Annotated in this window: 31 protein-coding genes and 3 pseudogenes; 8 read left to right on the top strand and 26 right to left on the bottom strand. The window is 69.0% G+C overall.

Annotated elements, in window-relative coordinates:
* The 3 genes from ABT063_RS46505 to mshA all read left to right on the top strand — a co-directional run.
* Nucleotides 1-261: L-serine ammonia-lyase, iron-sulfur-dependent, subunit alpha (locus tag ABT063_RS46505; protein ID WP_351067264.1), on the top strand; the 261-nt coding region annotated here is incomplete at its 5' end.
* 13 nt (nt 262-274) lie between these two features.
* Entirely contained in the window at nt 275-1126 is an 852-nt protein-coding gene (gene fdhD / locus ABT063_RS46500) for a formate dehydrogenase accessory sulfurtransferase FdhD (RefSeq protein ID WP_351067262.1), read from the top strand.
* Nucleotides 1123-2418, top strand: coding sequence for a D-inositol-3-phosphate glycosyltransferase (mshA, locus tag ABT063_RS46495; RefSeq protein ID WP_351067260.1), 1296 nt, complete (start codon nt 1123-1125; stop codon nt 2416-2418). Before fdhD ends, mshA begins: the two co-directional genes overlap by 4 nt.
* Nucleotides 2419-2452: 34 nt before the next feature.
* Here mshA and ABT063_RS46490 read toward each other — a convergent pair whose 3' ends face one another.
* The 12 genes from ABT063_RS46490 to betA form a co-directional block, all read right to left on the bottom strand.
* Nucleotides 2453-3055 (bottom strand): sarcosine oxidase subunit gamma, encoded by a 603-nt coding sequence (locus ABT063_RS46490; protein WP_351067258.1) that lies wholly within the window; start codon nt 3053-3055, stop codon nt 2453-2455.
* Nucleotides 3048-6356, bottom strand: a complete 3309-nt coding sequence (locus tag ABT063_RS46485; protein ID WP_351067256.1) for a sarcosine oxidase subunit delta family protein — start codon at nt 6354-6356, stop codon at nt 3048-3050. Before ABT063_RS46485 ends, ABT063_RS46490 begins: the two co-directional genes overlap by 8 nt.
* 11 nt (nt 6357-6367) lie before the next feature.
* Nucleotides 6368-7600 (bottom strand): sarcosine oxidase subunit beta family protein, encoded by a 1233-nt coding sequence (locus ABT063_RS46480; protein WP_351067255.1) that lies wholly within the window; start codon nt 7598-7600, stop codon nt 6368-6370.
* 34 nt (nt 7601-7634) lie between these two features.
* Entirely contained in the window at nt 7635-8495 is an 861-nt protein-coding gene (locus ABT063_RS46475; protein WP_351067254.1) for a bifunctional methylenetetrahydrofolate dehydrogenase/methenyltetrahydrofolate cyclohydrolase, read from the bottom strand.
* 146 nt (nt 8496-8641) lie between these two features.
* The gene (locus tag ABT063_RS46470) at nt 8642-11080 is read right to left on the bottom strand and encodes a GcvT family protein (RefSeq protein ID WP_351067253.1); all 2439 of its coding nucleotides are present in this window, start codon (nt 11078-11080) and stop codon (nt 8642-8644) included.
* Between the two features lie 249 nt (nt 11081-11329).
* Entirely contained in the window at nt 11330-12316 is a 987-nt protein-coding gene (locus tag ABT063_RS46465; protein ID WP_351067252.1) for an ABC transporter substrate-binding protein, read from the bottom strand.
* A gap of 17 nt (nt 12317-12333) precedes the next feature.
* Nucleotides 12334-14307 (bottom strand): ABC transporter permease, encoded by a 1974-nt coding sequence (locus ABT063_RS46460; RefSeq protein ID WP_351067251.1) that lies wholly within the window; start codon nt 14305-14307, stop codon nt 12334-12336.
* Complete coding sequence (locus tag ABT063_RS46455; protein WP_351067250.1) at nt 14307-15395, bottom strand: quaternary amine ABC transporter ATP-binding protein; 1089 nt, start codon at nt 15393-15395, stop codon at nt 14307-14309. The genes ABT063_RS46460 and ABT063_RS46455 overlap by 1 nt, the downstream gene beginning before the upstream one ends.
* Before the next feature lie 20 nt (nt 15396-15415).
* Nucleotides 15416-16885 (bottom strand): aldehyde dehydrogenase family protein, encoded by a 1470-nt coding sequence (locus ABT063_RS46450; RefSeq protein ID WP_351067248.1) that lies wholly within the window; start codon nt 16883-16885, stop codon nt 15416-15418.
* Between the two features lie 208 nt (nt 16886-17093).
* Entirely contained in the window at nt 17094-17936 is an 843-nt protein-coding gene (locus ABT063_RS46445) for an alpha/beta fold hydrolase (RefSeq protein ID WP_351067247.1), read from the bottom strand.
* A gap of 12 nt (nt 17937-17948) precedes the next feature.
* Nucleotides 17949-18785, bottom strand: a complete 837-nt coding sequence (locus ABT063_RS46440) for a methylenetetrahydrofolate reductase (protein WP_351067246.1) — start codon at nt 18783-18785, stop codon at nt 17949-17951.
* A 3-nt stretch (nt 18786-18788) separates the two neighbouring features.
* Nucleotides 18789-20459 carry a choline dehydrogenase gene (gene betA, locus ABT063_RS46435; protein WP_351067244.1) on the bottom strand — a complete coding sequence of 557 codons (1671 nt, stop codon included), beginning with the start codon at nt 20457-20459 and terminating at the stop codon, nt 18789-18791.
* 201 nt (nt 20460-20660) lie between these two features.
* Here betA and ABT063_RS46430 point away from each other — a divergent pair, with 201 nt between their 5' ends.
* A complete protein-coding gene (locus tag ABT063_RS46430) occupies nt 20661-21407 on the top strand; it encodes an IclR family transcriptional regulator (protein ID WP_351067266.1) in 747 nt (248 codons plus the stop codon).
* 13 nt (nt 21408-21420) lie between these two features.
* On the opposite strand, the gene ABT063_RS46425 is transcribed toward ABT063_RS46430, so the two are convergent.
* The 5 genes from ABT063_RS46425 to ABT063_RS46405 form a co-directional block, all read right to left on the bottom strand.
* A complete protein-coding gene (locus ABT063_RS46425; RefSeq protein WP_351067242.1) occupies nt 21421-22551 on the bottom strand; it encodes an aromatic ring-hydroxylating oxygenase subunit alpha in 1131 nt (376 codons plus the stop codon).
* Between the two features lie 130 nt (nt 22552-22681).
* Nucleotides 22682-23845, bottom strand: coding sequence for an NAD(P)/FAD-dependent oxidoreductase (locus tag ABT063_RS46420; protein WP_351067241.1), 1164 nt, complete (start codon nt 23843-23845; stop codon nt 22682-22684).
* Nucleotides 23842-24204: a bifunctional 3-phenylpropionate/cinnamic acid dioxygenase ferredoxin subunit gene (locus tag ABT063_RS46415; protein WP_351067239.1), complete on the bottom strand. Its 363-nt coding sequence runs from the start codon at nt 24202-24204 to the stop codon at nt 23842-23844. The genes ABT063_RS46420 and ABT063_RS46415 overlap by 4 nt, the downstream gene beginning before the upstream one ends.
* Nucleotides 24205-24466: 262 nt before the next feature.
* On the bottom strand, nt 24467-25102 hold the full coding sequence (locus ABT063_RS46410) for an MBL fold metallo-hydrolase (protein ID WP_351067237.1): 636 nt from the start codon (nt 25100-25102) through the stop codon (nt 24467-24469).
* Nucleotides 25099-26184 (bottom strand): S-(hydroxymethyl)mycothiol dehydrogenase, encoded by a 1086-nt coding sequence (locus tag ABT063_RS46405; protein ID WP_351067236.1) that lies wholly within the window; start codon nt 26182-26184, stop codon nt 25099-25101. Before ABT063_RS46405 ends, ABT063_RS46410 begins: the two co-directional genes overlap by 4 nt.
* Before the next feature lie 224 nt (nt 26185-26408).
* Between ABT063_RS46405 and ABT063_RS46400 the strand changes: the two are divergent.
* The 4 genes and pseudogenes from ABT063_RS46400 to ABT063_RS52515 all read left to right on the top strand — a co-directional run.
* A pseudogene (locus ABT063_RS46400) lies at nt 26409-26538 on the top strand (substrate-binding domain-containing protein); the annotation flags it as partial.
* A gap of 55 nt (nt 26539-26593) precedes the next feature.
* Nucleotides 26594-26725, top strand: a pseudogene (locus tag ABT063_RS46395) (IS5/IS1182 family transposase); the annotation flags it as partial.
* Nucleotides 26707-26928, top strand: a complete 222-nt coding sequence (locus ABT063_RS46390) for a hypothetical protein (RefSeq protein ID WP_351067268.1) — start codon at nt 26707-26709, stop codon at nt 26926-26928. The pseudogene ABT063_RS46395 and the gene ABT063_RS46390, both read left to right, overlap by 19 nt.
* 221 nt (nt 26929-27149) lie before the next feature.
* Nucleotides 27150-27640: pseudogene (locus ABT063_RS52515) on the top strand (flavin-binding oxidoreductase); the annotation flags it as partial.
* Between the two features lie 164 nt (nt 27641-27804).
* Here ABT063_RS52515 and ABT063_RS46375 read toward each other — a convergent pair.
* From ABT063_RS46375 to ABT063_RS46330, 9 genes are all read right to left on the bottom strand, one after another.
* Complete coding sequence (locus ABT063_RS46375) at nt 27805-29118, bottom strand: RICIN domain-containing protein (protein ID WP_351067233.1); 1314 nt, start codon at nt 29116-29118, stop codon at nt 27805-27807.
* Nucleotides 29119-29280: 162 nt separating this feature from the next.
* Nucleotides 29281-29412, bottom strand: a complete 132-nt coding sequence (locus ABT063_RS46370) for a hypothetical protein (RefSeq protein ID WP_351067232.1) — start codon at nt 29410-29412, stop codon at nt 29281-29283.
* Nucleotides 29413-29664: 252 nt separating this feature from the next.
* Nucleotides 29665-31596 carry a glycosyl hydrolase 53 family protein gene (locus ABT063_RS46365; protein ID WP_351067230.1) on the bottom strand — a complete coding sequence of 644 codons (1932 nt, stop codon included), beginning with the start codon at nt 31594-31596 and terminating at the stop codon, nt 29665-29667.
* 176 nt (nt 31597-31772) lie between these two features.
* Entirely contained in the window at nt 31773-33998 is a 2226-nt protein-coding gene (locus tag ABT063_RS52510; protein ID WP_502991029.1) for a family 43 glycosylhydrolase, read from the bottom strand.
* Entirely contained in the window at nt 33988-35340 is a 1353-nt protein-coding gene (locus ABT063_RS46350; RefSeq protein WP_351067228.1) for a right-handed parallel beta-helix repeat-containing protein, read from the bottom strand. Before ABT063_RS46350 ends, ABT063_RS52510 begins: the two co-directional genes overlap by 11 nt.
* A 4-nt stretch (nt 35341-35344) precedes the next feature.
* Entirely contained in the window at nt 35345-37198 is a 1854-nt protein-coding gene (locus tag ABT063_RS46345) for a rhamnogalacturonan lyase family protein (protein ID WP_351067227.1), read from the bottom strand.
* 99 nt (nt 37199-37297) lie between these two features.
* Nucleotides 37298-38134 carry a carbohydrate ABC transporter permease gene (locus ABT063_RS46340; protein ID WP_351067226.1) on the bottom strand — a complete coding sequence of 279 codons (837 nt, stop codon included), beginning with the start codon at nt 38132-38134 and terminating at the stop codon, nt 37298-37300.
* Entirely contained in the window at nt 38124-39140 is a 1017-nt protein-coding gene (locus tag ABT063_RS46335; protein WP_351067225.1) for a carbohydrate ABC transporter permease, read from the bottom strand. The genes ABT063_RS46340 and ABT063_RS46335 overlap by 11 nt, the downstream gene beginning before the upstream one ends.
* The gene (locus tag ABT063_RS46330; protein ID WP_351067223.1) at nt 39141-40424 is read right to left on the bottom strand and encodes an ABC transporter substrate-binding protein; all 1284 of its coding nucleotides are present in this window, start codon (nt 40422-40424) and stop codon (nt 39141-39143) included.
* Nucleotides 40425-41139: the final 715 nt, after the last annotated feature.

Below are 41139 nucleotides of genomic sequence, written 5' to 3'. Positions count from 1 at the left end.
GCCGAGATCGGCATGGAACACAACCTCGGCCTGACCTGTGACCCGGTCGGCGGCCTCGTCCAGATCCCCTGCATCGAACGCAACGGCATGGCCGCCGTCAAGGCCATCACAGCCGGCCGCATGGCCCTGCGTGGCGACGGCTCGCACAAGGTGTCCCTCGACAAGGTCATCAAGACGATGAAGGACACCGGCGCGGACATGAGCGTGAAGTACAAGGAGACCGCACGGGGCGGCCTCGCCGTCAACATCATCGAGTGCTGAGCGGAGCCCGGGCATGGGACGAGTCACCGAGCGCCGGCGCGTACTGCGGATCCGGGAGGGTGCTGTCGGCGCCCGGCCGCACACCCTGGTCGCCGAGGAACCGCTGGAAATCCGGCTTGGCGGCAGACCGCTGGCCATCACCATGCGGACGCCGGGTGACGACTTCGCCTTGGCGGCCGGTTTCCTCGTGAGTGAGGGCGTCCTCGGCCGGGCCGAGGAACTCACGGGCATCGTGTACTGCGCGGGTGCGACGGCGGAGGGCTCGAACACCTACAACATCGTCGACGTGCGGCTCGCCCCCGGTGTGGTGGTACCCGACATCACGCTCGAGCGGAACGTGTACACCACGTCCTCCTGCGGTCTGTGCGGCAAGGCGAGCCTGGACGCCGTGCGGACCACCGCCCGCCGGCCGATCGCCGACACTCCCCCGGTACGGGTCGAGCCCGAGCTGCTGGCCGCCCTCCCCGACCGACTGCGGGCCGCACAGCGGGTGTTCGACCGGACAGGGGGCCTGCACGCCGCCGGGCTGTTCTCGCCCGACGGCGAACTGCTGGACGTGCGTGAGGACGTCGGCCGGCACAACGCCGTCGACAAGTTGGTCGGCCGCGCGCTCCAGTCCGGCGATCTGCCCCTGTCGCAGGCCATCCTGCTGGTGTCCGGGCGGGCGTCTTTCGAGCTGGCGCAGAAGGCGGTCATGGCGGGCATTCCGGTGCTGGCGGCGGTCTCGGCTCCGTCCTCCCTCGCCGTAGAACTGGCGGTGGAGACCGGACTCACGCTCGTCGGCTTCCTGCGCGGCCAGAGCATGAACGTCTACGCGGGTGAGCATCGCCTGGTCCTGCCAGCACAAAGGGGACTCGCGCGGTGAGCGTCCGGCGCCGCCCCCGCCGTGTCGCGATGCTCAGCGTGCACACCTCGCCGCTGCACCAGCCGGGCACCGGCGACGCGGGCGGGATGAACGTCTATGTCGTCGAGTTGGCCAGACGCCTGGCCGCCGCGGGCGTCGAGGTGGAGATCTTCACCCGGGCCACCTCCGCCGCGCTTCAGCCCGTCGTCGATCTCGCGCCCGGTGTTCTCGTCCGGCATGTGGAAGCGGGCCCTTACAAGGGCTCGGCCAAGGAAGACCTGCCCGCGCACCTGTGCGCCTTCACCCACGGTCTGATGCGGGCGTGGACCGACCGGCACCCTGGGTACTACGACCTGCTCCACTCGCACTACTGGCTGTCCGGCCAGGTCGGCCGGACAGCCGCCGAACGCTGGGGTGTCCCGCTCGTACACACCATGCACACCATGGCCAAGGTCAAGAACGCCTCCCTCGCCGCGGGCGACAGCCCCGAGCCCACGGCCCGCGTGACGGGCGAGACGCAGATTGTGGCGGCCGCCGATCGGCTCATCGCCAATACCGGCACCGAGGCGGCCGAGCTGATCCGTCACTACGCCGCCAGCACCGAACGGGTCACCGTCGTCCACCCGGGCGTGAATCTGGACTGCTTCCGGCCGGACGCCGGCGGCGTCGAGGCCGGGCGGGCGGCGGCCCGTGTGCGCCTCGGGTTGCCGGCCGACGCGCTGATCCCGCTGTTCGCGGGACGTATTCAGCCCCTCAAGGCGCCGGACGTGCTGCTGCTCGCGGTCGCCCGGCTCCTGGAGGAGCGGCCACGGCTTCGCGAGCGGCTCGTCGTGCCGGTGGTGGGCGGACCGAGCGGATCAGGTCTGGCCGAGCCGGAGAGCCTGCAGAAGCTGGCGGCACGGCTCGGCATCTCTGACGTGGTCCTGTTCCGTCCGCCCGTCGGACAGTCCCGACTCGCGGACTGGTACCGGGCGGCGTCCGTGCTCGTCATGCCGTCCTACAGCGAGTCCTTCGGTCTGGTGGCCCTGGAGGCCCAGGCCTGCGGCACGCCGGTGATCGCGGCCGGGGTGGGCGGTCTGCCGGTGGCCGTGCGGAACGAGGTGAGCGGCCTGCTGATGCCGGGGCACGACCCGGCCGACTACGCGCGAGCTCTGCGCCGCTTCGCGGACGATCCGGCGCTCTCGACCCGGATGGGAGGGGCGGCCGCCCGGCACGCCCGGTCCTTCGGCTGGGACACGGCTGCCGCCGCGACCGTGGACGTCTACGCGGCGGCGATCCGCGCGCACGAGCACGAAGGCTGTGGGAGCCGCTGAGGCTCCCACAGCCAGTGCCGGGCCGATCAGCCGATCAGATGTATTCCGTCGCCGCGTCCAGCAGCCAGTCCGCCAGATAGCCGGCGAAGGACGAGCGGACCAGTACCCAGAATCCGGCCCTGGGTTCGTCCCGGGCGACCAGCACGACCTGCGTGCGGCCCAGCGTCGTCTGGGCGCAGCGTCCGGTGCCGAAGGCGCGCGGGTGCAGGTCCAGCGGGCAGCCGTGGGCCAGCAGGTCGCGGGCGCGGGGGCCCGCGACGAGGAGCGTGGTGCGCTGGGCGGAGACATCGGTGACGGAGACGGGCTCGTCCCCCGTGGCCTCCCTGATACGACTCTCCAGGTCCCGCTCGCTGCCGGGCGGGCCCACCAGCAGCCATTCGTCGGGGCCGAGCCAGAGCGCGGTCAACTCCCCGGCGCGTACGACGGTATTGGGTTCGAGGGGCAGTGGGAGGTCCAGCGCGAGCCCGACGGCGGCGGCCGCCGTGCCCTTGGCGTCGAGGCGCACGTTGATCTGGCTCAGGAAGGGGAGTTCGGCCAGCCGAATCGCACCCCCGGACGTACGCGTCGCGGCGGCCAGACGCTCGGCGGCGTGCGACAGGGGGCTGCGGGGCGGGGCGGTAAGGGCGGTGTCAGCCATCGCGACGGGCTCCCTCGGGGTCGTAGAGGACGGGACTTGCGACGGTCACCGGGACCAGCCGGTCGCCCACGGGGGCGTACAGCCGCTCGCCGATACGGTCCCGGCCGCTCTTGATCAGGGCGAGCGCGAAGGTCCGGCCGAGGGCGGCGCTGCGGTAACTGGAGGTGACGTGGCCGAGCATCGGCACGGGCGGCGCGGGCAGCACGCTGTCGGCGACCAGGTGGGTGCCCTCGGGAAGGAAGTCCTCCGGGTCCTCGGGGAGCAGGCCCACCAGGTGCTTGCGGTCGGGGCGGACGCTGTCGGCACGGGCGTAGGAGCGCTTGCCGATGAAGTCGGCCTTCTTCTTCGACACCACCCAGCTCATGCCGAGGTCCTGGGGGGTGACGGTGCCGTCGGTGTCCTGGCCGATGATCGGGTAGCCCTTCTCCGCCCGCAGGACGTGCATGGTCTCCGTGCCGTACGGGGTGATGCCGTACGGGGCGCCCGCCTCGTACAGCGCCTGCCACAGGGTGAGGGCCTCCCACGGTGACACGTTGATCTCGTAGGCCAGTTCGCCGGAGAAGCTGATCCGGCACACGCGCGCGTCGATGCCGGCGACGGTCGTCTCGCGCCAGGCCATGAACGGGAAGTCGTCGTTGGAGACGGCCAGTTGGGGAGCGAGGGCGCCCAGGACCTCACGGGAGCGCGGGCCGACCAGGGCGACCGTGGCCCACTGCTCGGTCACGGACGTGCAGCGGACCTTCAGCTCGGGCCACTCGGTCTGCAGCCACTCCTCCATCCAGTCCAGCACGGCCGCCGCGTTGCCGGTCGTGGTGGTGACCAGGAAGCGGTCCTGGGCGAGGCGGATGACCGTCCCGTCGTCGAAGACCATGCCGTCCGGGCGGCACATGACGCCGTAGCGGATCATGCCGACCTTCAGGGTGCTCATCATGTTGGTGTAGAGCCGGTCGAGGAGGACGCCGGCGTCCGGGCCCTGGACGTCGATCTTGCCGAGGGTGGAGGCGTCCATGAAGGCGACGCTGCCGCGGGCGGCGGCGCACTCGCGCAGGACGGCGGCCTCCATGTCCTCGCCGTTCCGCGGGTAGTACCAAGGGCGCTTCCACTGGCCGACGTTCTCGAACAGGGCACCCTGCTCGACATGCCACTCGTGCAGAGCGGTCGTCCGGATCGGGTCGTGCAGCGCACCCCGGTCGCGGCCCGCGAGCGTGGCGAAGGAGACCGGTGTGTACGGCGGCCGGAAGGTCGTCGTGCCGAGTGCCGAGATGTCCACGCCGAGCAGTTCGGCGACGACGCCACTGGCCAGGATCCCGGAGGTCTTTGCCTGGTCGTTGGCGGTGCCGGCCGTGGTGTAGCGCTTGGTGTGCTCGACCGAGCGCAGACCGGCGCCAGTCGCGCGGGCCAAGTCGTCGACGGTGACGTCTCGTTGCAGGTCGACGAAACGGGGGCCGTCCAAGGCGCCGGGGACGACATACACGTGCATGGACGGCGTCTGCCGCGGTTGTGCGGCCACCTCCGGGAGGCGGGGCGACTCGGCGGTGTAGCCCTCGGCCTCGATGGCGCGGGCGCCGGCCGCCGCGCCCTGGGCCAGGACCGTGCCCAGGTCGAGGACGCCGCTCGCACTGCCCGCGACCTCGACCGCCTGGCGGCAGGTGTCGGGGACGAAGGAGCCCAGCTCTTCGTCGTAGCGCAGCTTGCCGCCCGCCTGGCTGAAGAGGTGCGCCACCGGGTTCCAGCCGCCGGAGACCAGCAGCAGGTCGGCGGCGAACTCCCGCCGGCCCGTGGACTCTCCGTACGGGGCGACGGTCACGGCGGTGAGGCGGGCCTCGCCTTCCGTGCCGATGACGGCATGGCCGGTCAACACCTCGATGCCGGCCGCGCGGGCGCGCTCCGCCCACTCCCCCGCCTCGGGGCGGGTGTCGACGATCGCCGTGATGTCCACGCCTGCCGCGCGGAGGTCCAGGGCTGCCGCGTAGGCGCTGTCGTTGGTGGTGAGGACGACCGCTTGGCGGCCGGGCAGGACGCCGTGGCGGTTGACGTGGGTGCGGGCCGAGGTGGCCAGCATCACTCCGGGGCGGTCGTTGTCCGCGAAGGCCAGGGAGCGTTCGTGGGCGCCGGTGGCGAGGACGACGCGGCGGGCCCGGATGCGCCAGACGCGTTCGCGGGAGACGTGCTCGGGGGCATCGGCGCCGAGGTGGTTGGTGCGGCGCTCTACGGCGAGGAGGTGGTTGTCGTCGTAGTAGCCGAAGACGGTGGTGCGGCGCAACACGCGTGCCTCGGGCTCGGCTTCGAGTCGTCCGGCGACCTCCGCCACCCAGTCGAGGTGTTCGACCGTGCCCAGGAGGCTGCCGCCCAGCTCGGGTTGGTCGTCGGCGAGGATGACGCGGGCGCCGCTGCGGGCGGCTGCCGCCGCGGCTGCGAGGCCTGCCGGGCCGGCGCCTACGACCAGCAGGTCGCAGTGGGCGTGTACGGCGTCGTAGCGGGCGGGGTCCGGTTCGGTGGCGAGGCGGCCCTGGCCGGGGAGGCTGCTCGCGACCAGGCCGTCGTAGAGCTCGACGGTCGTCGCGGGCAGCATCGGTTCCGGGAAGGGGGTCTCGATCTGGACGACCGCGTTGGGTTCCTCCACGCCGGCCGAGAAGATGCCGCGGGGGCGGCCGAGCTTGATGCTGGTCGCTGCCGCGATGACGCCGTTGGCGAGGAGGGCGGAGGCGAGGGTGTCGCCTCGGTAGCCCTGGTATTCGGTGCCGTCGAAGGTGAAGGTGAGGGGGGCGTCGCGGTCGATTCTGCCGCGGGTGGGGTGGCGGAACGGCCGGCCCGCGGCGGAGCCGTTCATGGATGCAGCGCCCCCGCCGCCCCTACCCGTCCCGTCCTCCAGGGGCGCTGCCCCTTCGACCCCGCTGGGGGCCGCGCCCCCAGACCCCCGCTTCGGCCCTGAAGGGGCCTCGTCCTCAAACGCCTGACGGGCTGGGATTGCTGGACGTGGCTGAGAAGTGACCGGAAGCGTCGGGGAAGTGACCGGCCTCCGCTCAACTGTCGCCGGGCGCCCCTCCCCCGCCCGGTACACCGCCAGAACCTCGTTCGTCGACGTGTCCCGGACCGCGTTGAACCAGCGGCGGCAGCCCGCCGCATGGCTCCAGCGCTCGGCGAACGGGCCCTTCGGGTTGTCGCGGAAGAACAGGTAGCGGGCCCACTCCTCGTCGCTGAGGGCGGCCGGGGCCTCCGGATACGGCACGTGGGCCTGGCCGCCGTAGTGGAACTCGGCCTCGTCGCGGGGCCCGCACCACGGGCACTGGATCAGCAGCATGGTTCGGCTCCCTAGTGGGCCACGGCGGCCGCGCCGTGCTCGTCGACGAGCGCGCCGGTGGTGAATCGGTCGAGCGAGAAGGGGGCGTTGAGGGGGTGGGGAGTGTCGTGGGCGATGGTGTGGGCGTAGACCCAGCCAACGCCCGGGGTGGCCTTGAAGCCGCCCGTGCCCCAGCCGCAGTTGAGGTAGAGGTTGTCGACGGGGGTGAGGCCGATGATCGGCGAGGCGTCGGGGCTGACGTCGACGATGCCGCCCCAGGTACGCAGCACATGGGCGCGGGCGAAGACCGGGAAGAGTTCCAGGGCCGCGGACATCTGCTCTTCGATGATGTGGAAGGCGCCGCGCTGGGTGTAGGAGTTGTACGCGTCGATGCCGGCGCCCATGACCAGCTCGCCCTTGTGCGCCTGGCTGACGTACACGTGGACCGCGTTGGACATGACGACCGTCGGATGCACCGGCTCCAGCAACTCCGACACGAGTGCCTGCAAGGGGTGGCTCTGCAGCGGGAGTTCGATGCCCGCCATGGCGGCCAGAACCGAGGTGTGGCCGGCCGAGCACAGGGCCACCTTGCCTGCCGCGATCGGGCCCAGCGTGGTCTGGACTCCCACCACCCGGCCGCCAACCACGTCCAGTCCGGTGACCTCGCAGTTCTGGATGATGTCGATGCCGGCGGCGTCGGCGGAGCGGGCCAGGCCCCAGGCGACGTGGTCGTGCTTGGCGATGCCGGCGCGCGGCTGGTAGGTGGCGCCCAGGACCGGGTAGCGCACGTCCGGGGAAATGTTGACGATCGGGCAGACGTCTTTGACCTGCTCGGCGTCGAGCCATTCGGCGTCCACGCCGTTGAGGCGGTTCGCCTCGACCCGGCGCACGCTGTCGCGGACGTCCTGGAGGCTGTGGGCGAGGTTCAGCACGCCGCGCTGGGAGAAGAGGATCGGGTAGTCGAGCTCCTCCGCCAGTCCCTCCCACAGCTTGAGAGCGTGCTCGTAGATGCCGGCGCTCTCGTCCCACAGGTAGTTGGAGCGGATGATGGTGGTGTTGCGGGCCATGTTGCCGCCCGCCAGCCAGCCCTTCTCCAGCACCGCGACGTTGGTGATGCCGTGGTTCTTCGCCAGGTAGTGGGCGGTGGCGAGGCCGTGTCCCCCGCCGCCCACGATGACGACGTCGTACGACCGCTTCGGCTCGGGCGTGCGCCACAGCCAGTCGGGGTGTTCGGGGAGCTCGGCGCCGGGGGTGCGGGGGCTCATCGGGTGTCTCCAGCCAGGGGGGTGTTCAGCGCGTTCATACGGTGTTCGCGTTCCTCTCGGCGGCCTCGACGACGTTGGCGAGCAGCATGGCCCGGGTCATGGGGCCCACGCCGCCGGGCATGGGCGCGAGCCGGCCGGCGACCTCGGCGGCCTCCGGGTGCACATCGCCGACCAGCCCGTTGTCGGTGCGGGTGATCCCGACGTCCAGGACCGCCGCGCCGGGGCGCAGCATGTCCTTGGTGATCAGCCCGGGAGAACCGGCGGCCGCGACGACGATGTCCGCCTCGCGTACGTGCCAGGCCAGGCCCTTGGTGCCGGTGTGGCACAGGGTGACGGTGGCGTTCTCGGAGCGGCGCGTGAGCAGCAGTCCGATGGGGCGGCCGACGGTGATGCCCCGGCCGATCACACACACCCGCGCTCCGGCGAGGGGCACGTCGTACCGGCGGAGCAGTTCGACGATGCCACGCGGGGTGCACGGCAACGGGGCCTCCACGCCGAGGGCGAGCCGGCCGAGGTTGACGGGGTGCAGGCCGTCGGCGTCCTTGGCGGGGTCCATGCGTTCCAGTACGGCGTTGGCGTCGAGGTGGCGCGGGAGCGGGAGCTGGACGATGTAGCCGGTACAGGCCGGGTCGGCGTTGAGCTCGTCGATGACGTCCTCGACCTGCCGCTGGGTGGCGTCGGCGGGCAGGTCACGGCGGATGGAGGCGATGCCCACCTGCGCGCAGTCCCGGTGCTTTCCGGCGACGTAGGCCCGGCTGCCCGGATCGTCACCGACCAGGACGGTGCCGAGCCCAGGCGGACGGCCGCCGTTCGCGGTCAACTTGGCCACGCGCTCGGCGAGTTCGCGACGGATGCCGGCAGCGGTTGCCTTGCCGTCAAGCAGCTGTGCAGTCACCGACCGTACTCCTTCCTAGAGCCTGAGCTGCAACGCCCTCAAGGGGCGCGGGGCTGTGTCGATATGCGGCTCCGCCGCGGGGCGCGACCAGCCACGACACACCCGCAGCCGCTCGACAACCCATCGCGGCACCTCCTTCGAACCGCTCAGCCACGAAGACGGGACATCGTCGGGTCGAACAACGGCTCCTCGCGCACGACAGCCTCGACGCGCCGGTCGAAATAGCCGATGTGCAAGGTGGTCCCAGGGGCCGTGAGTTCCGTCGGCAGCCACGCGTACGCGATCCCCTTGCCGATCGTGTAGCCGTACGCGGCACTCGTGACGTAGCCGACCGTGCGGTCACCGTCGTACACCGGCTCCTTGCCCATGACGACCGCCCGCGGGTCGTCGATGGTCAGGCAGGTCAACTTCCGCCGTACGTCGGCCTTGCGGCGCTCCAGCGCGGCCTTGCCGGTGAAGTCGTCCTTGTCGAGCTTGACGGCGAAGCCGACGCCGGCCTCGTAGGGGTCGTGCTCGTAGGTCATGTCGGTGCCGAAGGAGCGGTAGCCCTTCTCCAGACGGAGGCTGTTGAAGGCGCCGCGGCCGGCGATGATGCCGCCCAGCGGCTCGGCCGCCCGCCACAGGGTGTCCCACAGCTTCAGGCCTTGGTCGGCGGTGGTGTAGAGCTCCCAGCCGAGTTCGCCGACGTACGACAGCCGCATCGCCGTCACCGGGACGCTGCCGATGTAGGCGCGCTTGGCGCGGAAGTACTTCAGGCCGTCGTTGGAGAAGTCCTCGTCCGTGAGAGGCTGCAGGACCTCGCGGGCGAGCGGTCCCCACAGGCCGATGCAGCAGGTGCCGGGCGTGATGTCGCGGACCTGGACCGTGCCGTCGGCGGGGAGGTGGCGGGTGAACCAGTCGAGGTCCAGGTTGCCGTTGGCGCCGACCTGGAAGAGGTCGCGGGCCAGCCGGGCGACGGTGATGTCGCTGCGGATGCCGCCGTCGTGGTCCAACAACAAGGTGTACGTCACCGAGCCGACGGACTTGGCGACCTTGCCGGTGCACAGGTCCTCCAGGAAGGCCGCGGCACCCGGGCCGCTGACCTCCAGGCGCTTGAGGGCCGTCATGTCGTACATCGCGACGGTCTCGCGGGTGACCTGTGCCTCGGCGCCGACGATGGGCGACCAGTACTTCGCGGCCCAGTTGTTGGGGGTGGGGATGGAGCGGCCTTCGACCAGCCGCGTGTTGGCCTCGTACCACTGCGGGCGCTCCCAACCGTTCGCCTCCAGGAAGAAGGCGCCCAGCTCCTGCTGGCGGGCGTAGAACGGGCTGGTGCGGATGGGGCGCGGGTGCCCCGACGGCTGCAGCGGGTGCAGGATGTCGTAGACCTCGACGAAGTTCTGGCAGTCGCGGGCCAGGACGTAGTCCGGGGACAGCTGGTGCGGCTCGAAGCGGTTGACGTCGCACTCGTGCAGGTCGAAGGAGGAGCAGTAGCCGTCGACCAGCCATTCGGCCATGGCCCGGCCCACGCCCGCGGAGTGGGTGACCCAGACCGCCTCGGCGACCCAGAATCCCTTGACGTCGGGGGACTCACCGAGGAGCGGATTGCCGTCGGTGGTGAAGGAGAACAGGCCGTTGATGCCCTCCTCGACCTTCGCCTCCTTCGTCGCGGGGAGGAGGGACTGGGTCTCGGTCCAGGCGTCCTCGAAGTCCTCCTCGGTGAACTTCAGGACCGAGGGCATCTCCTCGGCCTCGTGCACGGAGAGGATGTCGTCAGCGGAGATCGGCATCGGGCGGTGGCCGTAGTAGCCGATGCCCAGGCCGTCGAAGCGGTCGCGGTAGTAGAGATCAGCGTCCTGGTGGCGCAGGATCGGGCGCACCGCCTCCTCGGTCTGGCCGGCGAGGGACGGTACCGGGCCGGTCCAGGCGAGCTGGTGGGCGAGCGGGGTGAGCGGGAGGTTCATGCCGGCCATGCGGGCGATCTTCGGGCCCCAGATGCCGGCACAGCACACGACGATGTCGGCGGGGATCTCCCCCTGGTCGGTGACGACACCGGTGACACGGCCCTCGCTCTGCTGGACGTCGAGGACTTCGTGGCGGGCGAGGAAGCGCACGCCGCGCTCGGTGGCCCGGCGGATCTGCGCCTCGACGGCGAGGACGGCCTTGGCGAGGCCGTCCGTCGGGACCAGGAGGCCGCCGAGGACCTTGTCCCGGTTCACCAGCGGGTGCTGCTCGACGCACTCGTCGGGCGTCAGCAGCCGCGCCTCGATGCCCCAGGCGCTGATCCAGCCGTGGCGGCGGTGCAGTTCCGCGAGACGCTCGGGGGTTGTCGCCACTTCCAGGCCGCCGACCTGCAGGAAGCAGGGCTCGCCGTCGACGTCGAGGGAGCAGAACTTCTCGACGGTGTAGCGGGCCAGTTCGGTCATGGTCTTCGAGGGGTTCGTCTGGAAGACCAGGCCCGGGGCGTGCGAGCTGGAGCCCCCGGTGGCGGGGAGCGGGCCCTGGTCGACCACGGTCACTTCGGTCCAGCCTCGCGCGGAGATCTCGTCCGCGAGTGCCGCACCGACGACACCCGCTCCGATGATGACCACTCGGGGTCCCGCCATCGCCGCACCTCCGGGGTGAGAAACAGTCCAGCCGACTTAGTTGCTGTCTGCGCAACATGCTTCAGGTTGCGCAACTCAATGTGCCTGGCGTGCTGGTGGGTGTCAAGAGGGTCCGGGACGTCGGAAAACGGGTCGGAACACGGGTGGGAAAACAGGCCGGAAACACGGCAATGCCCGGTGGGCGGAGCGCACAGGTGCGCTCCGCCCACCGGGCGCGTTCGACGGATTTCCGGCTTCGGATTTCCGGCCCTACTCGATCCAGGCGTCCACCTTGTCGCGGTTGGCCTCGACCCACTTCTTCGCCGCCGCCTCGGGGGACATCTTGTCCACCGCGATGTACTTGGCCACGGTGTTCTGGTCGTCGTTCGTCCAGGTGAAGTTCTTCACCAGGTCATAGGCAGGGCTGCCCGACTCGGTGAACTTCTTGCTGACGATCTTGTCGAGCTTGTACACGGGGTAGTCGCAGGCGATCTTCTCCGCGTCGGCGTCGCAGCCCTCCTTGTACTCGGGCAGCTTGACCTTGACGAGCGGCACCTCGGACATGAACCACTGCGGCTCGTAGAAGTAGCCGATCATCCATTCCTTGTTCTTCTCCGCCTTGCGGAAGGCCTGGATGAGCGCGGTCTCACTGCCCGCGTACACGACCTTGAAATCCAGCTTCAGGTTCTTCACCAGGGCCTCGTCGTTGGTGACGAACGACGGGTCTCCGTCGAGGAGCTGGCCCTTGCCGCCCGACTCGGAGGTCTTGAACTCGGCCGCGTACTTGTTGAGGTTGTTCCAGTCGGTGATGTCCGGGTGCTCCTTGGCCAGCCACGGCGGCACGTACCAGCCGATGAGACCTTCGTTGCCGGTCGGGCCGGCGTCGACGGCGGTCTTCTGGTCGGTGATGTACTTCTTCTTCAGGTCGTCGTGGCCCCAGTTCTCGACGACGGCGTCGACCTCGCCCGTCCCGAAGCCCTGCCAGGCGATCTCTTCCTTCAGGTCCTTCTGGACCACCTTGCAGCCGAGGTCGTTCTCCGCGACGTAGGCGAGGACCGCCGCGTTGGCCTCGTAACCCACCCACGGGTTGACCGCGAGGTTGAAGGTGCCGCACTTGCCGGAGCTGCCCGATCCGCCGGCCTCCGAGGAGCTGTCACCGACCTTCGCACCGCCGCAGGCGGAGAGGGTCAGCCCGAGGACAGCCACGCCCGCTATGCCGGCCGCGCCGATTCTCCACTGTCTTGCTTGCCTTGCCATGGTCAGTTGCTCCTTACTTACGCGCTGGTACGCCGCGCCGCTGCCTGAGTGATCCGGTCGAACATGACTCCGAGAAGGACGATGGCCAGCCCCGCGGCGAGCCCCTTCCCGTACAGCTGCCCCTGCGAGAAGCCGGCCACGACGTCGTAGCCGAGGGCGCCCGCGCCTACCAGGCCGCCCACAACAACCATCGACAGCACATAGATCAGGCCCTGGTTGGTGGCGAGGGTCAGGGCGCTGCGTGCCATCGGCAGTTGAACCTTGGTGATGGTCTGCCAGGTGTTGCACCCGGCGGAGGTGGCCGCCTCAACGGTGGTCGCGGGCACGGCCCGGACTCCGTCCGCGATGATCTTGATGGCGACCGGTGCCGCGTAGACGATCGCGGCGACGATGGCCGTGAAACGGGTCGCGCCGAACAGCGCGAGGAACGGCACGAGATAGACGAACGGCGGCATGACCTGCGCCGCGTCCAGGGTGGGCCGCAGCACCCGGTCCACGAGCAGGCTGCGCCCCATCCACACTCCCATGGCGACGCCGAGCACCATCACCAGCACCGTCGCCACGAGGGTCGACGCCATCGTCGTCATGGCGTCCGACCACACGCCCGTGGCGACCAGCAGGCCCACGCACACGGCCGCGGTGACGCCGGCGCGCCAGCCGCCGAGTACCGCACCGAGCGCGATCAGCACCGCTGCGACGAGCCACCACGGAGAGTCGGTGAGCAGCGACTGGAACGGGTTGAGCAGGCCGTTGGTGATGCCGTCACGGAACGCGTTGGTGAGGCCCGAGAGGTTGTCCTGCGCCCAGGTGGTCGCGGTGTCGGCCCCACTCGCGATGGAAGTGCCGATGCCGCCCTCGCCGGGGAACTCCGCCGCCCACACATAAGTGTGCGACATGTAGACGAGGACCACCGTGACGATTCCGCCCGCGGCCAGCAGCGGCCGCCGCCAGGTCAGGAACCGGCCGCCCGAGCGCCGGGCCGTCTCCTCGCGGGTGCTCGCGGCGGTGGTGACCCGGTCGAGGACGATCGCCATCACGACGATGGCGAGGCCGGCGTTGAAGGCCGTCCCCACGTCGAGCGACTGCAGGGCCTGGACGACGGTCTTGCCGAGGCCGGGCGCGTCGATCAGGGCCGCGATGGTCACCATCGCCAGGGCGGCCATGATCGACTGGTTGATGCCCATCACCACGGTCCGCTTGGACATCGGCAGCAGGACCTTCAGCAGCGCCTGCCGACGTGTCGCGCCGAGCGAGTCCGCCGCCTCCACGGTGGTCTCGGGCACCGAGCGGATGGCGTGCGCGGTGATGCGGATCGCGGGCGGCGCCGCGTAGATCGCGGTGGCGATCGTGGCGGAGGCCCCGCCGATGAGGAAGAACAGGGTCAGGGGTGCCAGGTAGACGAAGGTCGGCATCGTCTGCATGAAGTCCAGGAAGGGCGTCACGATCCGGTGGACCCGATCGGACAGCCCCGCCCACACACCGATCGGGATCGCGAACAGCAGCGCCACGAAGACCGCGCAGAGGATGAGGGCCAGGGTGTCCATGCTCTCCTGCCACAGCCCCTGCAACCCCATGAAGGTGAAGCCCGCCACCGCCAGCAGGGCGACCCGCCAGTTGCCCACGGCCCAGGAGACGTAGCCGGCGATGCCGACGACGCCGAGCCATCCGACCTGCGGGACGGGGCGGCCGGCGGAGGGCTGGGAGATCAGCTCCTGCACGAAGGTCACCAGGTTGTCGATGACCAGACGGATCTCGTTGAAGAAGTAGAGGAAGAGCGGGTTGGAGTTGCGGTTCGCGCCGATGGAGTCGTTGACGTCGTTGAACCACCGGTGCAGGTCGGTGAGGTCCGCGGCGGCCAGGGCCAGGGTCTGTTTTCCGCGGAAGATCGCGAACAGCACCAGCCAGGCGACCAGGATCGCGGCCACCACCGTGCGTCGGCTGACCTGGCGTACGCCTGCCAGGGGCTCGGTCTTCTCCAAGGCGACGGCCATCACACGCCGCCTTCCTGCCCGGCGACCACCGCGAGGATCTCCTCGTCTCCGACGATGCCGAGCAGCTTGCCCTCCTCAACGACCTTGACCGGCTTGTCGGCCGCCAGTACCGCCCGGGTCGCCTCCTTCACCACGACGTCCGGGCCCAGCTCGGGACCGTCCAGGGCGTCGCCGTCCTCCAGCGGACGCATGATCCACCGCAGGGTGAGCACATCGCCGCGCGGCACGTCCTTGACGAACTCGCGTACGTAGTCGTCGGCGGGGGCACCGACCAGTTCGTCGCCGGTGCCGCACTGGACCATCTTGCCGTCGCGCATGATGAGGATGCGGTCGCCCAGCTTGAGTGCCTCGGAGAGGTCGTGGGTGATGAACACCATGGTCTTGCCGACCTCGTGGTGCAGCCGGATGACCTCGTTCTGCATGTCACGGCGGATCATCGGGTCCAGCGCCGAGAAAGGCTCGTCGAAGAAGAGGACGTCCGGATCGCCGGCCAGCGCCCGGGCGAGACCGACGCGCTGCTGCATACCGCCGGAGAGCTGGTCGGGGTAGGAGTTCTCGTAGCCGGCGAGGCCGACCAGCTCGACGACCTCCATCGCCCGCTTGGCACGTTCGGCCTTGCCCATACCGCGGATCTCCAGCCCGAACGCCACGTTGTCGACGACGCGGCGGTGGGGCAGCAGACCGAAGTGCTGGAAGACCATGGAGAACTTGCGGCGCCGCAGGTCGCGCAGGCGCCCCGCGTCCGCCTCGCGGATGTCCTCGCCCTCGAAGACGATCTCACCGGCGGTCGGTTCGATCAGCCGGGTCAGACATCGCACCAGGGTGGACTTGCCGGAGCCGGACAGCCCCATGACGACGAAGACCTCGCCCGGCGCGACCTCGAAGTTCACGTCGCGTACGGCGGCGGTGCATCCGGTGCGGTCCATGAGCTCGCGGCGGGTGAGCCCGCACAGCTCCTTGGACTCCGGCACCCGTTCGGCCTTCGGCCCGAACACCTTCCACAGCTTGCGCACGGATATGACCGGCGTGCCGTCCGAGTCCTGGGGCGTGCCGCGTCGCTGCGGCGCCTCGGTCTGTGTTGGGGTCACGATCGACCTCTTTTCGGCGTTCAGCCGCGGAACCAGTGCTGCGGCCGGGGTTGGATGTTCTGCCAGATGTGCTTGGGCTCTCGGTACTCGTCCAGGCCGGTCGGTCCCAGCTCCCGACCCACGCCCGAGTGCCCGAAGCCACCCCATTCCGCTTGCGGCACATAGGGGTGGTAGTCGTTGATCCACACCGTGCCGTGGCGCAGTCGTCGGGCGACCCGCTGGGCCTTGCCGGCGTCCTGCGTCCAGACGGCTCCGGCGAGTCCGTACTCGGTGTCGTTGGCGATGCGTACGGCGTCGTCCTCGTCGGTGAAGCGCTCCACGGTGAGCACCGGCCCGAAGGACTCCTCATGCACCACGCGCATGTCCTGCCGGCACTCGTCGAGGACGGTCGGCGGGTAGTAGTAGCCGTTCGCGAGGTCCGGGTCGTCGGGCCGTTCGCCGCCGCAGCGCAGTATGGCACCCTCGGCGAGACCTGCCGCGACGTACGCCTCGACCTTCTCCAGATGCTGGGCCGAGATCAGCGCGCCGGTCTCGCCCTCGGGGTCGAAGGGCCCGCCGAGGCGGATCTGCCGGGCGCGACGGACGACCTCGTCGACGAGGCGGTCGTGCAGCGAGTCCTCGACGATCAGCCGGGCGCCGGCCGAGCAGACCTGTCCCGAATGCAGAAAGACGGCCGTGAGAGCGAAGTCCACGGCCGTCTCGAAGTCGGCGTCGGCGAAGATCACGTTGGGGTTCTTGCCACCGAGCTCCAGCGCGACCTTTTTCACCGTCGCGGCGGCGGTGGCCATGATCCGCTTGCCGGTCTCCAGGCCGCCGGTGAAGGAGACCATGTCGACGGCGGGGTCCTCGGCGAGCGGGGCGCCCACCTCGGGCCCGGTGCCCAGGACGAGGTTGGCGGCGCCGGCCGGGAGCCCGGCCTCCTCCAGCGCCTTCATCAGCAGGATCGAGGTGGAGGGGGTCAGCTCACTCGGCTTGAGGATGATCGTGTTGCCGGCCAGGAGGGCCGGGGCAACCTTCCAACTGGCCTGCAACAGCGGATAGTTCCAGGGAGTGATGAGCCCGCACACGCCGATCGGTTCGTAGACGACGCGGCTGACGGCGTCGTCGCGGCCGGTGTCGATCACCCGGCCGGCGTCGGTGCCGGCGATCCCGCCGTAGTAACGGAAGCAGGAGACGATGTCGGCGATGTCGTAGTCACTCTCCACCAGCCGCTTGCCGGTGTCCAGTGATTCGGCGCGGGCGAATTCCTTGGCGTCGCGCTCGATGAGGTCGGCGGTGCGCAGCAGCAGGGCGCCGCGCTCCCGCTCGGGGGTGCGCGGCCAGGGTCCCTCGTCGAAGGCCCGGCGAGCCGCGGCGATCGCCGCCTCGGTGTCGGGACGCGTCCCTTCCGACACGGTCGCGGTGAGCGTGCCGTCAGCGGGACAGCGGATCTCCCGGCGCCCTCCGGCCACCGGATCCCGCCATGTCCCGTCCACATACAGTTCTGCCACTCGCCCAGCCCTTCAATCGAGAATGCGTTGCGCATCGCGCATCCGATTGCTTGTGGTGGAACACCTTCGCGAATGCGCAGACATGCGTCAAGAGGTTGGCGGATGACGATTTCACAAGGGCCGTTCGGCCCCTTCCGATCCTCCGAGCAGCCCTTCGACCCCACACACCGGTGGTTTTGTATACGACCTCCGGCGCACCGCCGCTCGGTCAGAGCGGGTGCTGGAGGAAAGAGATGAGCGCTGCCGTGAGTTCGGCGGGGGCGTCCTCCTGGACCAGGTGGCCCGCGCCGGCGATCGGTTCCCACCGCGCATCGGGGATGAGAGCGGCAAGTTCGCGGCCTTTCGCCACGGGGATCCAGGTATCGTCCTCCCCCCAGCAGACAAGAGTGGGGATGCCGATTTCGGCGTACCGCCCCTGGATCTCGTCGGTATGACGCTGGTCCGCCTGGGCGATCTGCCGGTAGAAGGCCGCCTGGCCGAGATCGTCCAGCCAGGGCTCGACGAGCCGGTCGAGGACCACGGGATGAAGCCCCGGGCTGCTGGCGGAGGCGACGTACTCACGCACCAGGGCGCGGTGGAGTGCGGGCGGTAACCGCTCGAAGACCTCGGAGTGCTCGCCGACGAGCCGGAAGAACGGAGACCCCCACGGCGCCAGCGCGACCGGATCCACCAGGGCGAGGACCCGGTAGCGGGCGCCGTGCAGCAGATGCGCCCGCAAGGCGACGGCGCCGCCGAAGTCGTGGGCGACCACGAGCGGTTCCGCCAGACCCCAGTGACTCAGGAGCTCGGTGAAGACCCGGCCCTGGGCTGCCAGGGACACATCCTGGCCCGCCGCCTTCTCCGAGGCCCCGTAGCCGGGCAGGTCCCAGACGAACACCTGGTGGTGGCGCGCGAGCGACCGGGCGACGGCACGCCAGACGTACGAGGAGAAGGGGGTGCCGTGCAGAAGGACGACCGGCGGTCGGCCGGGGTCACCCAGCCGGTCCCAGCGGACGTCACCGGCCGTACTGGGGAAGGTTCGGGTCAGCTTCCAGTCGGTGTCGGACAGCATCCTTCTCCTCGCTCAGCCGCCCAGCCGGTCCAGCAGCGCGCGGCGCCACCGTTCCGTCTCGGCGATCTGGTTGAACGTGAACAGGTGCAGGCCGGCCACCCCCGCCGAGGCTACCGTGAGGGCCTCCTCCGTGCGGGCCAGCAGCCTCTCGGGGGCATACCCTCCGGGTGCCGCGAAACGCACGAACCACGAGGCGTGCTTCGTCAGGAAGCGCGTCGACTCCCCCACCCCGATCTTCGTGGCCATCGCCAGCAGCTTCGCCCGCTGCACGGGCCCCGCCACGCCCACATGGACCGGCAGGGTGACCTCCCGGCGCCGTATCCGGGTGATCCACTCCCCCAGCACGCGCGGGTCGAAGCACAGGTTGCTGACGATGTACGTGGCGTGCTCGCGCTTGTCCCACATCGCCTGGACGGTGATGTCGTCATGGATGAGCGGATGGCTCTCGGGATAGCCGGTGACCCCGACGTGCGTGAAGGGCCGGCCCAGCTCACTCAGGCTGCGCAGCACCGGCAGCGCCCCCTCGTACACCCCGGCGGGCGGGTCCGCGTCCCCCGCCGGTACGAAGACGTCGTCCACGCCCGCCTCGCGGAGCCGGTCGACGACTTCCTTCAGGTGCCCGTCGTCCCGGAGCAGGCGCGCCGGGACGTGCGGGACGACGCGGTAGCCGTGTGCCGCGAGCCGGGTGGCGAGGTCGAGGGTCGGCTCCAGGCCCTTGACCGGCGACGCCGTCACGGTGACGACGACGTCGCGCGGTACATGGGCGAGGACCTTGTCCTCGGTCGCCTTCGCGGGCAGCACCTCATAGCGGACGCTGTCGAGCAGCGTCCTCAGCCCTGGGGTGCCCAAGGTCTACCCGGCCTGCTTCTGGGCGTCACGGTGACGGTAGTACACGGCCTTCGACGGCGCCTGCGGCTCCTTGCCGAGAATCAGGTCGGCGGCCTTCTCGGCGATCATCATCACCGGTGCGTAGATATTGCCGTTGGTGACGTACGGCATGACGGAGGCGTCCACCACGCGCAGGCCCTCCAGGCCGTGCACCCGCATGCTGGTGGGTTCGACGACGGACATCTCGTCGGTGCCCATCTTGCAGGTGCAGGACGGGTGCAGGGCGGTCTCGCCCTCCTTCGCGACCCAGGCGAGGATCTCCTCGTCCGTCGCCACGGACGGGCCGGGCGAGATCTCCCCGTCGTTGTAGGGGGCGAGCGCGGGCTGGTCGAGGAGCTTGCGGGCGACGCGGATCGCCTCGACCCATTCGCGGCGGTCCTGCTCGGTGGAGAGGTAGTTGAAGCGCAGCGCCGGGTGCTCGCGCGGGTCCTTGCTCTTGATCTTCACCGAGCCGATGGCGTCGGAGTACATCGGGCCCACATGCACCTGGTAGCCGTGGCCTCCGGACGGCGAAGAGCCGTCGTAGCGGACGGCGATCGGCAGGAAGTGGAACATCAGGTTGGGGTACTCGACGTCGTCGTTGCTGCGGGCGAAGCCGCCGGCCTCGAAGTGGTTGGTGGCGGCCGGGCCCTTGCGGAAGAGCCACTGCACTCCGATGAAGGGGGCGCGCCACTTGGCCATGTACGGCTGCATGGAGACCGGCTGCTTGCAGGCGTACTGGACGTAGACCTCCAGGTGGTCCTGCATGTTCTCGCCGACGCCCGGCAGGTCGTGGACGACGTCGATGCCGAGGGCGCTCAGCTCCTCGGCGTTTCCGACGCCGGACAGCTGCAGCAGCTGCGGGGAGTTGATCGCGCCGCCGCACAGGATGACTTCCTTGGCGCGGACCTGCTGGAGCGCACCCCGGCCGCGCTGGTACTCGACGCCGACGGCGCGCTTGCCCTCGAAGAGCACCCGGGTGACGAGGGCGCGGGTCCTGACCGTGAGGTTCGGCCGCTTCATCGCGGGCTTCAGGTACGCCTTCGAGGCCGAAAGACGACGCCCGCGGTGGACGTTGCGGTCGAACTTGGCGAAACCTTCCTGCCGGTAGCCGTTGACGTCGTCGGTGGGCGCGTAGCCGGCCTCCTGTGTGGCCTTGAGGAAGGCCGTGAAGAGCGGATTGCCGGCCGGGCCGCGTTCGAGGACGAGCGGTCCGTCGTGACCACGGAACTCGTCGTCGGGGTCGGCGGCTAGACAGTTCTCCATCCGCTTGAAGTACGGCAGGCAGTGCGCGTAGTCCCAGGTCTCCATGCCGGCGTCGGCCGCCCAGCGCTCGTAGTCCATGGGGTTGCCGCGCTGGAAGATCATGCCGTTGATGCTGCTGGAGCCGCCCAGCACCTTGCCCCGGGCGTGATAGACGCGTCGGCCGCCCATGTGGGGTTCGGGCTCGGACTCGTACTTCCAGTCGTAGAACCGGCTGCCGATCGGATAGGTCAGCGCCGCGGGCATGTGGATGAAGACGTCCCACGGGTAGTCGGACCGGCCGGCCTCCAGGACCAGCACGCGGTTCGCCGGGTCCGCGGAGAGCCGGTTCGCCAGTGCGCTGCCGGCCGATCCGCCGCCGACGATGACGAAGTCGTAGTGGAGGGGAGCCATGATGCCTCGTCTCGCTCGCGCCGTAGATACGCGGGCATGCTAGCCACAGTAGCGCTATACGCACCAGGTTGCGAGCAACGCAACCTGCAAGGGCTTCATTCCGCCATCATTACTTGCAGTAGCGTTGTTTACTGTGGGTATAGTTGCGTTGTGAGCAACTACAACCTGGAAACCGAAACCTCGAATTCACACGCCGGCGGAGTGCAGTCGGTCGACCGCGCCATCAGTGTCCTGGAGATCCTGGCCCAACGCGGGGAGGCGGGCGTCAGCGAGGTGGCGGGCGAGATTGATGTTCACAAGTCCACCGCGTTCCGCCTGCTCGGCGCCCTGGAGGCGCGCGGCCTGGTGGAGCAGGCGGGCGAACGTGGCAAGTACCGCCTCGGCTTCGGCATCGTGCGCCTGGCCGGCGCGGTCACGGGGCGTATCGACATCACCCAGCAGAGCCGCCCGGTCTGCGAGGAGCTGGCCGAGGAGATCGGCGAGACCGTCAACATCGCCGTGCTGCAGGAGCACTACGCGGTCAATCTCTACCAGGTGCGAGGCCCGGGGGCTGTCACCGCGCAGAACTGGGTCGGCCAGCTGACCCCGTTGCACGCCACGTCGAGCGGCAAGATCCTGCTGGCCCACCTGCCGACCAAGGACCGCTCCGCACTGCTGACCCAGACCGGCCTGAAGAAGGTCACCCCGCACACCATCACCGCGAAGACGAAGCTCGAGAAGAACCTCGCCGAGGCCCGGGAGCGTGGCTACGCCTGGGCCATGGAGGAGCTGGAGCTCGGTCTCCACGCCCTGGCCGCCCCGATTCGCGACCGGGACGGAGACGTCGTCGCGGCGGTGAGCGCCTCCGGCCCCTCGTACCGGCTCTCCGAGGAGCGCCTGCACGAGCTCGCTCCGGTGCTGATCAAGGGCGCGGAGGAGATCAGCCACCGGATGGGCTACCTGGGCTGAGCGCCCACCTCTCCTACTGCTGGTACGTGCCCAGGCGCTCGTGCACCCAGTCGTGGAAGGCACCGATGTGGTGCTCGCTGGGGACGAGGACGCCGCCCTTGGCGTACATCCGGGAGCTCATGCCGGGCTGGGTGCGCTCGCAGGCGTCGAAGTCCTGCTGGTTGACCCGGTGGAAGAGCTCCACCGACCGGCTGACGTCCTTGCCGCTCTCGACGACGTGCGGGAGATAGAGCCAGTCGCACTCGACGATCGTGCGGTCCGCGGCCACCGGGTACATGCGGTGGAAGATGACGTGATCGGGGACGAGGTTGATGAAGACCTGCGGCTTGACGGTGATCGCGTAGTAACGGCGGTCCTGGTCCTCGGCCACCCCGGGGATGCGGTCCAATCCCTCGGAGCCGTCGACGGTGAAGCCCCGGACCTCCTCACCGAACTCAGCCCCGTGCCCGACGTAGTACTGCGCAGCGAAGCCGTCGGCGAACTCGGGGAGCACCTCGGTCAGTTCGGGGTGGATCGTGGCGCAGTGGTAGCACTCCATGAAGTTCTCGATGATGAGCTTCCAGTTCGCCTTCACGTCGTAGACGATCCGTTTGCCGACCGAGAGGCTGTCGATGTCGTAGTGCTCGATCGGCTCGACGTCGCCGAGGCGGCCGACGACCTCGCCGATGACGTCCTCCTCGAAGGAGGGCGGGTTCTCCGCCAGGCAGACCCAGACATAGCCGAGCCATTCGCGGGTGGCCACGCTCACCAGGCCGTACTCGGTGCGGCCGACGTCGGGCATCTTGGTCAGGTTGGGCGCCGCGACGAGCTTGCCGTTCAGGTCGTAGGTCCAGGCGTGGTACGGGCACTGGAAGGCCCGCTTGACCTCGCCGCTGTCCTCCGTGCAGATCCGCGCGCCGCGGTGCCGGCATACATTGAAGTACGCACGGATGCTGTTGTCCCTCGCGCGGGTGACGAGGATGCTTTCGCGGCCCACGTCGACGGTCCGGAAGGCACCGGGCTTCGCCAGGTCGGAGGCGCGCGCGACACAGAACCACATGGACTCGAATATGCGCTCCTGCTCCTGCGCGAAGAACCCGGGATCGGTGTAGGAGGAGCCGGGGAGAGTGGCGATCAGGCTGTCCGGCAGGCTGGTCGAGGTCACAGTGAACTCCTCGGGGAACGTCGTGGCGGGGTCATTCACGCGCCGGGAAGAGCGGCTCCGGACGGCGTTGTGTATGGTGCAACGCTGCGCGCCATGTGAAACCGCAGCATGGGGTGCCTCAGGGGCGGTGTCAAGACGCGGGGCGGGCCAGATGCTTGCGCCAGCGGGTGAACAGCCGCGGCTGGTTCATTCCGAGCGCGGCGACCGGCTCACCGGCACGCCGGTAGACGGCGAGGACATTGCGGTCCTCCGCGGAGCCTTCCTCGATCGTCACGCTGTCGGCTGCGGCCGCGTGGCCGACGAACTGGATCTTCACGCCGTACTGGTCCGACCAGAAGTACGGCGGTCGCGGTACGCCCGGTTCCACGGCGCCGCCCGCCAGCAGCGTGGCGACGGCGGCGGCGGGGCGCTCCAGCGCGCCGGTCCAGTGTTCGACGCGGCGATGGGCGCCCGTACGGGGGTCGTACCAGTTGGCGCAGTCGCCGACCGCGACCACGCCGGCCAGGCTTGTGCGGCCGTCCACACCGCACTTGACGCCGTTGTCGAGCTCGACGCCGGATCCTTCCAGCCACTCGACGCACGGTCGTGCGCCCACTCCGACCACGACGATGTCGGCGGGGATGCTGCGGCCGTCCTCGAGCAGGACGGCGTCCACCCGGCGCTCACCGCTCAGCCCCTTGACGCCCACGCCGCACAACAGCCGTACGCCGTGGTCCGCGTGGAGGCCGGAGACGACGGCGCCCATGGCCTCGCCGAGCGGTCCGGCGAGCGGCGTCGGGGCCACCTCGACCACCGTCACGTCGAGCCCGAGGGCGCATGCGGTGGAGGCGACCTCGGCGCCGACGAATCCGCCGCCGATCACCACCAGCCGTCCACCGCGGACCAGTTCGTCCCGTAGCGTGCGGGCGTCGTCCAGGGTGCGCAGGACATGCACTCCGGCCAGGCCCTCGGAGCCGGGCAGGGTGCGCGCGACGGCGCCGGTCGCGATGACGATGCCGTCGGCGCGGACCTCCCGGCCGTCGGCGAGCCGGACGGCGCGGTCGGTGCGGTCGAGTCCGGTGGCGCGGGTGCCGAGCAGCCACTCCGCCCGCAGGTCCTCGTCGTCCGTCTCCAGCGCGAGGTCCGCCTCGCCGATGGTGCCGGCCAGGAACTCCTTGGACAGCGGGGGCCGGTCGTACGGGCGGTGGAGTTCGTCTCCGATGACGACCAGCCGCCCGTCGTAGCCCTGCTTCCGCAGTGAGCGCGCCGCCGACAGGCCGGCCAGCGAGGCGCCCACCACAGCCACCGTCCTCACGTGAGGGTCCCGGCGAGGCGGGCCGCGACGCACGGCGGCAGGTTGGGGGCGGCGGTGGACAGCCGGACGTAGACCATGCCGTCCTCGACGAGGACCTCGTGGGTCCGCACGGGGAGCTTGGCCGGCGGGGCGTCGACCGCACCGGTGCGCAGGTCGAACTTCGAGGCGTGCAGCGGGCATTCCACCTCGCAGCCCTCCAGCCAGCCGTCCGCGAGCGAGGCGTCCTGGTGGGTGCAGGTGTCGTCAATGGCGAAGAGCTCGCCGTCGTCGGTGTGGAACACCGAGACCGGCGGGTCGATGTCGAGCCGGATGGCCTCTCCTCGCGGCAGATCCGCGAGACGGCACGCGGGAATCATCATGACACCTCGGTGCGTATAACGAAACGGATTGCGGTAAGCGCAACATCAGTCTGAAGTCGGCCCGAACCCTTGTCAAGGCGTTCCGAGAGCCGGTTGAGCCGCCTACTTGAGTTGCTCATCACACAACTTCCATCTCTATATGAAACAGAGAACAGGAGGGGGCACAACGCCGGAATCAGCCTCTCCGACGTGGTCGAAGAGGGGCGGTCCAGCGTCGGACCCCCTCCCGGGGTGGACAGTTGCACTGTTCGAAGGGCGGTGGTCAGAACCCTCGGTCGAGCCACTCCTGAAGATGGGGGGCCTCGGCGGCGATGGTGGTCGTCTCCCCGTGGCCGGTGTGTACGACGGTGTCGCCCGGCAGGCTCAGCAGTCGGTCCCGGATGGAGTCGATGATGGTCGGGAAGTGGCTGTACGACCGTCCCGTCGCCCCCGGCCCGCCCGCGAAGAGCGTGTCACCGCTGAAGAGGGCCGTGAGCGCCGGCGCGTACAGGCACACCGCACCGGGGGCATGGCCGGGGGTGTGCAGCACGGTCAGCTCGACACCGGCCACCGTGAGGACCTGCCCGTCGGCCAGGTCGCCGTCGGGCGTCCGGTCGGGGTGGGTCTGCTTCCACAGCGGCAGGTCGTCGCCGTGGAGCAGGATCGGGGCGCCGGTGCGGGCGGCGAGGTCGGGCGCGGCGTCGATGTGGTCGTTGTGCGCGTGGGTGCACACGATGGCGCCCAGGGTGCGCCCGCCGAGGGCCTCGGCGATCGCCTCGGCGTCGTGCGCGGCGTCGATGACGATCGCCTCGGTGTCGTCGCCGATGATCCACACGTTGTTGTCGACGTCCCAGGTGCCGCCGTCCAGCGAGAACGTCCCCGACGTGACGAGATGCTCGATGCGGGCGCCGGCCGTCACAGGACCACCACCGAGCGCAGGACGTCGCCACGGTGCATCCGCTCGAAGGCCTTCTCCACGTCGTCCAGCGCGATGGTCTCCGTGACGAAGGCGTCCAGGTCCAGGCGGCCCTGCAGATAAAGGTCGATGAGCATCGGGAAGTCCCGGCTCGGCAGGCAGTCGCCGTACCAGGAGGACTTCAGCGCGCCGCCCCTGCCGAAGACGTCCAGCAGCGGCAGTTCCAGCTTCATCTCCGGGGTCGGCACGCCGACGAGAACGACCGTGCCGGCCAGATCGCGGGCGTAGAACGCCTGCTTGTACGTCTCCGGGCGGCCGACCGCCTCGACGACCACGTCGGCGCCGAATCCGCCGGTCAGCTCGCGGATCGCCTCGACCGGGTCGGTGTTCCTGGAGTTGACGGTGTGGGTCGCGCCCAGCCTCTTGGCGGTGTCCAGCTTGGCGTCGTCGATGTCCACCGCGATGATCTTCGCCGCGCCCGCCAGGTTGGACCCGACGACCGCCGCGGCCCCGACGCCGCCGCAGCCGATGACGGCCACCCTGTCACCGCGTCCGACGTTGCCGGTGTTGATGGCCGCGCCGATGCCCGCCATCACGCCGCACCCCAGCAGACCGGCGGCAGCCGCCGACGCGGCCGGGGCGACCTTCGTGCACTGCCCCGCCGCCACCAGCGTCTTCTCCGCGAACGCGCCGATGCCCAGCGCCGGCGACAGCTCCGTGCCGTCGGTCAGGGTCATCTTCTGCTTCGCGTTGTGGGTGCTGAAGCAGTACCACGGCCGTCCGCGCAGACAGGCCCGGCACTGCCCGCACACCGCACGCCAGTTGAGGATGACGAAATCACCGGGGGCGACGTCGGCGACCCCTTCTCCGACCGCCTCCACCACGCCCGCGGCTTCGTGCCCCAGAAGGAAGGGGAAGTCGTCGTTGATGCCGCCCTCGCGATAGTGCAGATCGGTGTGACAGACCCCGCAGGCCTCGATCTTCACCAGCGCCTCCCCCGGGCCCGGGTCGGGCACGATGATCGTTTCCAGGCTGACGGGGGCGCCCTTGCCCCGCGCGACGACAGCACGGACCTGGTGCGTCATGGCCACTCCTCGGCTGGTACGAGATCTGAGTCGAATGTTGCTCATTACGGCACGTATCTCATGTGCCGCAACACAGCATCATGGAGGGCCGACCAGGGGTCAAGGATTCGGCGCTCGGCACATTCATCCCCGGCCACCCGGGGTCTGTCGGGCTTCGGCACCATGTGATCGGCGAGGTCCGCGCGACGCCCGGCCGTAGAACTGACAACCGTGAGGGCATTCGTCCTCCGACCGCCGTCTTCGCCGCCAACGACGAGCAGGCGCTCGGCGTCATCGAGGCCGCCCGGCCGTACGGGCTTCGAGTACCGGAGGACGCCAGCGCAGTGGGCTTCGACGACACCCCCGCCGCCCGTGTCTCCGCCCAGCCCAGACCGTGTGTCCTACGTGGTGAGGCGGACGTTGCCCCGGCATGGGGCGGGGCACATGGAGCTGGATTGTGCCGGACGGCTCATGGGAGATCGCCAAGCCGCTGCTCCCGGAGCAACGGGCGCGGCCGCAGGGCGGTGGAACAGCGAACGCATCTTGCACATCATTGAAAGCGAGGTAACGACCGCGTCGTCCGGTGCCGGCGGCAAGCATCGCGAGGGTGGTGGTCTTGCCGGTACCGGCTCCCGCTTGCAGGACGAGGTGGTGTCCTGCTCGGAAGGTGTCGGCGGCTTGGACCTGCTCGTCGGGGTGGGCAAAGGCTCCTCAGGAAGGGGTGGAGGAGGACTTGCCGCTTTGCAGGCGGTTGTGGATGCCTGAGGAGCGTGCTCGCTGCACGGAGCCCTCTGCCAGGCCGGCGCCGACCAGCAGCGAGGCATCGTGGGGGCCGAGGACCCCGACCTTCCCCCATGGCTGGCAGCCGCTATCCGCGCCTACGCCATCCACCGCCTCGACTACCCTCGCCCCTGAGACTGAACATTCGTGCGCAAATCGCTCCAGCCTCCCGGCGTGGACACGTCCAAGACATGAAGCGCCAGAGCAGAGCGCGCGCCGAGGCCGGCGCGATGCGCATTCTCGGCAACCACTCCTTGGTTATCGGGCTCATCGACCAACTCAACTTGAAGCGCCGCCGGTTCCACCTCGTCGATGTGGACCACGACGCCCAGCCGGCGGCCCGCACCTGGCTGTACGTCAATGGCATCCGCATGCGGCGCTCCGACTACGTCAAGGGCCCCGACGGGCTGCGTGTTGACAAGGCTCTGCCCGAGTGCCTGGCGGGCTGAGCCCGTGTGGTGGAGCGGTTCGGTGAGTGGTCGATGTACCGCTTCCTGTCCGAGCACGCGCGTCTCGATCCGAACACGATCGACCTGCTCGGCACCCTGGAAAATCTCACGTCCCGGCTGCCGCTCGCCTTCCCGCACAGCTTCATGGGCTCGGCGCTCATCCCCCCGGCACCCGCTTCTACGAGATCGACGGCGGCACCGCCCGCCTGGCCGACGCCCTGCTGGCCCGGGTGCACGATCGAGTCCGCGATCATTGCGCCGACGAGGACGAATGCGGTGCGGCGTCTGCGCGGACGCCACGGTGAGGTCGGATCGTGGAAAGGCCCGTCCAATGTGGTCGCGAAGGGTTGTCAGCGCCATGTCGGGGCACCGCCCGCCCTGTTGCCCGAGCGGTGCTCCGACAGGTCTCGGGTCAGACGCGGCGGCGGGTGAAGCGCTGGTTGGGGTTGCCGGTGTAGGTCCACTGGGAGATGCGGGCGCCGTCGGCGGTCGAGTGCTCCCAGACATCCATGGCCAGGCCGGACTCCCGGTTGACGAGGCTGATCACGTCACCGCCGTGGTCGACCACGCGCCACTGCTGGCCGGTGGCGCCGGTGTCGGCCTGTTGGACGACGTCAGCGCCGGTCGCGGTGCCCGTGGGCTGGAGGAACAGGCCACTGTGCCGCGCCTTGACGCGGACGTGGCCGTCGCCGGCGTCCACAAATTCGAACTGCTGGTTGGAGCGACTGTTGGTGGTCCACTGGACGAGCCGGGCGCCGGCAGCGGTGGAGGCCTCGTAGATGTCGGCGGCCTTGCCGCTGTGCTGGGCCACCAGGGTGTAGGCGGCCGGGCCGCCGGGTGAGTCACCCAGCTGGGCTTCCCACCTGGTATTGGGCCCGGCCGCGTCGGCCGGGAGGCGGTCCCGTGCGGCGGTGTCGCCGTACATCGTCCAGCGGGCCCAGTCGACGACGGTGTTCGGGAAGCGGTTGTCGCTCCAGAAGCTGGTGTGGCTGCCGCCGACGAAGGTGAGGAACGCCTTGGGCCAGGTCATCTCCGTGTACGCCTGCCGGGCCGAGGAGTACGACGTGGTCGAGTCCCGGTCGCCGTGGACGAACAGGACCTTGGCGGAGACCGAGGCGGCGGGGTTGCCCATGTCCTCGCAGGACTGCGGGTTGGCGGAGATGATCCGGCTGTCGGGCCAGGAGGTCAGCAGGCCATGAGTGATCATGCCGCCCAGGGAGTGGCCCGAGACGCCGACGCCGATGCCGGTGTTGATGTGCCCGGCCAGCGGCCCGCTCGTGTTGAGGGCGAGGCTCTGGGTGAGGATGTGCGAGACGTCCTTGGAGGTGTTGCCGTTTCTGACGTCGTTGAAGTTGTGGTTGAAGTGCGGGGCGGGGACGATGAAGCCCGCCGCGGCCAGGGCCCGGATGATGAACAGGGAGTTCTGTGGGCTGCTTTGGAAGCCGTGGGTGAAGTTGTAGACGGGGAAGACACCGTTGGCGACCGGGGCGTTCGTCACCGGGTTGCCGCCGGGGGTGCCGGTGGCGGGGTAGTAGACGTAGGTGGTGCACGGGCGGCTGCCACGGGTCCAGTCATACCGACGCACGCCGACCGCGAACGGCGTGGTCGGCGCCGTGTCCAACGGCCCGACGGCGGCTAGTGCCTGCCCCGCGCCGAGCAGGGACAGACCCACGCCCGTCGCTCCGGCCGCGCTTATCCTGAGGAATGTCCGTCGTTGCATGGTCATGGATGTCTCCTTGGGTGCAGGGATGGGTGTAGCGATGGGCGTTCGGCTGGGCCCGTTGCCGGGTGCGTCCAGTCGGCGGCAGGTCGACTGGACGCGCGGCGCGAAAGCGGGTGTGGGTGCTCCTGCCACCCGCGAGGGGCGGCAGGGGCGTTGTGCGGTTTGTCAGGGGAGCCACCGGATGTTGGGGTTGGTGCGGCCGTTCGGGTCGAAGACGGCCTGGTTCTCCCAGGCGTTGCCGCAGTCGTTGATGCGGAGGGCCTGCTGCCCGGCGGTGTGGCCGAGTGACCGGAACACTGCTGTGAAGCGGTGATGACGTCGCCGGTGCCGTCGTGGTCGGCCGTGGTGTACGGGTACGCGGTCTTGGCCCACGCCCGCCGGCTCGGCTACCGCGCCCAACCCCGCACGGGCTCCGTCTGCTGATCTGCCCATGCCGGCATCGCGACCTGCTTCGCCGACGTCACACCGCCGTACCCCGGCCGAGACGCCCAGGACGACCCCGCACCATACAATCCATCCGCCTCCTGGTCCTTCGCTTGGCGATGGAGGCTATGAGGTGGTCAAGTCGTGTTCGCCGCGTCTGGGAACGACGTCGATGACCGCCGTGACCGGTCCTGTGTCGGTCATCCCGGTGACTGTCACCTCGCCCGGCCTGTCGGTCGCGCCAGGTGGCAACGGCTGCCAGCGGACGGGAACACTGGTGATCGTGTTGTTGGCGGTGGTGAGCATGTGGATGGAGGAGGGCAGCTTGGGGGCGGCTCCCACCACGGTGGCGGTGTAGATGGTGTCCTGGAGGATGTGCTTGGCGCGGCTGGCGTTGAAGACGTTGATGGACGCGTGCGGCTCCCACGTGTTCGCCATTCCGGGCACGGCCCGGAACATCGGCTGGTAGCCGGCCGGCTCCCACACCAGCACACCTGAACCTCGGTTGTCGACCACGTCGTTGGCGGCCTGGAATACCCTCCGGATAGCGTCCGCCTGGCCCTGAATCGTTCGCGGGAAGGGTGAGTTGGGCACCGGCGAGCCCGCACCGCCCGAGGCGGGGTAGGCGGTTTCGGCGATGTCGATTTCGTAGTCGGGATAGGTGGTGGCCATGGTGTTCAGGTTGAGATCCAGCGCCTCGGGCGTACCGTGCCACTCCGGGTAGTACGAGATGGCCAGCACATCAGGGTTCTGCCCCTTTGCCTTCACCCGGGTGAGGAACTGGTGCCAGAACTCCATGGTTTTGGCGAGCTTGTCCTTGTCGACGATCACGTGTATCTCGACCTTGGACGTCGGTGACGCGTCGCGGACGGCCTTGATCCCGGCCGCGGCCAGGGTTGTGAACCGGTCCCACGCCTGGTCGTAGAGCTGCTGCTCCACCGGGTCGGTTGACCGCCAGTACCGCCACAGCAGGCCACCGCCGGGCTTCGACTGGTAGATATCGGCCTGGTCGACGAAATACGGCGGATCCGTCGTGCCGATGTGGGCCGCCTCGCTGCCGTACATGAAACCATTGATGATCTCGTTGCCGACGGCCACCTTCTCCGGCGTGGTGCCCTGCTGGATCAACCGGTCCAGATAGTCGGCGGTGAAGTCGTACACGGCCTGGGACAGGTCCGCGAACTCCAGCTCGGCCCAGGCGCGTGGTTTCGGTTGCTTGCTCGGGTCCGCCCACGAGTCCGCGTAGTGGAAGTCGATACCCAGGCCCATGTCCCGCTGCTTGATCCACTTCGCTGAGACCAGTGAGCGCTCCGGACCCTGGCGCGGTATCGGCGTCGGTCGACCGGTGCTCTCGCTGCGCGGCTCGTTCCATATCCGCAGCCGGGTGTGCTGCATGCCACGATCCTTGGCCACGTCGAGCAGGTGTGGCCCGGCGCCGCGGTCTTCGGCCAGGGGGTCGACCCAGTATTGCTGGTCCTGGACGTCGTCCATCCAGGACAGATCGGCGCCGAGGGTGAGGTCGTTGCGTAGGTAGTTGAAGACCTGGAGCTCGCTGACACCAGCCCCGGCACGGCCCGGCCCACCAGTGAACATCAGCCGGACGAAGCGCGTTGCCGGCCGGGTGAACAGGTGTACTTCCCCTCGTGACACGGCTCGGTTGTGGGACCTGTCGGTGATGGTCTTCCACCGGCGACCGTCGGATGAAGCCTCGACGACGTACCGGTAGGCCATGCCACGGTCCGGGAATATCACCTTGACCTTACGCAGGTTGTCGTAGGTTCCACCGAGGTCGACGGTGAGCCACTGCCGGGCGCCGGCACGACCGGGGTGCCAGGACGTCGTCGGGTCGCCGTCGATGGCCAGTCCGGCGTTCAACGAGCCGTTGCTGGCCGTTGCCGAGGCCCAGTCCTTGGCAGCGATATTGCTTTCGATCGGCTTGATGTCCGCGGTTCCGAAGGTCGCACGGGCCGGCGTGGGCACCATGAGTAAAGTCGCGGACACCATGGTGACCAACGTCGTCGTGCCCGCGATGACGCGGGGCAGACGCTTGCTGCTCATGTCCTTCTCCTGACGATGTGACTTACTTGCGGCAAGTGCTGTTTCGCACGCGGTCGGCCGTCGCTCTCATTGGCACTGCTCGTTGCACGGCGCACCGTGGTCACGCCGGTGTCGTGGTCTCAAGGACGCGACCCTGCACGCTCTGCCGATCGAAGAGACCGGCAGAGCGTGGGATGTCAGCCAGTCGCGGCACCGACATCGAGGTAGTCGACGTTGGGTAGTCCGGCTGCCGTGGTCGGATCCAACCGGATGGTGTTGCTGCCGGCGTTCAGCGGGACGGTCACGGTCTTGGTCGTCCACGTCGTCCACGCGCCGGTGGACTCGAACGAAACGGTCCCCACCGTGGATCCGTTGACGATCAGGTTCGCCGGCCTCGCACCGCTAGTGGAGCCATTGGCGAACCGGACCGCCACCGTCGCCGTACCAGCGGTCGCCGGGGTCACCGTGAACTGCGCGAAGGCCCCCGCAGCGGCAGTGCCGTTGCAGAACCCGCTACCGGAAAAGCCCGCTTGGTTCGAGTCGATCGTGCCCTGACACACCGCCGGCGCGGTCTCTGCCTCGTAACGCTGTCCCGATGGCGCGTCGGCAGAGGTCTTGACCAGTGAGAGTTGGTCGACGGTGACGCCGCCCGAACCCGACGCCCGCACGGTGACGGTGGCGGCCCCGCTGGGCAGCGCTATGCCGGTGAGCTCGCGCTTGGCCCAGCCGCTCGACGACGGGATGCTGAGGGTACGTTGGCTGCCGTTGGCGCCGGTGATCACGACCTGTCCGGCGCTACCCCGAGCGTGGAGGGACAGGGTGTAGGTGCCTGCGGGCACCGACTCGATCCGCTGCTCGACGCCGCCGCTGTTGCTCACCTGGAGGGCGAAGCGAGACCCGTTCACACCACCGTTGACGTTGGTCACCGAACCGCCGAGGTTCCGCCATCCCCGCACACTGGAGACGATGATGCGGTCAGCCTGGATGTCCGGGTTGAGGATGTAGTTGTTCGCCTGCCCGACACGCCACTCTCCGGTCGTGACGTTGAACTGCCACTGGCTCACCGAGTGGAACTGCGGCCTCGCGCCGGTCTTGGTTATCGGCACCCACTGGTTGTACCCGATGCCGTTCCAGGCGAAGTCGGCCCAGCGGTCGCCGGCGTAGATCACCGTGTTCTGCTTGGTGCCGTTGACCGTCACGAAGAACCCGGTCTGGGTCACGTGGCTGTAGTCCATCTCCGTGCCGGCAAGGACGTACTCGCTGCTGTACGAGCCCTGAACGTTGCTGCTGGTCGACTCATTGACGTAGTTGACCGAGGTGTTCCAGCCGTGCAGGTCCGACGCCGCGTGGTAGTACTTGCCGTCGAGCTTGAACATGGCGTTGCCCTCGCGACCGCCGCCGCGGCGGATCTCCACGCCTGGCTCGATCCGCAGCGAGTCGGACTCCCGGAACTTGGCCACGAAGCCGCGCGACCGTCCTTCGCGGTTGGAGAAGATCAGGTAGTCCTTGCCGTTGTCGTCGGTGAAGACGGTCTGATCCCCGGTGCCGGTCGTGGGCGAGTTGGTGATCTGGGTCTGGAAGTAGCCGTAGTCGAAGGTGTCGGTGGGTGAGTCGCCCTGCAGCAGCAGAACGCCGTGCCCGCCCCTGCCCGTGTGCCACATCTGCACGGCGAGCACGTACTTGCCGGTGTTCTCGTTGTACGAGACGCCGAGCCGCCCGACCCAGCCCGCACCACCCAGGTTGGCGCCGCTGCCCACGCCGGTGGAGCGCGTCGCGACGCGGTTCTCGAACTTCCAGTTCACCAGGTCCTTGGACGAGTACACGGGGATCGAGACGAAGCTGACGTTCCCGTCGTACTTCCTCGTCGGATTGGCCCGGTAGAGCTCGGCGCCGGTGTAGTGCACGCCGTACCAGTAGTAGGTGTCGCCGAACTTGAAGACCCCACCGCCCTGCGAATAAATGGGGTTGCCGCTGGTGTCGTTCCAGAAGGTGTTGTTCGTGATGGTCTGGAACGTGCCCTCGTCGGCGGCCTTCAGATCGGCGGCGGCGGTCATCAGGGCCGTCTTCGCGTCGGCGACCTCCGACGTGGTGGCCGACGTGTCGCCGGCGACATCGGCCGCGGTGGTCAACGCCTTGGCGAAGGGTTTCCAGGACTCAGCCGTGTACTTCGACGGAGTGCGGGTCCGGTAGTCGGACACCAGGTACTTGAGGCCGCGATCCACCACCGGTGCGGCAGCGGCACCCTGGTCCTGGAGCGCTGTCGCCGAGGTCTTCGTGGCCGATGTCTTCGTTGCAGGTGTCTCCGCCGCAGCGGTGCTCGCCGAGAGCGGTGCCGCCAACGCCACGGACAACAGTGTGGCGGCGGCCACCTTCCAGTACTTCGAAATGACGCGCGATCTTTGCCTCACAAAATCACCTTCCATCGTTCTCAAAGGCGCCGAGATCCGGTGCATTTCCGCTGAATGGCAGTCCCACGTCGGTGCCCCTGTCGATCAGGGCACTGCTCGCCGCGAGACGGAGGTGGGGCAGCACGGGCAGGCTTCCGTCGGTCTGGCGGGGCGCGTCCCAGCCGGATGTCGACACACTCTGGAAATCGGAGTTCAACAGGGGGACGCCAAGGTTCCAGGAGTTGTACGCCGCGTTCGTTCCGGTCATGTACGACGTCGGCGTTCCGGTGTAGGCGATGTTGTTGCGCAGGTTGCCCCGGCCGACGGCGGCGCCGCGCGAGTCGACGCCACGCATGTTGAAGTTGGGGTGGTTTCCGTAGCCGGTGTTGTTGAAGAAGTCGTTGGCCACCGGGTGGTGGTTGGCGTAGAAGCCGGCCGCCTTGTTGAGGAACGCCACCGAGGAACGGACGGTGTGCTTCGGCGCGTTGGCTTCGTAGTCGCCCCCGTAGCCGCCCGACTTGAAGCCGGCTCCGTTGCCGGAGGGCGTCGTCGTCCCCGGCACGTACCCGTTGCGCCAGGCCCACGAGTTCTCGATGGTCACGGGCGAGTAGGTGGAGATGAGGTCGAACCCGTCATCGGCGTTCCACCACGCGCGGCAACCCCGGAACACGTTCGTGGGGCGGCCGGCCGGCGTGTAATGCGAACCGAACCCGTCGGCGTTTTCGCCGGGCCCGTCATTGCTGCGCGGGTCGTAGTTGTCATGCGAGTCCGAGTTGAGGACGAGGTTGCCACCCCCGCCGTTGATGAACAGGCCGGTTCCCATGTGGTGGTGGGTGTTGATCTGCTCGAAGATGTTGTTGCTGCCGGAAACCCAGATCCCCCAGGACTCGGCGTTCCGGTTGTTGTTCTGGGGAACGCCGGTGACTTCCAGTCCTTTGAGGTGGACCCAACTTCCGGTGATGTTGAAGCCCTTGATACGGCAGTTGTCCGTCACTCGGGAGAAGTCGAAGACCGGTTTCTCGCCCGGCTGGGCCCAGTACCGGATCGGGTTGCCCGAGCTGCCGCTCTTGTTCAGGGTGATCGCGTCGACTCTGGCGGACTGGCTCGAGCAGGTGCTGTTCGCGCGGGTGTAGGCGTAGGTGCCGCCCCGGAAATAGACCGTGTCGCCCGCCTTGGCGACGGCCTGCGCACGGGCGATCGATGCCCACGGAGCGGCCTGCGTACCTGCTGCGCCGTCATTCCCGTTCGGGGCGACGTAATAGATGTTTCCGGCCGCCGCATCGCTCGCGGACGCCGAGCCGGCGACCATCGCGACGGAGCTCGCCGTGACCACCGAGAGCAGGAGGGCAGCAGGGGGGACGAACTTCGCGGTTCTCACAGCGTCATCTCCCGGGGTAGGTGATGTTCGGCCGAGGTGGCCGGGTCATGCCGGCACCGAGGAAGTAATCGACGTGGTGGGACTGCATGTATCCCTTGAGCGTCATGGCGTTGCGGTAGGCGGGGTTGTGCGCGAGCGTGTACAGCCGTGTGCTCGTCGGGTGGTCGGTGGTGAAGATGATCAGCTGGTTGTGGCTCGCGTTGGTGTACACGGCTTCCTCGCGCCAGTCGCCGAGGATGTCGCCGTAGAAGGTGGGCTGGACGTTCTGGCTCGCGTCGACCGCTCCGTAGTTCGAGGTGGTGAGCAGCCGTGTCAGGCTGTTGCTGGGCTTGGGGTTGTTCGGGTTCCACTTCTCGAACTTGCCGTCGTTGAGCAGTTCCATCGTGATGTCGCCGTCCCACCACAGGCCCAGCTGCGGCCAGGGCCGCAGCGAGGTGTTCGGTTCGGTGAGGCGGTTGGCGGGTGCGTTGTAGAGGCCTGAGAAGGACCAGACCTCCATGCCGGGGAACCGCGGGTCGATGTCGCCGGCCATGCCGCGTCCCACGTCGGCGGTGCCGGACGCGGTGTGTCGCCAGATGAGGGAGCCGTTGGTGGCGTCGTAGTAGTACTCGCGTAGACCGCTGGGGTTGTCTTGTTGGACGCCATAGCCCTGCAGGCCTGGGCGGTTGGGGTCCATCTTGGCGATGTGGAAGCGGTCGCCGTGGATGACGCCCGCGGGGCCCAGGGAGTACCGCAGGGTGCCGTTGCCGTTGAGCACGAACCCGATCTCGGCGACCTCGTCGGTTCCGTCGCCGTTGACGTCGATGACGCGGGTGTTGTGCCCGTCGGGTGTGTTCTGGTTGCCGCGCAGCCACTTCCACTGCTGGGTCAGGGACTGGCCGGTGAACTGCCAGGCGCCCATCATGAGGTTGAACGCCCCGTTGCCGATCCGGTTCTTCATGAAGGCGACCAGACTGGGCCGGGAACCATCGAGGTAGCCCACGCCGAACCGGGCGTACATCGGGCCGTCCGCCAGGTAGTCCGTCGGCACGGGAGCGGTCGCGCGAGGCGCCCCGGTCATGCCGTCGAGAATCGCGATGAACTGGCGGTTGTTGTCGCTGTGAGTGAATGTGGTGCCGTTGCCGAAGCGGACACCGTTGGCGATCCGCACGGCGACCTCGGCGCGGCCGTCGCTGTCGAAGTCGTAGACGGTCACGCCGTCGTTGTGGCCGACGTCGATGGTGGACGATCCGCCTTCGATGTTGTTCTGGTTGGTGCTGTTCGGTCCCATGTTGACCGACCAGAGGAGCTGCCCGTCGCGCCGGTAGGCCTCGAGTGTCTGCGGCGATGTCTGGCGATCCAGGACGAAGTCGTACTCACCGTCGCCGTCGAGGTCGCCGACCCAGACGAACTTCACCGGGCCACCGGCGCGCAGCGGTACGCGGACGGCCGGCTCGACGGCGTGGTTGGCGGTCAGGGTGAAGGCGCCGCTCGGGGGCTGCTCCGCGCCGTTGATCACGGGCCGTACCCGGTAGCTGTTCGACCGGGTCAAGTCGGCCGTCGAGTCGGTGAAGTTGGTGCCTTGGGTCAGGACCGCGGAGTTGAGCTTGACCTCCTGGCCTCCGGCAGTGGACCGGTAGACGTTGAACCCGATGCCGTCCGGATCGAGCCCCAGCAGCCGCCAGGAGACGAGGACACTGGTGTTACTCGACCGCACGGCCACGACGCCGCGGCCGAGGTTCTCCATCGGTCTGGCGGCCGCCGCCGCGACACCGTCCGTCGGCGTCGCGGCACCCGCGTCGACTGCGAGCGTCGTAGCCGCGACGGACAGGAGTACGGCTGTGGTTCCGGCTAACGAGACCTTGACGGACTGTTTCATGGATCCTCCCGTGCAGGGGCAGGGCTCGTGCCTGCCTCAAGACCTCAACGCAGGTGCGAAGACTGCTTCTCGAAAGGCGCCGATCAGGCGCGTGCTTCTTCAGAACTTCATGGCGCCGGCGGCCAGGTTGGAGATGAAGTGGCGCGAGCCGATCAGGAAGACCCCGATCAGCGGGATCACCGACATGAGTGCTCCGGCGATGACCATCGACTGGTCGGTGGTGTAGACGCCGTTCAGCTGCTGCACGGCTACCTGCAGCGTCACCTTGCCCGGGTCGGTCATCACGATCAGTGGCCACAGGTAGTCGTTCCAGATGTGGAAGAAGGTGAAGATCCCCAGGAACGCCAGCCCCGGGCGAAGCACCGGCAGCCCCACCGTCCACCACTGGCGGAAGAACCCGGCCCCGTCGACCCTCGACGCCTGGATCAGCTCGTCGGCGATCGCCCCCTGCGCGTACTGGCGCATCCAGAAGATCCCGAACGCGTTGGCCGCACCGGGGATGATCAGCGCCTTGAGCGAGCCGACCCAGCCGAGCCAGGCCAGGGTGACGAACTGCGGCACCAGCGCCAGCTGCATCGGGATCATGAAGGTGGCCAGCACGATCCAGAACAGCACCCTCCGCCCGGGGAAGTCGTACTTGGCGAAGGCGAAGGCGGCCAGCGAGTCGAAGAGCAGCACCAGGAACGTCACGGCTGTGGCGGCCACGACGGTGATGCCCATCGATCCCCAGAAGTCGATCCCGTCGAACACCTTGTTCATGTTCTCCCACAGGTGGGGGCCGGGGATCAGCTTGGGCGGGTAGGCGAAGATGTCCCCGGTGGTGTTCGAGGCCATCACGAACATCCAGTAGAACGGGAAGATCGTGATCAGCACGCCCAGCAGGAGCACGGCGTGGCCCACGATCGTCCGCGACCTGGCGGCCGTCTCAGCGCGCACGGGACTTCCCCTTCCGCTTGCCGGTGCCGACCGCGTCCTCGTCGCGGCCACCGATCAGCCGCCAGTTGATGACGGAGAACACCGCGATCAGGAGGAACAGCGCCCAGCCGACGGCCGCGCCGTAGCCGAACCGGTTGAAGACGAACGCCTGCTGGTACAGGTAGAGCACGATGGTGGTGGCCTCGCCGCCGGGCCCGCCGACGTTCCCGTTGTCGTCCACCGGGAACAGCACCTGCGGCTCGGTGAACAGTTGCAGCCCGCCGATGGTGGAGGTGACGGCGACGAACAGGATCACCGGGCGGAGCATCGGGATGGTGATCCGGAAGAAGGTCTGGCGGTTGGTGGCGCCGTCGACCTTGGCCGCCTCGAACACGTCGCTGGAGATGGCCTGCAGGCCGGCCAGGCAGATGATGGCGTTGTAGCCGACCCACCGCCAGATGGTGATCGCCGCCACGGATATCTTCATCGCCCACGGGTCGGACAGCCAGCCGACCTCGCCGGCGTTGATCGCCCGCAGCGCGCTGTTGAGCAGCCCGGAGCTGTCGCTGAAGACCGAGCCGAGCACCAGGGTCATCGCCACGATCGAGGTGATGTTCGGGACGAAGTAGGCCACCCGGTAGAACGCCTTGAACCGCACGGCAGTGTGCAGCGCGTAGGCGATGACCAGCGCCAGAAAGATCATCGGGACGGTGGACAGGAGCCAGATGATCAGGGTGTTGCCGATCGACTGCCAGAAGTCGGAGTCGGTCACCAGGTACGCGTAGTTCTCCCAACCGATCGACTGCGTCTCTCCGATGCCGTCCCACGACATGAACGACAGGTAGATGGAGAAGCCGACCGGGAAAATGCCGAAGACGGCGAAGAGGATGAAGAACGGGGAGACCGCCGTGTACATCGGCCAGTAGCGGCGCCAGCCGGGCAGCGGCCTGGACCCGTCCGGCGGCGGCTTGGCGGCGCTCCCGCGCGGCTTGACGGCCTTCCCGCGCAGCGAATCGGCGAGGCCCATTCAGATCGCCCCCTCGCGGGTCAGCTCGCGCTCGATGGTGTCCTGGGCGTCCCTCCATGCCGTGTCGACGTTCTTGCCGGACTCCACGTTGGCGAGCTCGGCGGCGAAGACGGGGTCCATCACCCGGTCGTACGGGCTCTTGTAGACGGTCTTGACCTGCCGCGCCGACGGGCCGAACACCTCGATGGTGCGCTGCCCGCCGTAGAAGGGCCGAGGCTCACGCATCTGAGGCCTCGTGAAGGAGCGCGGGGAGGACGGGAACAGCGACATCTCCGTGAACGCCTTGACCTGGTTCTCCGGAGACTGCAGCCAGGTGATGAACTTGTAGGCCGCCTCGGGGTTCTTGGAGTACTTGGTGATCGCCAGGAACGAGCCGCCGACGTTGCCGGCACCGCCGGGCGGGTCGGCCACCCGCCACTTGCCCTCGGTCTTCGGCGCGGCCGACTCCGGAAAGGCGAGGCCCCACCACACCGCGCCCATGCCGACCGGCTGGCGGCCGCTGGTGACCACGCCGTACAAGTCGGTGGAGCCCTCCGGGGCGCCGGCCGACAGGCCGTCCCTGCCGATCCGGTAGGCCAGTTCGAACGCCTCGCGCAGCTCGTCCCGGTCGCCGATGTACCGGCCGTCCTCGGTCATGAACTTGCTGGCCAGCTGGCCGAGCCGGATGCTCCAGACGTGGCGGATGTTGGGGCAGATCACCGCGCGCTCCCGAGACTTACGCAGCTCCTTGCCCAGGGCGATGAAGCCGTCCCAGTCCGGGGCCCGGGCGGCCAGCTCCTTCGGGTCGGTGGTGATCCCGGCTTCCTTGAGCAGGTCGGCGCGGTAGAACAGTCCGGTGGGCCCGGTGTCCATGGGAAACGCGATCATCCGGCCCTCGGGCGTGATGCACTCGTTCCACTTCCAGTCCAGGTACCGGCTCTTCAGCTCGGCCGCGCCGAAGTCGTTCAGGTCGACGAACGCGTCCTGGTTGGGGAAGTAGGTGGCCACGTCGGAGTTGATGCCGATGATGTCCGGCACCAGGGACTTGCCGGCGAGCGCGGTACGCACCTTGGTGTTGAAGTGGCCGCCGATGTTGGCGCGGCTGAGTCTGAAGCCCTCGGCCCCGGGAATGCCCTTCGTCTCGGCCCGGGCGACCAGCTCGTCGCTCACCGACCGGTCCCATGTCCACAGCGTGATCTCATCCGAGTCGCCGAGCGAGCGCTGCGACCCGCAGCCGGCCAGCCCGAACCCTCCGGCGGTCGCTCCGGCGCCCAGCGCCAGAAGCCGCCTTCGTGACACTGCCATGGGCGCGTGCACCACCTTCCGAGCGAGCGGCCCACCTCTTGATCGCTCCGGTGGTGACCGAACAGACATCGCGAACGGCTGGTCTGGTTGAACAGGGGGCGGCGTTCTTGAGGATGCTCAGCGTCGCCGCCGACGCGCTGCGCACATCGCTGCCCACGAGCGGCGGTGCGGACCTCATCGCCCACCGGACGAAGTGGCCGCGCAGCTCCGTGTCCGTCAGGCCGGGGCGGCCGACCTCCGGCATGCCCCGGCCGTTGAAGCCCCCGGGCCAGGCGCAGGACGACAGGGAGACGTTCACGTCGATGATGTTCCGCACGCCCGTCGGCCTGCTGCCGTCGTCCAAACCCCGGGCGGCGAACTGGCGGGCGTCCTGCGCGTGCCCGGGCTGCGTTGCCCATCGGGTAGGTGCTGAAGTACGGCGCGCAGGTCTTGTCCGCCGGCACCGCGCAGATGCCGGACTCCAGTCCCTTGCTGTGCTGCTAGCCGCCGAGGGCTCCAACTCGCACGCTGGTCCGGGAAGCACCGCAACTGTCGAGCCGGCCGGCCGTAACTCACCCATGGAGATGCCTCCTGTCACCACTGATGCGGAGGTGCAAAGGCCCGGGGCGGCGAGGAGCGATGCATGCGATCTGCTCGTTGCGCGCCACATGACTGTGAACGCTCCCACACCATTTCGAATAACAGAAAGAGTCGCGACCGCACTCTCATCTGTCAA

The sequence above is a fragment of the Streptomyces sp. NPDC002838 genome, assembly GCF_040295365.1.
Taxonomy (GTDB): domain Bacteria; phylum Actinomycetota; class Actinomycetes; order Streptomycetales; family Streptomycetaceae; genus Streptomyces.
This window is presented reverse-complemented; position numbering and strand designations above follow the sequence as displayed.

Coding starts and splice junctions, on each gene's coding strand:
- ABT063_RS46345 (WP_351067227.1), bottom strand. CDS start 37,198: ATGAAACAGTCCGTCAAGGTCTCGTTAGCCGGAACCACAGCCGTACTC.
- ABT063_RS46480 (WP_351067255.1), bottom strand. CDS start 7,600: ATGAGCCCCCGCACCCCCGGCGCCGAGCTCCCCGAACACCCCGACTGG.
- ABT063_RS46415 (WP_351067239.1), bottom strand. CDS start 24,204: ATGATGATTCCCGCGTGCCGTCTCGCGGATCTGCCGCGAGGAGAGGCC.
- ABT063_RS52510 (WP_502991029.1), bottom strand. CDS start 33,998: ATGGAAGGTGATTTTGTGAGGCAAAGATCGCGCGTCATTTCGAAGTAC.
- ABT063_RS46470 (WP_351067253.1), bottom strand. CDS start 11,080: ATGGCGGGACCCCGAGTGGTCATCATCGGAGCGGGTGTCGTCGGTGCG.
- ABT063_RS46485 (WP_351067256.1), bottom strand. CDS start 6,356: ATGCTGCTGATCCAGTGCCCGTGGTGCGGGCCCCGCGACGAGGCCGAG.
- ABT063_RS46490 (WP_351067258.1), bottom strand. CDS start 3,055: ATGGCTGACACCGCCCTTACCGCCCCGCCCCGCAGCCCCCTGTCGCAC.
- ABT063_RS46365 (WP_351067230.1), bottom strand. CDS start 31,596: ATGAGCAGCAAGCGTCTGCCCCGCGTCATCGCGGGCACGACGACGTTG.
- ABT063_RS46405 (WP_351067236.1), bottom strand. CDS start 26,184: ATGACGCACCAGGTCCGTGCTGTCGTCGCGCGGGGCAAGGGCGCCCCC.
- ABT063_RS46460 (WP_351067251.1), bottom strand. CDS start 14,307: ATGGCCGTCGCCTTGGAGAAGACCGAGCCCCTGGCAGGCGTACGCCAG.
- ABT063_RS46375 (WP_351067233.1), bottom strand. CDS start 29,118: ATGACCATGCAACGACGGACATTCCTCAGGATAAGCGCGGCCGGAGCG.
- ABT063_RS46465 (WP_351067252.1), bottom strand. CDS start 12,316: ATGGCAAGGCAAGCAAGACAGTGGAGAATCGGCGCGGCCGGCATAGCG.
- ABT063_RS46330 (WP_351067223.1), bottom strand. CDS start 40,424: ATGGCAGTGTCACGAAGGCGGCTTCTGGCGCTGGGCGCCGGAGCGACC.
- ABT063_RS46445 (WP_351067247.1), bottom strand. CDS start 17,936: ATGCTGTCCGACACCGACTGGAAGCTGACCCGAACCTTCCCCAGTACG.
- ABT063_RS46335 (WP_351067225.1), bottom strand. CDS start 39,140: ATGGGCCTCGCCGATTCGCTGCGCGGGAAGGCCGTCAAGCCGCGCGGG.
- fdhD (WP_351067262.1), top strand. CDS start 275: ATGGGACGAGTCACCGAGCGCCGGCGCGTACTGCGGATCCGGGAGGGT.
- betA (WP_351067244.1), bottom strand. CDS start 20,459: ATGGCTCCCCTCCACTACGACTTCGTCATCGTCGGCGGCGGATCGGCC.